Source organism: uncultured Mobiluncus sp. (assembly GCF_963511525.1).
Taxonomy (GTDB): domain Bacteria; phylum Actinomycetota; class Actinomycetes; order Actinomycetales; family Actinomycetaceae; genus Mobiluncus.
Map to the genome: position 1 here is coordinate 114,804 of NZ_CAUPIY010000005.1, position 40,529 is coordinate 155,332.

36 protein-coding genes and 1 riboswitch (1 of these 37 only partly in view) are annotated in these 40,529 nt (G+C 57.6%); of the genes, 7 read left to right on the forward strand and 29 right to left on the reverse strand.

All coding sequences use genetic code 11. The features are described from left to right. The 6 genes from lepB to rpsP all read right to left on the reverse strand — a co-directional run. Nucleotides 1-844: the 5' portion of a signal peptidase I gene (gene lepB / locus RQ935_RS05460; protein WP_311497508.1), read on the reverse strand. The gene continues 494 nt to the left of window position 1, outside the view; the window shows 844 of its 1,338 coding nt (coding positions 1-844); it begins with the start codon at nt 842-844; the stop codon falls past the left edge of the window. 169 nt (nt 845-1,013) lie between these two features. Next, nucleotides 1,014-1,361 (reverse strand): 50S ribosomal protein L19, encoded by a 348-nt coding sequence (rplS, locus tag RQ935_RS05465; protein ID WP_299295161.1) that lies wholly within the window; start codon nt 1,359-1,361, stop codon nt 1,014-1,016. Nucleotides 1,362-1,625: 264 nt separating this feature from the next. Continuing rightward, a complete protein-coding gene (gene trmD, locus RQ935_RS05470; RefSeq protein WP_311497509.1) occupies nt 1,626-3,137 on the reverse strand; it encodes a tRNA (guanosine(37)-N1)-methyltransferase TrmD in 1,512 nt (503 codons plus the stop codon). A gap of 59 nt (nt 3,138-3,196) precedes the next feature. Continuing rightward, nucleotides 3,197-3,778 (reverse strand): ribosome maturation factor RimM, encoded by a 582-nt coding sequence (locus RQ935_RS05475; RefSeq protein ID WP_311497510.1) that lies wholly within the window; start codon nt 3,776-3,778, stop codon nt 3,197-3,199. Between the two features lie 79 nt (nt 3,779-3,857). Continuing rightward, nucleotides 3,858-4,097 (reverse strand): RNA-binding protein, encoded by a 240-nt coding sequence (locus RQ935_RS05480; protein WP_297723713.1) that lies wholly within the window; start codon nt 4,095-4,097, stop codon nt 3,858-3,860. A gap of 5 nt (nt 4,098-4,102) precedes the next feature. Beyond that, nucleotides 4,103-4,597 carry a 30S ribosomal protein S16 gene (gene rpsP, locus RQ935_RS05485; protein ID WP_311497511.1) on the reverse strand — a complete coding sequence of 165 codons (495 nt, stop codon included), beginning with the start codon at nt 4,595-4,597 and terminating at the stop codon, nt 4,103-4,105. A gap of 307 nt (nt 4,598-4,904) precedes the next feature. Between rpsP and RQ935_RS05490 the strand changes: the two genes are divergently transcribed. Next, a complete protein-coding gene (locus tag RQ935_RS05490; protein WP_311497512.1) occupies nt 4,905-6,029 on the forward strand; it encodes an ATP-dependent 6-phosphofructokinase in 1,125 nt (374 codons plus the stop codon). 357 nt (nt 6,030-6,386) lie between these two features. Here RQ935_RS05490 and RQ935_RS05495 read toward each other — a convergent pair whose 3' ends face one another. Both RQ935_RS05495 and RQ935_RS05500 read right to left on the reverse strand, forming a co-directional pair. Further along, nucleotides 6,387-7,040: an NUDIX hydrolase gene (locus tag RQ935_RS05495; protein ID WP_311497513.1), complete on the reverse strand. Its 654-nt coding sequence runs from the start codon at nt 7,038-7,040 to the stop codon at nt 6,387-6,389. Between the two features lie 43 nt (nt 7,041-7,083). Continuing rightward, nucleotides 7,084-7,515 (reverse strand): NifB/NifX family molybdenum-iron cluster-binding protein, encoded by a 432-nt coding sequence (locus tag RQ935_RS05500; protein WP_311497514.1) that lies wholly within the window; start codon nt 7,513-7,515, stop codon nt 7,084-7,086. A 192-nt stretch (nt 7,516-7,707) separates the two neighbouring features. On the opposite strand from RQ935_RS05500, the gene RQ935_RS05505 reads away from it, so the two are divergent. Continuing rightward, nucleotides 7,708-8,433: a peptidase E gene (locus tag RQ935_RS05505; RefSeq protein ID WP_311497515.1), complete on the forward strand. Its 726-nt coding sequence runs from the start codon at nt 7,708-7,710 to the stop codon at nt 8,431-8,433. 8 nt (nt 8,434-8,441) lie between these two features. Here RQ935_RS05505 and RQ935_RS05510 read toward each other — a convergent pair whose 3' ends face one another. From RQ935_RS05510 to RQ935_RS05540, 7 genes are all read right to left on the reverse strand, one after another. Then, on the reverse strand, nt 8,442-10,247 hold the full coding sequence (locus tag RQ935_RS05510; RefSeq protein WP_311497516.1) for an ABC transporter ATP-binding protein: 1,806 nt from the start codon (nt 10,245-10,247) through the stop codon (nt 8,442-8,444). Next, nucleotides 10,244-12,244 (reverse strand): ABC transporter ATP-binding protein, encoded by a 2,001-nt coding sequence (locus RQ935_RS05515; protein WP_311497517.1) that lies wholly within the window; start codon nt 12,242-12,244, stop codon nt 10,244-10,246. The genes RQ935_RS05510 and RQ935_RS05515 overlap by 4 nt, the downstream gene beginning before the upstream one ends. 9 nt (nt 12,245-12,253) lie before the next feature. After that, nucleotides 12,254-13,234, reverse strand: a complete 981-nt coding sequence (locus RQ935_RS05520) for a helix-turn-helix domain-containing protein (protein WP_311497518.1) — start codon at nt 13,232-13,234, stop codon at nt 12,254-12,256. 101 nt (nt 13,235-13,335) lie between these two features. Further along, entirely contained in the window at nt 13,336-14,322 is a 987-nt protein-coding gene (locus tag RQ935_RS05525; protein ID WP_311497519.1) for a PPK2 family polyphosphate kinase, read from the reverse strand. Between the two features lie 85 nt (nt 14,323-14,407). Next, nucleotides 14,408-15,169: an amino acid ABC transporter ATP-binding protein gene (locus tag RQ935_RS05530; RefSeq protein WP_311497520.1), complete on the reverse strand. Its 762-nt coding sequence runs from the start codon at nt 15,167-15,169 to the stop codon at nt 14,408-14,410. After that, nucleotides 15,166-16,077, reverse strand: a complete 912-nt coding sequence (locus RQ935_RS05535; protein ID WP_311497521.1) for an amino acid ABC transporter permease — start codon at nt 16,075-16,077, stop codon at nt 15,166-15,168. Before RQ935_RS05535 ends, RQ935_RS05530 begins: the two co-directional genes overlap by 4 nt. 36 nt (nt 16,078-16,113) lie before the next feature. Next, entirely contained in the window at nt 16,114-16,983 is an 870-nt protein-coding gene (locus RQ935_RS05540; protein WP_311497522.1) for a transporter substrate-binding domain-containing protein, read from the reverse strand. A 97-nt stretch (nt 16,984-17,080) separates the two neighbouring features. Continuing rightward, nucleotides 17,081-17,258, reverse strand: a riboswitch (Lysine riboswitch). A gap of 211 nt (nt 17,259-17,469) precedes the next feature. Between RQ935_RS05540 and RQ935_RS05545 the strand changes: the two genes are divergently transcribed. Beyond that, complete coding sequence (locus tag RQ935_RS05545) at nt 17,470-18,090, forward strand: cadmium resistance transporter (protein ID WP_308535901.1); 621 nt, start codon at nt 17,470-17,472, stop codon at nt 18,088-18,090. A 181-nt stretch (nt 18,091-18,271) separates the two neighbouring features. Here RQ935_RS05545 and RQ935_RS05550 read toward each other — a convergent pair whose 3' ends face one another. From RQ935_RS05550 to RQ935_RS05595, 10 genes are all read right to left on the reverse strand, one after another. Then, nucleotides 18,272-18,988, reverse strand: coding sequence for a nitroreductase (locus RQ935_RS05550; protein ID WP_311497523.1), 717 nt, complete (start codon nt 18,986-18,988; stop codon nt 18,272-18,274). A 63-nt stretch (nt 18,989-19,051) separates the two neighbouring features. Further along, nucleotides 19,052-19,843, reverse strand: a complete 792-nt coding sequence (nagB, locus tag RQ935_RS05555) for a glucosamine-6-phosphate deaminase (RefSeq protein WP_311497524.1) — start codon at nt 19,841-19,843, stop codon at nt 19,052-19,054. A 52-nt stretch (nt 19,844-19,895) separates the two neighbouring features. Beyond that, nucleotides 19,896-21,017 carry an N-acetylglucosamine-6-phosphate deacetylase gene (gene nagA / locus RQ935_RS05560; RefSeq protein ID WP_311497525.1) on the reverse strand — a complete coding sequence of 374 codons (1,122 nt, stop codon included), beginning with the start codon at nt 21,015-21,017 and terminating at the stop codon, nt 19,896-19,898. 99 nt (nt 21,018-21,116) lie between these two features. After that, the gene (locus tag RQ935_RS05565) at nt 21,117-21,821 is read right to left on the reverse strand and encodes an N-acetylmannosamine-6-phosphate 2-epimerase (protein WP_298634414.1); all 705 of its coding nucleotides are present in this window, start codon (nt 21,819-21,821) and stop codon (nt 21,117-21,119) included. Between the two features lie 46 nt (nt 21,822-21,867). Beyond that, a complete protein-coding gene (locus tag RQ935_RS05570; RefSeq protein WP_298634412.1) occupies nt 21,868-22,809 on the reverse strand; it encodes an ROK family protein in 942 nt (313 codons plus the stop codon). A gap of 10 nt (nt 22,810-22,819) precedes the next feature. Next, nucleotides 22,820-23,731, reverse strand: coding sequence for a dihydrodipicolinate synthase family protein (locus RQ935_RS05575; protein WP_298634410.1), 912 nt, complete (start codon nt 23,729-23,731; stop codon nt 22,820-22,822). 37 nt (nt 23,732-23,768) lie between these two features. Further along, nucleotides 23,769-24,623, reverse strand: a complete 855-nt coding sequence (locus RQ935_RS05580; protein ID WP_298634408.1) for an ABC transporter ATP-binding protein — start codon at nt 24,621-24,623, stop codon at nt 23,769-23,771. Next, nucleotides 24,620-26,716 carry a dipeptide/oligopeptide/nickel ABC transporter permease/ATP-binding protein gene (locus RQ935_RS05585; RefSeq protein WP_297346504.1) on the reverse strand — a complete coding sequence of 699 codons (2,097 nt, stop codon included), beginning with the start codon at nt 26,714-26,716 and terminating at the stop codon, nt 24,620-24,622. The genes RQ935_RS05580 and RQ935_RS05585 overlap by 4 nt, the downstream gene beginning before the upstream one ends. A gap of 4 nt (nt 26,717-26,720) precedes the next feature. Then, the gene (locus tag RQ935_RS05590; protein WP_311497526.1) at nt 26,721-27,716 is read right to left on the reverse strand and encodes an ABC transporter permease; all 996 of its coding nucleotides are present in this window, start codon (nt 27,714-27,716) and stop codon (nt 26,721-26,723) included. Nucleotides 27,717-27,882: 166 nt separating this feature from the next. Further along, nucleotides 27,883-29,484 (reverse strand): ABC transporter substrate-binding protein, encoded by a 1,602-nt coding sequence (locus RQ935_RS05595; protein ID WP_311497527.1) that lies wholly within the window; start codon nt 29,482-29,484, stop codon nt 27,883-27,885. A 233-nt stretch (nt 29,485-29,717) separates the two neighbouring features. Between RQ935_RS05595 and RQ935_RS05600 the strand changes: the two genes are divergently transcribed. The 3 genes from RQ935_RS05600 (at nt 29,718) to RQ935_RS05610 (ending at nt 32,259) form a co-directional block, all read left to right on the forward strand. Next, a complete protein-coding gene (locus RQ935_RS05600) occupies nt 29,718-30,446 on the forward strand; it encodes a FadR/GntR family transcriptional regulator (RefSeq protein ID WP_295028766.1) in 729 nt (242 codons plus the stop codon). 94 nt (nt 30,447-30,540) lie between these two features. Then, a complete protein-coding gene (locus tag RQ935_RS05605; RefSeq protein WP_308535917.1) occupies nt 30,541-30,810 on the forward strand; it encodes an ACT domain-containing protein in 270 nt (89 codons plus the stop codon). 84 nt (nt 30,811-30,894) lie between these two features. Then, nucleotides 30,895-32,259: a PFL family protein gene (locus tag RQ935_RS05610; protein WP_311497528.1), complete on the forward strand. Its 1,365-nt coding sequence runs from the start codon at nt 30,895-30,897 to the stop codon at nt 32,257-32,259. Nucleotides 32,260-32,564: 305 nt separating this feature from the next. On the opposite strand, the gene purT is transcribed toward RQ935_RS05610, so the two are convergent. Both purT and RQ935_RS05620 read right to left on the reverse strand, forming a co-directional pair. Next, entirely contained in the window at nt 32,565-33,827 is a 1,263-nt protein-coding gene (purT, locus tag RQ935_RS05615; protein WP_311497529.1) for a formate-dependent phosphoribosylglycinamide formyltransferase, read from the reverse strand. A gap of 63 nt (nt 33,828-33,890) precedes the next feature. Beyond that, nucleotides 33,891-34,154 carry a GlsB/YeaQ/YmgE family stress response membrane protein gene (locus tag RQ935_RS05620; protein ID WP_282921248.1) on the reverse strand — a complete coding sequence of 88 codons (264 nt, stop codon included), beginning with the start codon at nt 34,152-34,154 and terminating at the stop codon, nt 33,891-33,893. A 251-nt stretch (nt 34,155-34,405) separates the two neighbouring features. Here RQ935_RS05620 and RQ935_RS05625 point away from each other — a divergent pair, with 251 nt between their 5' ends. Next, nucleotides 34,406-35,803: a sodium-dependent transporter gene (locus RQ935_RS05625; RefSeq protein ID WP_311497530.1), complete on the forward strand. Its 1,398-nt coding sequence runs from the start codon at nt 34,406-34,408 to the stop codon at nt 35,801-35,803. Between the two features lie 171 nt (nt 35,804-35,974). On the opposite strand, the gene RQ935_RS05630 is transcribed toward RQ935_RS05625, so the two are convergent. Together RQ935_RS05630 and RQ935_RS05635 are read right to left on the reverse strand one after the other, a co-directional pair. After that, nucleotides 35,975-36,949: a cation diffusion facilitator family transporter gene (locus RQ935_RS05630; RefSeq protein ID WP_311497531.1), complete on the reverse strand. Its 975-nt coding sequence runs from the start codon at nt 36,947-36,949 to the stop codon at nt 35,975-35,977. Between the two features lie 455 nt (nt 36,950-37,404). Continuing rightward, the gene (locus tag RQ935_RS05635; RefSeq protein ID WP_311497532.1) at nt 37,405-40,350 is read right to left on the reverse strand and encodes a cell wall-binding repeat-containing protein; all 2,946 of its coding nucleotides are present in this window, start codon (nt 40,348-40,350) and stop codon (nt 37,405-37,407) included. Nucleotides 40,351-40,529: the final 179 nt, after the last annotated feature.

Sequence of the window (40,529 nt, forward strand, 5' to 3'; positions counted from 1 at the left end):
TGCGCATCTGCTCGGCGGCGCTTTCGCTCCATCCCTCCACGTCTTCAAAAACGATGATGTCGCCGCGGTTGATGTCTCCGTGCCGGGCGGAAAACTTGTTGACCAGCACAGAGTCGTTAATCATCAGGGTTTTTTCCATGGACTGCGACGGGATGTAAAAGGGCTGCAACAGAAACAGTCGAATCAGCGAACTGATGGCCAGCGCCGTAATCACCACCGCGATGAACTCGAAGTACCACGGCAAATCCAACGCCATATGCGAGCGGTCTGAACCCTCTGGTCCGGGTCTCGCCCCGGGAGGAAGGGCGTTCATACCCGCCGGTCCGGGAATCCTATTGCCACGCCTCCGTTTCGTTTCGTCTTCCTCATCGTCGAGTTGAAAGGCGGTTTCGTCGTCCTCTTTGAGAAATTTTTGTTCTCCAGAAATCTCGGGCAATTCCTCGATTCCTGGCATCATACCGGGAAAAGGCATCGCACCATAGGGCGGGAAAGGCATCCCGGGAAACGGCCCCATCCCCGCCGGCGGAAGCCCCCCAGGCCCCGGCATTAACGGCATCCCGTTGGGATTCATTCCAGGAAACTCCATCCCGTCCGGTGGCGGAAACTGCGGAGGGTATCCTCCCGGGAAAGCCTCTGGCGGGAAAGGCATTCCTGCACCTCCCGGCCCATACGCCCCCTCTTCACCAGGAAGCGGCCCACCGGGGAACCCTTCGTAACCGGCAGGAAAAGGGCCGGGCATGGTTCCCGCCCCGGCAAACTGCGGATTCATGCCGAAGCCGTCCGGGGAGGCACCCGAGAACTGGGCGTCTCGGTTGTCATTCTCAGGCTGCTGGGGCATCGTCATAACAAAAAGAATAGCCTAAAAGCCTAAAGGAAGCCCGAACATTTACGGTCCGAGCTTCCTTTTTAGGATGAATTTTTGCGACAGATTCCGCCTTGACTTTCTGACTGTCTAAAGCCGGTTTTCTCGCTTTCTCCGACTGGGAGTCAGCGGCTGCCGCGATGTCTGCGGGTCAGCGCTTTTCGATAACCTTAGCCGCCTTGCCGTGACGATCACGCAGGTAGTACAGCTTGGCGCGGCGCACATCGCCGCGGGTCACTACCTCAATCTTGTCGACGGTCGGGGCGTGCAGCGGGAAAGTACGTTCCACACCGGTACCGAAAGACAGCTTCCGCACGGTGAAGGTTTCCCCTACCCCGCCGCCGTGACGAGCGATAACTACGCCCTGGAAAATCTGAATACGGGAACGGTTCCCCTCGATAACCTTTACGTGTACTTTTACGGTGTCGCCCGGACGAAAATCCGGAACATCCTCACGCATTACGGCTTTGCCGATTTCCTCAACCAGAGGCTTCTGCATTGTTTCTCCTTGACGCTCCTGCCACAGGTCAAAAACGTCTCACTGCGGGCACCTTACGCCATAGCGTTGTGCCGATTGTTTATCGCTCCGTGTTCGGGTCCCCCTGTGGCAGGTTGCCCGCGAAGCCGTACCATTTTGCCACAAACCTAGGCCGGAACGCCACTTTTGCCGTTGCACACTCGATTCATCCACCCAGTCACACCAAACCGGCGCTGATTCGTGGGCCGCGCGGGACGGCATCGCGTCCGCGAAATTACGCACCCATCAGGCACTATCTCGGTCGAAAACCCGGCGCATCACCACGTCTTGGTTTTCCATGCCCCCCACTGTAAATGTTCGTTTTCCGACGCGCCGAAATCCGTGGTGTTTATAGAATTTTTGGGCCCGTTTGTTGTAAATCGAGGTCCCCAGGCACACTCCCGGGGCATTACTGACCCTCGCCAAGTCTGTCAATGCCGCTTCCAGCAGCGCCCCGGACAGTCCTGTGGAATGCAGGGCTTCGCGCACATAGCACTTCGACAGGTAAGCGTCCCCGGCAATAATCCCCGCCTGCGCAGCTTCCGCCTCGCCCAGCTGTACCTTCGCATAGGTATATCCCACCAGTTCACCACCCATTTCTGCCACCCAGTAGCGATGTTCTTGAGGATTATCGAGACGTGCTTTCACCGCCTCGATGTCGAACTCAACGGCTACGAACTGGGCAATAGCATCGGCACTGACGTAGGCGGGACAAGCCAAGGGGAACGTCTCCGACCCCAAAGCGGACAACGCTAGGGCCTCCCCTCGGTCGGGCTGGCGAATCCGCAGGGGAACCGCAACCAAATCCGCAGCTCCCGGCCGCGCCTCGCTTGCCGGCAGCACGTCACCCGCCGACCTCGCCTGGTGCGCCCCGCACACCCCTCCCGCCTCGCACAAATGAGACAGACCGATAGCCTCCAAATCCTGGGGCGCCACATAAAGCCATCCCAGCGAGGCCAGCTTTTCTCGCCCGCGCTTGCTCAACAGTCCAGCGTCCAAGCCCGCCAGCAAATCCGGGCGCCGCAGGCAGGTTTTTTCGATGGCTCGTTCCCGGCGCCAGGCTTCGATTTCGGCGTGGTTTCCGCCTTTCAACACCTCGGGAACAGCCAGGTCACGCCACACTTCGGGACGGGTATAGCAGGGGTATTCCAACAGCCCCGTCCCCTCATAAGACTCCTCCACCAAAGACTCCGGGTTACCCACCATGCCATCGAGCAGCCGTCCTACGGCTTCAATCAGCGCCACGGCCGCAATTTCCCCGCCGTTGAGCACATAATCCCCCAAGGAATATTCAAACACTTCCAAGTCAGGATATCGTTGCTGGTCAGCATAGTGCTGGGCGACTCGCGAATCGATGCCCTCGTAACGCCCGCAAGCGATAATGACATTGTCCGCGTTCGTGGCTATCTGCCGGACTTTTGCCTGGGTCAGCGGCACTCCGGAGGGCGTAGGAATCGCCAGAATAGTTTTCGGGTTCACCAGGCCGGTCGGGCGGCTTTCCGGGGCGCTGTCCGCGGGTTGGCCTGGCAGGTCGCCTCGTGCGGCATCGATGGCTTTGCCCCAAATATCAGCCCGCATCACCATGCCGGCTCCCCCGCCGTAGGGAGTGTCGTCAACGGAATGGTGTGGATCATCGGTGAAGTCGCGCAGATTCGTGACGTCCCAGCTCAGCACCCCGTTTTGCGCCGCTTTGCCCAGCAGCGACAAACCGAGCACCTCAAAGAACTCGGGGAAAATCGTCAGAATCTGAAAACGCATCATCCTCACCTTTATTCAGAAAGTCTATCGACAACCTGACCGGAAAACGTCGGACCGTCCTAGTGCGGCGGAAACAATCCTCCGGGCGGATCCATCGTGACCACCTGATTATCTAAATCGACATCAGGAACGATTTCATAAACAAAAGGCACCAAAATTTTTTCCCCACCCGCAGTCGTGACTTCCAACAGGTCCTGGGCTGGGGCCAGCAGCAGGTCGCTGACGGTGCCGAGAGTTTTCCCCGCCAGGTCCACCGCTCGCAACCCCACTAGTTCGTGGCGGTAAAAGCCCTCGTCGCTCTCACTTTGTTCGAGGTAGTTGGCGGTTTGCGTATCGGCGGTGCCGGGTTCGGTTGAGTCTCCGGCCTCGGTGAACAAGGCCGGTGCATCTGTTTCTATATACAGTTTCGTCCCGCTGAGGGTTTCGGCGCCGTTGCGGTCGGGGATTTCCTGGAAAGACACCACAAAATGTTTACCGCTCATCCGCGCTCGGTTTACCGTCAGCGTAGCCGGGGTTTTCCGGCTGGTTAACAGGACTGTACCGGGAGCGAACCGAGAACCCGGGTCGTCCGTGTGCAGGGCGACCCGGACTTCGCCGCGAACCCCGCTGGCGCGCCCGATGACCCCAACCGTGAGCTTCACCGCTGACCCCTTCCCGACTCGATAAGTGCGTTAAAAAGTTTGACCCCCGCTATCGGCGGGGATCAAACCAAATGACTACTTAATGCCGATCTTGGTCGATGACATCGACGCGGACGCTACCCTGAGTAGACAGTGCCGAAGCCACCGAACGCAGCGCTTTCGCGGTGCGGCCATTACGGCCAATAACTCGACCCAAATCCGAGGGGGCAACGTGTACTTCCAGGAGCTTGCCGCGGCGCAACGACTTTTCGCTCACGCGCACGGCTTCTGGCTCGTCGACGATGCCGCTGACCAAATGTTCCAGAGAATCTGCAAGCATCGACATTATTGCGCCGCTTCCTCAGTCTTTTCTTCTGCCGGGGCTTCCTCAGCCTTTTCCTCAGCGGGAGCTTCCTCTGCCTTTTCCTCGGCCTTCGCGGCCTCTTCGGCTTCCTTCTTCGCCTTGGCTTCGGCTTCGGCCTTCTTTGCCTTCGCCTTTTCCGCGGCGTCATCCGCAGCCTTCACCGCGGCCTCCACATCGGCTCCCGCGTCCTTAACCTGGATACGGTTCTCAACGACCTTGGCGCCCTTGAACGTCGCCCAATCGCCGGACAACACCAAGAAACGGTGTACCGCGTCGGACGGCTGGGCTCCCACGCTCAACCAGTACTGGATGCGCTCCGAGTTCAGTTCAATCAAAGACGGCTGCTGGTTGGGGTCGTACTTGCCGACCTCCTCGATGACACGACCGTCGCGCTTCTTGCGGCTGTCGACCACGACCACCCGGTAAATGGGGTGGTGAATCTTGCCAATTCGCTTCAAACGAATACGTACTGCCACTGTTGTGACTCTCCTTGCAATTCATGTCGCGAGCGCACAAAACCCCAGGTAGGGAAACACTAAAGCCTTGTTTTGCTCAAAATCCGGGGCCGTGGCCACGAGAGGGCGGCGACCAAAGCCCAGTACAACGTTCCATTATGCCCGATTTCTCACGATTTTTAAAATTCAACAGCCCTACCGGTTTAGTCTCCGCTTTCGCACCGGTGGCGCGGACGGTGCCGCGGGCAGAACAGGGTTTTTGCGGGGCTGGAAACGTGAGAAAATACCAAACGAACGAAGCCTGCAAAGGCATAGAAAGGATTAAGTGATGGGTAATAAGCGTGTGGGGATTTTGACCGCTGGCGGGGACGCACCCGGCTTAAACGCGGCAATCCGGGGTTTTGGACGCACCGCCATCGGCGAATATGGAATGAAACTCATCGGGTTTCAAAACGGGTTTCGGGGTTTAGCCCTGGACAAGCACATCGAGTTGAATTCTGACTCGCTTTCCGGCATTTTGACCGTGGGAGGCACCATTTTGGGCACCTCTCGGGACAAGGTGCATCGTCTGAATTTGGACGGTAGGGAACGCGATATGACCGCGGAAATCGCCAAGGTTTATGATCGGAACAAATTGGACGCCCTGGTGACTTTGGGCGGTGGGGGGACCGCTAAAAATGCCCTGCGCCTGCAAAAGGCGGGGCTGAACGTGGTACACCTGCCCAAGACTATTGACAACGATATCTGGGGCACCGATGATTCTTTCGGCTTTGCTACCGCTTTGGAAATCGCCACTGAGGCGATTGACCGATTGCACTCCACCGCGCACAGCCACCACCGAATTATCTTGGTGGAAATTATGGGTCACAAGGCCGGTTGGCTGACTTTGGGGTCGGGTATCGCCGGGGGTGCCGACGTGATTTTGATTCCAGAAATCCCCTACACGATTGAGAGCATCACCAAGACTATTGAGCACCGCAAGAAAGCCGGTAAACATTTCTCGGTGGTGGCGGTAGCCGAGGGCGCGATGGACACCGAATATGCCGCACGTCTGCGGGTAGCGGATCAGCTCATTAAAGACGCCGATTCCCCCGAGACTAAGGAAATGGCACGCAATTCCAAAGTGCACTTGGTTGATTCTCACCGCGAGCACACGTTCACTTTGGCTCGCCAACTCGAAGCCGCTACCGGTTTAGAGACGCGCGTGACCATTCTGGGCTACGTCCAACGCGGCGGCACCCCGGTGGCGGCCGACCGCGTACTGGCGACCCGGCTGGGAGCCGTGGGAGCTGCGGCGGTCGCTGACGGAGCTTCCGGAGTCATGGTGGCGACGCGAGCCAGCGAAACCGAACTGGCGCCTTTGGAAGACATCGCTGGCAAAGTGAAATATGTGCCTACCGACCACGAGTGGGTGAAAGCCGCGCGGGGCGTGGAAGTCGGCCTGGGGGACTAATCCCTGTGCGCCGTCTTTGGCGGGAAAACACCCAATGCCTGCAGGAACCGCTCGCACACTCTTGAGAAACTGCCGGAACTTCCACAGTTTTTCACGCGCGATAAATCTTGCACAGATTTAACACGCCCCTGCCTATTTCGTTACAAATGCCGCTTAGGATGAGGCTACAACTTAACTTCATTGCCAAGCCGACTCTGCCTAGCAGTTGAGGGGGCCAAAATCCGGGGCGCGGTGGCGTCCCGGATTTTTTTCTAACCGCGGTTTTGTGCTGGTCTGCGCCGGCACCCGGTTTGAGCTGCGTTTCAATCGCGAATCCGGCCCGGCGCCGGGGTGACCTGGTGGAGTCTGGGCTGCGGTTCAGTCGAAAATGACTTGCCAGTTGGGGTCACGATGGGCTTTCAGGCACATCGCGACCTGTTCGGGCGTAGTTTTGCCCAGAGACAATTCCGGCAGCTCGTCCAGCCCAAACCAGCCAATCTCGGTGGTTTCGAGGTTCTGGGCAAAGTCCCCGCCCAGCAGGGTGCATTCCACAAAAAACGCGTAAACATGAAATATACCCCTGCTGCGATTATGTTTGCGCTTATCGATTAACGCCAGCAGCCTGTCGGTTTTCACCTGCATTCCGGATTCCTCGTAAGCCTCCTTGATGGTGTTTTCCCTCACACTCAGCCCCTCGTCAATCCAGCCTCCCGGCATGGACCAGCGCCCATCCGAGCCTTCATGCACCAGCAAAATCTTGTCTCCGTCCACGCCCGGACGCCCCGAGCCGTCACCAAAAATAGCGGCGCGGGAATCGACTTTCGGTGTGCGGTATCCGTAGTCCTCCAGCAGCACGTCCCGCGCCTGTTCGGGATCATTTCCCGTCAGGCGAGCCAGGAGTTCCGCCGCCAGTTCACGAGTCTGGGTCGCTCGATCCCTGTCATAGTCGTCATGACCATAGAACTCGCCGGCCTGACCAATAGCCTGCAGCTCCAATATGAGGTCCACCACGTCTTTATCTACCGTTTCCACTCGCCTTTTTCCTCGTCGTCGTAATTTTCAAAACCAATCAACACTAGGACTGAATCACGGGAAGGATCCATTTGTTCGCGCCAGGGCCGGCTTCGTCCAGGGTGTTGGTAGCAATGTCACCAACAGAGCGCACGCGTTTGGCGGCGTCTCTGGCAGCACTACGCGCCTCACCAGCCGCAGAGAGGGGCAAAACGCCGAGTTTCATCATGGTGTTCACCATCGGGGGTCCCATGTGTCCGCTGACCACGGCCGCAATGCCGTGGTCGCGCATAAAACCCACAATCACAGCGTGCAGATTGCCGTGCGGACCTTGCTCGTGCAAAATGTCCCAACCGACCTGGAATTCTTGCCATTCCGTGATTTCATCGGCGGCGTTGAGGGTTGCTACCGCCATAGTCCGGGCTCGCCCCAGTCCACCCCCGACCTCCGTGCCGGCCACGTTGACCGCTATATTCAAGGTTTTCGCATCACTCATTTTCTATCCCAACTTTCGGTATAAGTTATTTTCAGCAATCCTGGTAACGCCAACGGGAGTTCCGCCTTTCAGCACCACTTTTACCACCGCTTTCCGGCTTAATCCTATGCCAGACCGGACCGTAATGCCGACCAAACACCGAGCGCCAACCCCCGGATGATTCACACCGCTGTCCCGGCTAGGATGGTCATCATGAGTAAAACCCCAACCATTTTGGCAACTTCCGGTGGATACAAAAACGGAGAACGCATCTTTACCGAGTTCAACCACCTGGTGAAATATTCCCTCGAGCTGTCCGGCACCACCCGTTCCAAACCGAAACTGGGCTACCTGGACACCGCGGCCGGCGACCAGCATTACCGGTTAGCCCAGCGTTACGAAGCGGCTCGGCTGGCGGGGGTGGAACTGAACCCGCTGCAACTGTTCGTCATGCCCAACGTGGATGACATCGAAGGCTACCTCCTGGAACAAGACGCGGTCTGGGTTGACGGGGGTTCGGTGGCAAACCTGCTGGCAGTGTGGCGGGTCCACGGACTGGACCAGATTTTCCGCCGGGTCTGGGAGGCCGGCGTAGTCCTAGCTGGTGTTTCTGCCGGTTCTATCTGTTGGCACCGGGGCGGCACCACGGATTCTTTCGGGCCTGAACTTCGCGCCGTCACCAACGGTCTGGGGCTGATTCCCTACGATAACGGCGTACACTACGATGTCGAAAAGCGCCGCCGCCCCACGGTGCATCGCCTGGTCGCCGCGGGAACTTTGGGCAAAACCTATTGCACGGATAACAACGTGGGTTTGGTCTACCGCGGCACCGAACTGGCCGAAGCCGTCAGCGAAGTGCGGGGCAAGTCAGCTTGGGTCGTGACCAAAGATAACGGCGAAGTGGTCGAGGAACGCCTCGAAACCCGTTTCCTGGGATAGGTTCGGCTTTAGTCTTGCTGCCAAGACGCCCACAGTGAGGCATATTCACCACCGGCCGCGACGAGTTCATCGTGCGTGCCCAATTCCACGATTCTCCCATCCATCATGACTGCCACTCGGTCAGCATCGTGGGCGGTATAGAGCCGGTGGGCGATGGCGATGACGCTGCGTCCTGCCAACACTCGCGACAGCGACTGTTCCAGCGACCGGGCCGCGGAGGGATCCATCAGCGAAGTTGCCTCATCCAGCACCAACGTGTGGGGGTTCAACAGTACGATTCGCGCCAGGGCGAGCTGCTGTACCTGCGCCGGGTTCAGCTTCATTCCCGCGCCGCCGACTTCCGCATACAGCCCGGTTTTTTCCGTTTCTGCCGGTGATTTCCCCTCCGGACCGGATGCTGCGTTAGGGGTCTGGGTCTCGGTTCGTCCCAAGCCACGAACCCAGTCCACTCCCACCGCGTCGAGCACCGCCCACAGTTCCTCATGACTCGCGTCGGGCCGCGCCAAGCGCAGGTTGGAGGCAATAGTTCCGGTAAACACGTGCTGTTCTTGCGTGACCAAAGCGACTTGCTGGTGCAATTCGCTTTCGGGCAAGTCCACCAGCCGCACTCCCCCGACCGTCACGGACCCACTGGTAGGAGGGTGAATGCCCGCCAGCATCCGCCCAAAAGTGGACTTACCGGCGCCCGTTGGTCCGACAATCGCCAAGGTTTCGCCCGCTCGAAGTTCCAGAGACACCTCGTGCAGCACATTTTGCCCCGCGCGGTAGGCATAGCTAACGTCCCGAGCCACTATCGCGGGGGTACCGGCGGGCGCGTGGGCACTGGCTTCCCGGTCCGGCTCGACTTGTGCGACTCCAAAAATTCGTGCTAGCGAAGTGTAGGCCTCCATCGAAACGTCTACCCAGAACGTTGCTTCCCACACCGGCCCGCGCACCTGATAGGCATAGAGCGCAATCGTGGAAACAGCCCCGACAGTCGAGGCTCCGCTGGGCACCAGCCAGGCACCCAGCAACACGATAACTATCAGGGGAGACAGGGTGGCGCATACAATACCCAGGAACAACCAGGAACGCATCCAGGCGCTGTAGCGCTCCTGACGCCAGATTTCGCGGATAATGACATCGAGCTGGGCAATCCGTTTTCCTGACAGCCCCAGAGCGTCAACCGTGTCCGCCTGATCCAGAGTTTCCGCTACCGAACCGGACAAATCCGCCCAAGACCGAGCTGAGGACCGATAAGCAGGAACCGTCCGCGGCAAATACCACGCCATCAAGGGCCACACCCCTAACGGCCCGATGAGTAGCACGAATGCCAACAGCGGGGAGGTCAGAAATGCCGCCACGAACGTCACCACCAACGTTGTGGTAATCATCAGTATTGCGGCGATACCCTGGCGAATCATGAATTGCAGGCGCTCGATGTCCCGCGTGGTGCGTCCCACCAGGTCCCCGGTACCCGCACTTTCCACAGTCGACAGAGGCAGGTGGATGACAGAGTCGACCAAGCCGTCACGCAGGTGGGCAAAAATCCGCTCGCCCATCACCCGGGCGCGGTATTCCGCCAGGAATGAAAATACCGCCGCCACCGCGACCACTACCAGGGCAATCACTATCTGTTGACCGACCCAGTCGCGGCTGGCGACCCCGGCTTGAATGCGGTCAATCACGCGTCCCAGCAGCCACGGGAGGGTCACTCCCGCCAGGGACGACACCAGCTGCAGCCCCACCACGGCACCGATCGAGCCGCGATAGTCGTGAATCAGGTCTTTGACCCCTCGCACCACCAGTTTTCCGCTGGCCAGAGGCAGTTTCATGACGACTCACCCCCGCTTTGCACCGAGCGGTTGATAATAGCCAGGTACGCCGCGGCTGACGGGTCCCCCGACCGGGCTTTTTCCCGAAGCTCCCGGTGTGAACCGCGGACGATTTCCCGCCCCGCGTCGTCGAGCACAATGACTTCATCACAATGCTCCAACACCAGCACTGACGCCGAGACGATGACGGTGGTTTTCCCGTGTCGCGCTTGTGCCAAACGCTGGGCGACCCGCGATTCCGTATGCGAATCGACCGCTGAAGTCGGCTCAATGGTGACCAGCACCGCCGGATCGGCTGCTACCGCGCGAGCCAGGGCGACACGCTGGCGCTGACCGCCCGAGAGAGTGCGCCCTTTTTCCGCTACCGCCCCGTCCAGGCCGCCATTGACGGATTCCACTACGTCATCAGCATCTGCCACGTGCAGCGCTGCCAACCATTGCGAATCACGCTCATCAACTTCGGGAACGATGAGCGAGTCCTCTTGCCGGGTCGCGTTCTCGATGACGTCGCGCCACACGAGTTCGCGCACCCCCCGTTCGCGAGGTGCCGGCGTATTGGCCCCGCGCACCTGGTCTCGCAAGGTTCCGGCAAACAGCTGCGGGTCGGTATCTGACAGTATGATGGCGCGGCGCACTAGGTCGAGGGGCAGGGTTCTCGCGTCGGTTCCATCAATCAGAAGGGTCGGTTGCGCGCTGTCCTCTTGACGTGCCAGGCGCCGGGCCATCGCGGCGCTGGCGTCAGGATTGGCGCAGACCAGTCCGGTAATCAAGCCCGGTTTCACCGTTACCTCACTGACCGTGTCGGTGAGCTGGGCCAGACCAAAATCCTTTTCCCGCCACCGCGCTTGCGATGAGGCCTCTTGGTGCGGCGCCCCCTCGGCGACTTCCGCCATATCATCACTCACCAGGGAGGTAACGCCTTGAATCCGCGCAAGTTTGCGAATCCCGACCCAAGCTCTGGTGAATTCTTCCAACGACCGGGTGGCGACCACGATGGGGTTGCGAAAAAACTGTGAAAACCCAAAGAACGCAACCAAACTGCCTACTGACAGTTCATCGTGAAAATACAGAATCGCCCCGATACCCACCACCAGGGCAGTAAACAGCATGGGTATGACCGAACGCAGCACGCCCAACAACGCCGCGGGCAGAGCGACTCGAATCCCCGCATCGCGCACGCGAGCCGACTGCCCCTGATAGTGACGTCCGAACACGTCCTCGCCGCCGATGCCGCGCAGGACCCGCAGCCCCGCCACCGCGTCAGCCGAGATTTCCGTGAGTTTGCCCTGCTCTTCCCGGTTCTCGGTTTGCCGCCGCTGCAGTGGTTTACCCAACAGCCCTATCAGCAGCGTGACGATGGGCAACCCGATGAGTACCGTCCAGGCCAAAGGTGGCGAGGTGCGAAACATGATGACCAGAATCATGACGGTAGAGAGAATAGCGCCCACCATTTCGGGAATCCACAGCGCCGCCCGGCCAATCCGATCCACATCTGTCAGCATCGAAGTGACCACGTCACCGGATTCCAGTTCCCGGTTCACCGCACGCCCATCGAAAGCTAACTTCCGACCGGCTACTCGCGCGGGGGTCGCCACCGCAGTCATCTGGACCGCGATTTCAGTGAGTTGTCCCGCCATTTGGGTCAGCGCTACACCGAGGATAACCAGGGTCAGAACCGCCAATCGAACCCAGATTTCCCCGTTCAAACCGTGTTCTAACCCCGCATCCAGCACCATCCCCAGCGCCCACGGAACGCTGACCGACACCGCATAGTTCAGCCCCGTCACCAGGGAACCGAGCGCGAGCACGCCACCCATAGAAACAACGAGTTTTCGGGCATAGCGGTGAGGGTCAACAGGGTAAACGTCAGGTTCGCCCTGGGGGCTGCGCAGCGGCCAGCGCCAAGTGCGCGGGGTTTTCAGCAGAGGTGGCAGTGTGACGTGCTCTTCGGCGGCGCGCCGCTGTAGAAAAACGCGCGCGCGGGCATTATCTTCCACTAATTCCACCTATGCAGTTACTGCGGTGGAGTTACCAGGGTAGGTAATAGAACCCAGAGCATCGAGTATTTTGGGGAAATCCTCACGCAAAGAGGACCAAGCCACGATTGCGTCTATCTCATCGAGGGTCTGCCGGAGCCGACAATGCAGCCCCCACAAGACCGCCCAAGGAATTGCCGGGTTGGCTTCCTTGACGTCGGAATGGACTTTCGCCGCTGATTCAACCAGCACTGCTATGGCGTGGTAAGCGGCGAAACGGGACTGAACCCCCGCCGGAGTCTTTTCCAAGAATGCCTGTGGATCACCGGAGGCGATGCCGCCGCCCACGTCCAAAACCCGGGCCATATCCTCCACCCGCCACCGGGAGGCAGAAACATCGTAGGGGTAAAAAGACTTGGGGAATCCCCACTTTTGGAAATAGGGATACTCTTCAATCTCACGCGGTGAAAAAACATCCCCGCATCGGTATAAATCCACGAGCAGGGGTTTGAACTGCGACTTTTTGTCAGGCTTCGTGACTTCCCGAGGGTACCGATCGACTTTGGCGTTGCCCCACCCCGTGTCCACGGACACGTAGACCGTGGCGCTCAAGGCATTTTCAAGTTCGTTTTGCAAGCCAATCAAATCCAACATTCCCAGCGGATTTGTGGTGCTGACCAGAAAATCTATCGGGGTAAACGCATCATCTTGACCGGTAGAAGCGGGGCCGAACAGGAAAATTTCGTCGTACCCGTGCCGCGAAAAAATCCCGCGCACCACGTGACGCTTCATACTCATCAAAGTGTGTGCCGGTACGCTCAGCGCTTTCGCCAAGGCGGTTTCTTCAGCAACAGAGATGCGCCGCTTGTGGTTTTCAAAAGCACTGATGTGAGACTGGGGAACTCCAGTGATCGCTGCCAGTTCTGCCTGGGTCAACCCCAGCACACCGCGTCGTAGACGCAAAAATGCACCGGGCCGCAAATCGCGTAACGCCATAAATTTCTGTTCCATAGAGAAATTATACTCCGTAAATGTATATAAAGGAATATTGTTTGTCAGTACATCCGGTCTTTCTGAGCCGGGTTGCCTTGCCCGTGGGGGCTGCCTGAAAATCAGCAGTAGCTCTCAGTGGATTTGCCTTCCAGAGCCCGGTTGACGGCTTTGCGGAATTCGTCGGTTTCCTCTTTCACCTGCGGATCGATTCCGTCCAAGCTGGCACTGATTTCTTTGGCAATGCGTGGGGAACAGGTACTTAACAACCGCTCCTTTTCGGTGGCGAAGTCCCACTGCGCCTCCGGCCAGTGCTGATCCAGACTAATCAGAGCCTGAGTCAACAGCTCGGTGGTGACCAAGCGGGTATACCACTTGTGATCTGAGGGAATGACATACCAAGGAGCCCACGGCGTCGAAGTCAGCGTAAACACCGCTTGGTATGCCTCTTGGTAAGCGTCCCAGTCCCGGCGAGTGTCAATGTCACCGGGCTGATACTTCCACCACTTATCACGGCGATCCAGGCGCTGCGCTAAGCGCCGCGCCTGCTCATCGTGAGATACCATCAGCGCCAGCTTGACGATGGTGAAATGCTGGTCTTGCACCAGGTAGCGTTCCCAATCGTTAATGATGTCATAGCGTCCGCCCCAAATTTCCGGAGGCACAATGTTACGCACTCGCTGCACCAACACGTCCTCGTAATGGGAGCGATCAAACACGCCAATCTTGCCGAAATGGGGCAGCTGTCGTTCGATACGGCACAAGAAGTGTTCACTGAGTTCCTGCTCGGTGGGCTTGCCAAAAGACGCGAGCTGAACGCCCTGGGGATCCACCATCCCCATCACGTGGCGCGAGATGCCGCCTTTTCCCGCGGTATCGAGCCCCTGAACCACCAGCAATATACGCCGATCATCGCCCATCTTAGAGCAAGCGAAATAGCGTTCCTGCAGTTCCGAAAGCAGTCGACGCCGGCCATCCTGAAATCCTCGGGCAGCGGCTTTACCAGCGGTCCACCCCGGGGTAGCGCCGGGATCGAAGTCTTTTAACTGAAACCCTTCCTGAACCCGCAGTGCCTCATCCGGCAGTATTTTCCACTTATTTTTGGCCATTTTTACTCCTTGAAATATTGGTAAAACCACTGAAAACGAATGCTAAATCCCCGACACTCCGAAGTTTATCCGAAACAGCAGCCTTTTACAGGTATCTCGCCAGAAAATCACGGGTGCGTTCACGTTGAGGGTTCCCGAACAGCTGCTCGGGCGGCCCTTGCTCCGCAATGACCCCATCTGCCATAAACACCACATTCTTGCTGACCGTGCGGGCGAAAGCCATCTCGTGGGTCACCACCAGCATCGTCATGCCTTCCTGGGCCAGCTTCTTAATGACCTCGATGACTTCCCCGACCATTTCCGGATCCAACGCCGAGGTCGGTTCGTCGAACAACAGGACTTCCGGATCCATCGCCAGAGCGCGGGAAATGGCCACCCGCTGCTTTTGCCCGCCGGACAACTGCCGCGGTTTCGCGTTCAAGAACGGGCTCATTCCGACTTTATCCAGATACTGCAGCGCTTTCTCATGCGATTCCTCGCGAGACCGACCCAGGACTTTCATCTGGCCAATCATGCAGTTCTTCAGCACCGTCATATTGTTGAACAGGTTGAACGATTGAAACACCATCCCCACTTTGGACCGATATTTCGCCTTTTTCATGGAATGGTCCAGGATGTTTGTCCCGTGGTAGAGGATTTCACCCGAGGTAGGGGTTTCCAACAAATTGATGCAACGCAGCAAAGTCGATTTCCCGGAGCCGGACGCCCCGATGATGGACGCCACGTCCCCCGGTCGCACCGAAAAATCGATGTCTTTCAGCACCTCGTGAGTGCCGAAAGACTTCGAGAGGTGACGTACCGTGATGATTTCGTCGCTGGTGCTCGCTGAGGTGTTCGGTTCGCTCATGAGTTTTGTCCTCCCTCGGTGCGTGCCGGTTTTTCTGGCGCCGGTTTCCCGGCGGGCTTTGCCGGTCGCGCTGGATGCTTAGCGGGGTCGGGGAATGTGTAGTTTCCGGCGGCCATCACAAGTTGATCTTCATTCATCAACTCGTAATCGCTCTGTTCTTCGCCCGCCGCACCGGGCAACAGTTCGTAGGCATCGTCTCCGTCAATCTTCTTTTCCAGTTTGCGCAACAGGAAAGAGGACAGCAGAGTCAACGTCAAATACCCCACCATCTCGATGGTCGCGGAGGGGAAGTACTTGAAAACGGCACCCGACACCATCTTGTGAACTGAGAAGAACTCCGAAAAACCGATGATGAACATGACCGAAGTATCTTTGATGTTGATGATGAAGTTGTTGCCGATTTGCGGCAGCAGGTTGCGCAAAGCCTGAGGCAAGATGACATAGAGCATGGTCTGGAAGTGGGTCATGCCAATCGCCCTGGCTCCCTCGGTTTGCCCCGGATCGACGCTGATGATGCCCCCGCGCACGGATTCGGCGATGTAAGCACCGGTGTTGATGGAGACAACGAAAATCGATACTCCCCACATGGACTGGAACTGCAACGCATTATTCGTGAAGTAGGGCAGGCCGTAATAAATGAATACGGCCTGCAAAATCATCGGAGTGCCGCGGAAAACTTCCACATAGATCCGAATGATGGCCCGGATAATCGCCAGAATAATCCGCTTGGGCAGGGGATCGGTTGGAGGATGAGGGATTGTGTTCAAGATTCCGCAGGCAAAACCGATCACACAGCCCAGCAAGGTGGCGACAGTGGCGAGGACCACCGTGTTGACGATACCTGTCAAATACACGCCACCGTACTTGTTCAGCAGCGTTACGATGTCCTGCCACAGTGTCCACAACATTTTTCTCTCCTGACGTGTTCCAGTGCGGTTAGCGGATTAATCCTCTTGGGGCTGAATCTTTACCGCATCTGCCATCATGGCATCGAAGTCTTTGGCGGTCTTGCCGGACAGGGCCTTGTTGATGGCGTTCTTCAGAGCGGTGTTGCCTTTCTTAATGGACACACCGATGTTAATGTCCTCGTCCGAAACTTGGAAGTCATCGCCGTCGTCGGGGAAGTCCAAAATCTTCATGTCCGGGTAAGCAACCATAGCTCCTTGACCGGTGGGCATATCGGTAACCACGTAATCAACCTTGCCGGTTTCCAAAGCCACCAGCATCGCCGGTGCGGATTCGGCGGGAGCCTGCCGTTGGGCACCCTTAATTTGCGGAATCAAGGTGTCGTACCAAACGGTGCCGGTTTGGCTGGTGGTCCGGCCTCCCGCCAGGTCAGCCAAGCCTTTCGCATTGGCGAACTTAGAATCAGCCTTGGTCAGCACAATGATGCGGGCGTAGAGGTACGGTCCGGCAAAGTCCACGGTTTCCTCACGTTCCTTGGTCATGGACTGACCCGCAATCGCGGCATCGATTTCCCCGGACTGTACCGCCGGAATCAGGGAATCCCACTCCAGCTGCTTAATTTCGAGCTTCCAGCCGTTGGCATCCGCAATCTGTTTGGCGGTCATCACATCGTAGCCATTAGCGTACAAGGCAGAATCTTTGATGGGTACCGCATCATTAGATTTATCGGGCTGCGCCCAGTTGTAGGGAGCGTAGGCAGCTTCCATACCAACGGTGAAAACACCGTCCTCCAGGCCAGGAATCGCCCCGCCTTCACCAGCTGCGTTATCAGCCGCGGAACCTGCCCCGCACGCGGCGAGGGAAAAAGCCGCAGCTAGTAGGGCCGCACCACTCAGTATCTTGTTCATCATTAGTCCTTTCAATCGTTGCAAACAACTTTCGAAAGCTCGAACATGGCACCAAAAAAGGGGTCATGCTCCATGACCCCATACCTTTGCGCGTATGCGTCATGACAGCTCTCCGCAGTAGCGACAGTCGAACGGATATTTTCCGCTCGCCCGGACGTTTCCCCTTGGGAGTGGTTCACATCCTCGGCAGCCTCCCCTTTCACTTCCGGGCCTCCCGAAGGGATTTCCCTGCCCTGATGGAAGCTAATGATGTCGGCTGCGCCTCCGTCATGCTTTTATTGCTTTCCAGTCTAGGGCTCCGGGGCAAAAGGTGCAAAAAAGTTAGTAAAATTCGAAGTTCCGCTACCGTTAGCGTCTCTCTCAGGCTCGATTGAGCGGTTCGGCGTCCTCGGCCTATGCACAAGTTCGGTGCGGCCGGTCGCCGGTAGGTTACTGCGGGGTGATGTTGACTTTATCGGTTGAACACCTTTCGGTGATAATTGACACGTGAACGCTTCCCTGATTCTTTCCACTCTCGCCCAAGCGTTGGTGCTCTTTGCGGTCACTAACATCGACCACTTGATGCTGCTGACCTTATGGTTTGTCCACGGTCACCAGCGCCCCGGCACAACGTTGCGTATCTGCGCAGGTCAATACCTCGGTTTCAGCGCTATTTTGGCAGCCACCGTGATCCTGAATCTGATTTCCGGTTTCGTCATTCCCGAAGCTCAGTTGCATCTGTTGGGTCTGATACCGCTGATTCTGGGAGTGAAAGCTGGCATTGGGGAAATTTTGGAACGCCGGGAGTCAAACGATTCCAGGGACGCACAGTCAGCCGAATCAAAGCTGGAAGGCAAACCCGTCAGTGTTGGCGCGGTCGCCCTGGTCACCATCGCGAACGGAGGCGACGAAATCGGTGTTTATCTGCCGGTTTTTGCCTTGTCGGCCTGGTGGCAAGTCGCTATGTTCTGCGCGGTGTTTCTGGTGCTGGCGGGTGCGCTGTTGGCTCTGGCGTGGTTCATTACCGGACGTTTAGGGCTCGCGGAGGTTCTGGAACGATTCGAGGCGGTGCTCTTTCCGAGTGTGCTTATCCTGCTCGGGGTGCTCATCCTCGCCGGATGGCTCTAGGCGGCGCACGTTTATCCGGCCAGCTTTGTGTCCCCAGCGCAAACCACTACCAGCACCTCTTTTATCCGCAGAGATGCGGAAGCAAATGTTTCTGCCGCTGGACAATGCCATAAAAATTGAAAAGGGGCAAACGAATCGATGGCGCCAACTGATAGTGGAATCGTGTGGCAGCTTGACTTCATCATCCGTCGCGCGGCTCGGCAAGGGTAAGCGGCGGGTGCTCGGCGCGATACTCGTTTATCTGAGCATTCGGGTCGGGATAACCCAGGGCCAGCCCGGTGATTAGCCCGTAGTCTTTGGGGATACGAAACTCCGCCTCCACGGGCGTCCGCCAGGTCGCGAGCGTTCCAATCGCAACGGTCCCGAGCCCCCGATTCGCGGCCGCCAGCATGAGGGTGGACAGCATCAGCCCGGCATCCTGGGCGGAAAAGGGCAGCAGCGAGCGGTGGACGAACACGAAAATCCCCACCGGAGCCTGGAACAATTCCAGATTTTGGCGCACCTGCTGGGCCCGCCCGGGTTCGTCCCCGCGCCCAATCCCCAGGTGTGCATAGTAGCGTTTCCCGTTTGCTACCTGGCGTTTTCGCAGTTCAGGAGGGTATTTTCCCCAGGTTTTAAAGTCGGCTTTGGGTAGCTTGCCCTCCCGTAGCGCCCGCAGGAAAGCACCGGGCCGCCCGCGCAGCATCCCGGACACGGTTTCGGCATGGCTGGCATAGTCCGCCCGGATTCGCTCCAAGCGTTCCCCCGTGGCTACTGCCAGCACGTATCCGCGAGTGTTGGACCACGAGGCGCAGTGGCGCGCGTCATCCAAGACGGCTTGTAAAACCTCCGGTTCAACGGGCTTATCAAGGTAAGCCCGCACACTGTAGCGAGCCTGCAACAGTTCAGAAAATTCCATGCGTTTTAGTCTAATGGAATTCCTGGCCAGCTCCACGGGGAGGCTGCATCCGCAGATGCTGGGCTATAACCCCAGCCACGCCCCTTGGGGACGATTGGCATAAATCTCACGATAGAAATCCAGGCGCTCGAGCTTCCCAGCGGCTGCCTCGTCCAGCAGGACCTTAACATTGTTGTGCAGCTGCAAAGCCGAACCGGTGCAAGAGATAGAAACGGGACCCTCCACCATGTCCCGAACCGCGTCAGCCTTGTTAGAGCCAGTAGCGATGAGCAGGATTTTTCGCGCCCGCAAGATGGTGCCCACCCCTTGCGTGAGCGCGTGCCGAGGCACCTTATCAATGTCTCCGTCAAAGAATCGGGCGTTGTCGCGGCGGGTTTGGGCGGTCAGCACCGCGGGGTGTGTCAAGGAATGCAGGGAAGTACCAGGTTCGTTGAACGCAATATGTCCATCCGCTCCTATACCCAAAATCTGTATATCAATTCCGCCGGCATCAACAATGGCCTGTTCGTAGCGCTGACACTCCGCTAACAGGTCGGCGGTCAGGCCATCTTCCCCATATACCGCATTCGGGTCTATATCCGTGATATCGGCAAACTCACGACGAATAAAGTTGTGATAAGCCTCGGGATGATCCTGAGGCAGTCCCACATACTCATCGAGCTGGAAAGCCTGGGCGCGGCTTAGAGACAGACTCCCGGACTTAACCCGGCGTGAAAGTTCTTGATAAATTGGCAGCGGGCTGGACCCCGTCGCCACCCCTAGCACGGCAGCGGGATTGTCCGCGTAGACCTCACAGATGGCCTCAGCGGCGACCAGCGCCAATTCTTGTGCCGTTGGTTTAATAATGATTTCCATGATGAATACCTTCCGTTGTTTTCGATTGTCCGGCTAAGCTCCGAGTCGTACCTCACCGCACCTGCTGACCGCGGCGAAACACGTGTTGCACCTGTAGGGCGCTCGACTCAACTACCAAGTCCGCGTACGTCCCCGGCGACAACACCCCGATATCTGTTCTGCCCAACACAGCCGCAGGTCGAGCCGTAGCAGCGTGAATCGCCAACCAAATATCAACTCCTGCGGTATAAGTTGCAAAACGTATCGCCCGGGACAAGGTTAGGGTGGAGCCGGCAATGGATCCGTTAGATTTCAAACGTGCCACCGCGTCACGAACCTCGACCTCGAGGGGCCCCAACAGGTAATCTCCGTCCGGCGAGCCCGCGGCCGCCATCGCATCAGTAACCAAGACTGTGTCCCGCCCTTTGGCATCAAACACGAACTTCACGGTGGCGGGGTGGGAATGTACGCCGTCAGCGATGATTTCTACCGGCAATCCCGGCGTTTCCAAGGCGGCCACAATCGGCCCAGGCTGGCGATGATGGATCGGTTTCATCGCGTTGAACAGGTGAGTAACGTTCTGCGCCCCGTTGGCCAGAGCAGCTTTCATCGTGTCGTAGTCGGCGTTCATATGTCCTGGAGCGGCAATGATTCCCCGTGACACCAGCCAGCGCACGGCCTCCAATCCGCCGCGACGTTCAATAGCGAGGGTCACCATTTTAACCGGACCAGCCTGGCACAAGCGTTGGACCTCGTCCAGAGCCGGGTCGCGCAGCAGCTTGGAGTCATGGGCTCCCTTGTATTCCTCTGCCATCCACGGACCCTCCAAGTGGACGCCCAAAATTTCGCCGGCGTCATAGAGCGGCGCTAAATCCTGAATCTGGGATTCTAGGTGGTCCAAAGTGTCCGTGACCAGGCTGGCCATAATGGAAGTCGTGCCCTCGTTACGGTGGGTGGCGATGACGGTACAGGCCGCCTCAGCCCCGTTAGTGAAAGCCTCTCCCCCGCCGCCGTGAGAATGAATGTCAACGAATCCGGGGGCGAGGATAGTTGCTCCAAAATCCACGTCCGCCCGGACTTGTGCGGCCGCCGGCCCGCTGAAAACCTCAGCGATACGGTCGTTTTCCACCCGCACTGCCCCGGGTCCTAGGACCTGGTTACCATCAAATAACGTGTCTGCGCGATAGATTGTCATGTTGTTCCGGTTTCCTCTCAGTTTGTCCGCAAGTATTGTGAGCCGTATGTTCCTGCACCAGCAGCCTTCCTCGTGAATGGAGACAGGCAGCCCCCGCAGCTAGGCTTTCGGCAGTTTGTCTACATACCATTCAGTGAGACGCCACGGGTGAGTGATGGCGGTGCCTACGCACGCCGCATGAATCGGGTATTGGTAAACCTCAGCGAGGTCTTGGGGGCTGTGAATCCGGCCTTCCACCACGATTGGGGCGTGGACTGCCTGGCAGACTGCCGCAATAAAATCGAAGTCGGGTCCCGCAGTCGCGGCGCGGGCATGTTGGTATCCGGGGGTGTAGCCGGACAGGGTGGTGCCGATGAAGTCCGCTCCGGCCTGTTCGGCTGCTTTCGCATCTTCAAGGGACGCGCAGTCAGCCATGATTGCCACCCCGGGAAATTCCTCGTGCATCGCGCTCACCGCATCTGCGAACGTCTCACCTTCCCCCCGTTCACGCAAAGTGGCATCGATAGCGATGACATCCGCGCCGTTTAGGGCACAGGCACGCGCGTGAGCAATCGAGGGCGTTATGTAAACCCCCTCGTGACCAAACTTAATGAGTCCAATCAGGGGAACTTCCACCGCCTGACGGCACGCCACAATATCCGCTATCCCCTGGACACGGACCGCGGCGGCTCCTCCGGCCACAACTGACTGTGCCACCGCGGCGGTGATGTCAGACCGCCGCATCGGCTCTCCCGGATATGCTTGACAGCTGACGATAAGCCGTCCCTTAATGGCGTCAATCACCGCTTGCCGTTGTGTATTCATCTGTTTCCCCTTCCGTAGTCGGTGCACAGTCTCGCGCCGGGTTCGTTCAACCCTCCACCCGGTTCCAAATCTTTTTCGCGGCCCCCACCAGGGCAGCCGCATTACCCAAAGTCGCTTTCACCAGCGGCACGTCACGAAGAATATTCACCAACTGGTCCTGATAAGCCGCCCGGAGAGATTTCCACCAGATGTCCGTGCTGTTAGCCAAGCCTCCCCCGACAATCATGACTTCCGGGTCAACCGTATTGACGATAGATCCGAGAGCACGCCCGGTTTCCGCGGCCACTTCCGTATAAATGCGCGCAGCCAGCGCATCCCCTGACAGAGCTCGTTTTTCCAGTTCACGAGCACCGCCGACAGTAGGGTCCCCGCCGTTTTCCAAGTACCAGGCATATAACCCCGGTCCCGATGCCACGGTTTCCAGATGCGGCACGCCGCGTCCACACGTGCAGGCCCGTTTGGTAGGCAGCAAAGTTGGTAGGTGCCCGAAATCACCGGCGGTCCCATGCGGACCGACCAGAATTTCCCCGTTAATCATGAGGGCTCCGCCAATACCGGTACCCAGGGCCATCATGGCAACGTAGTTTTTCCCGGCTCCCGCACCTTTCCAGGCTTCTCCACGCAGATGAGCATTAACATCGTTTTCCAAAGTGACGGGCAGATTCACCGCTGATTCCACCAGCGATACGACCTCGGTACCGGCCCAGCCCCGAATCGCATCGGTGGAGGCAATAATCCGCTGCCCCGCCAGGTCTACTACCCCGGCTGATCCAATCCCGACACCCAAAATCCGGTCGATACCGTCCTTGTGAGCCTGCGAGCGGACCTCACCCACCAAGGCGTTAATCGCTCCGACCACGGCCGCACCGCCCTCGTGAGCGGGCGTGTCCACCCGGCAAGGAAGGCTCAGATTGCCGTCCCGATCCGCCAGGGCGGCAGCAATTTTCGTGCCGCCGAGGTCTATGGCGATGACGTAATCCGTGGTCATAGCCGGGTTCCTACAACAATCCAACTTTTTGCAGGACGCCGCGCACGTGCTCTACGTTCTCTCCGCTCAAAGCCGCCACGGGACGAGGCATCTCATTAGACTCGAATACCCCCAGCAGCTGCAAGGCAGTCTTAAACGCACCGATTCCGGCACCGAAGCCCTGCACGTCTTTGACCTGGACAATCGTCATCAAATCTGCCAGCCGGTCCTGTTCCTTGCGGACAGTCTCCCAGTCCTTAGCGAGGGCGGCCTTCCACTGGCGCACGTAGCCGTCCGGATCGACGTTGCCCAAGCCGGGCACACAGCCGTCCGCACCGGACAGATACGCCCCGTCCACCACGACCTCGTGACCGGTAAGTAGTTGCAGCGGGTGTCCCGCCTCGGCGTTCAACCGAGAGAGGAAACGGAAGCCGACATCGTCGCCGGAAGAATCCTTGACCCCGCTGAGGACCCCGGCTTTACCCAGGTCCATCACCAGGTCATTGGGCAGCTTCCAGTGGACACATACGGGAATGTCGTATGCCCAAATGGGCAGGTCCGTACTTTCTCGCAAGATTTCGAAGTGCCGCCGAATCTCCCGCACCCCTTGCAGGGCATAGAACGGGGCGGTAGCGACCACTGCATCGACCCCAATGTCTTCGGCTTGGCGAATGTGCTCCAAGACCCGTTCCGTCTCCGTGCTGATAACCCCCGCCATAATGGGGACTCTACCAGCCACGATACGTTTGGATTCAGAGAGGATTTGCCCGCGGCGTTCATCCGTGGAAAACGCCACTTCTCCCGATGATCCCAGTACAAACAAGCCATCGATACCGGCTGCAACCAGGCGGTTAATGTGCCGTTCCAGCGAAGGCACATCGAGTTCGCCACCCTTTAACGGGATGGTTAGGGGCGGGACGATGCCGCTAATTTTTTTAGACATACCTCATTCTCCTCTGTTTTGGTCCGGCTGCCAGTGCTTAATCCAACTGCGGATGCAGCAGGGATGGCGCGGCCCCCAAGAGCTTGCGAGTATAGGGGTCCGATGGGTGGTTCAGAAGGGTGTCTGCGTCGCCTTCCTCAACCACCTTGCCCGCGTTCATCACGGCGATGCGATCCGAAATGTAGCGCACAGTCTGAATGTCGTGCGAAATAAACACCATCGCTAACCCCAGTTCTTTCTTAAGGTCAGACAGCAAGTTCAGAATCTGGGCGCGCACGGAAACATCAAGAGCGGACGTGGGTTCGTCAGCGATGATGGCTTTCGGGTGCAGGGACAGGGCACGGGCGATAGCCACACGCTGCCGCTGCCCCCCGGAAAGCTGACCGGGCAGGGCGTTGAGAGCTGACAGCGGCAAACCCACCAGCCCCAGCAATTCCCGCACCCGTTTGTCCCGAGTTTCTTCGGTGCCAATCTTATGGACACGCAGCGGATCAGCTAACTGATCCTGCACTGTCATTCGCGGATTCAAGGCGGTTGCGGGATCTTGGAACACCACGGACACGACGGAACCAATGTGGCGCCGATGAGCGGCGCTACGCTTGGTAACGTCCTTGCCCATAAAGAAAACCTGGCCCTTCGTCGCCACCTGCAGCCCGCACATGACGTTGGCGGTAGTGGATTTACCGCAACCGGATTCGCCGACAATACCCAGCACCTTGCCGGGCATAATCTTCATGTCCACTCCCTGCACCGCGTGGACGTGGTTGGGACGGAAGAGTGAACCGGTCCGGGCTTTGAACGTCACTTCAACGTTTTTCAGTTCGATGATGGGGGTGTCCGGGTCAGAAATCAGGCTCTGAGCATCTGTTTCAGCAGGTAAAGCCTCACTCATGATTGTTCCTCCTTTCCATTCGGAACATATCGGGGTGCACGCTGATAGACCCCTTCCTTATTGGGAAGGGCGGCATAGACGTGCTCGGGACCGACCAACTCGAACTCCAGCGGGATGTCCGCGCCGTAGTCGGGGTGCGAGGAACGTGGCGCGAACCGGTCGCCCACCGTAAAGTCCTGCGGGGAAGGAACGGTCCCCGGAACCTGGTGCAGACGTCCTGAACCGGATTCGATAGAGAGCACCGCACCCAACAGGCCGCGAGTGTACTCGTGAGTCGGATTCTCCAGCAGCTCGACGGTCGGAGCCTGTTCCACCACCTGACCGGCGTACATGACGGTAATCTTGTGGGCGACTTCGGCCACCAAAGCCAAATCGTGGGACACGAAAATCATGGCGAATCCCAGTTTGTCTCGCAGTTCATTCAGCAGGGAAATGACTTGCTTTTGCACAGTCACGTCCAGTGCCGTGGTGGGCTCGTCCGCGATAACCAGCTGCGGGTCACGAGTCAGAGCCATCGCAATGAGTACGCGCTGGCGTTGCCCACCGGAAAGTTCGTGGGGGTAGGAATCCAAAGTTCGTTTCGGATCCAATCCCACCAATTCCAACAGTTCCTCGGCGCTGCGGGTGCCGCCGCGCTTGGTCAGCTGCTTCATTTGTGACCGGATGAGCATCGCCGGGTTCAACGAGGACAGGGCATCTTGGTAAATCATGGCCATTTCGTGACCCAGCAGGGCGTGACGTTCCTTCCGTGTCATCTTAAACAGGTCTTTGCCCTGGTAGAACGCTTCGCCGGAGATTTCTGCCCGCGGGTCAATGAGGCCCATAATCGTCAGGGCGGTAATCGACTTGCCACAGCCGGATTCTCCGACCAGACCCATCGTTTCTCCCGGCCGTACGGCGAAAGATACGTGGTCGACCACGTTCACGTCGCCGTGGCGCGGGAACTTTATGCACAAATCTTTCACTTCCAGCAGCGGTTCACCGGTGAAGTCGTCCTGCATGCGGTCTTGGCGCTTTTGTTCGACTTCGCGCAGCGCATCGAGGCGGGCACGCAATGATTCGGCCTGTTCTTGGTAAGCGCGACGTGGGTCGAGCAACAGGGCGTCGGCTTCGCGGTCGGCGGTGTTTTGTTCGACCTTTACCGGAGCTGAAGCCGGGGCTGCCACCATTGCGTCCGTGATGCCTTCTGAGAGAATGTTCAAGCACAGCACGGTAATCATGATGAGCAAGCCGGGGAACAGCGCTGTCCACCAGGCGCCATGGTTGATGGAGCCGTTCGTGGAGGCATCAGACAAGACGTTACCCCAGGTGGGAACCAAGCTAGACTTCAGGCCGGTGCCGATGAAGGTCAGGGAGGCTTCTAGGATGATAGCGTCTGCCACCAGCACCGTGGCAAAAACCAGGACCGGAGCCGCGGTGTTGCGCACCACGTGCTTTGTCAAGATCCAGGGAGCTCTAGCGCCGGAAACAATCACAGCCCGCACGTAATCTTCACCGTAAGCGGACATGACATTAGCACGCACAATTCGAGCTAGCTGTGGAATATAAACGAAAGCAATTGCGATAATGATGACCGTAACCAAGCCGACTCTATTGCCGGGAGGAAATATCCCGCTAAAGACCAGAACCATAACCGCCGCCATAGCGATGCCGGGAACAGCCATGATGATGTCCATGATGCGCATGATGACTTCCGAAATCCATTTGCGAACCACGGCCGCAACCGAACCGATAATGGATCCGATGACCAGGGCGATAAAGGTCGCAGACAAGCCGATAATCATGGAGTATTTCCCGCCCAACAGCAGCCGGGACAATACATCACGTCCCGCCGAATCGGTGCCGAACAGGTGAATCATACTGGGAGCTGATTCCTTGCTGCGCGTCGCCTTCACCGCCGCCGCCATCGCGTCGGTATCGACGAAACTGGCGGAGTAGGGAGCCAACAACGGAGCCAAGGCCGAGATAAGCGCCAGTACCAGCAGCACAATGACAGCAATCCGGGCACTGACCGACATGTTGTTCCAACGCCGGAAACGAATCTTTTTCCCTGATTCGACCGCGGTAACAAGTTTCTTTGTTTGACTCGTCATAGCACTACACCGACCTAATCCGGGGGTTAATCAACAGGTAGAGCATGTCCACGATGATGTTGACCACAATGAACGCCAAAGCTACCACCAGGGCCGCAGCCTGGACTATGGAAACCTCACTCTTGGTGATGCCGTCCACGAGGACGCGACCCATGCCCCTCATGTTAAAGATGATTTCGATAACGACCGCGCCACCCATCAGATAGCCGACCCGCAGGCCCAAGACCGTCACCGGGGTAATCAAAGCGTTACGCAAAACGTTGCGCCCGATGACGACGGGTTTCGGGATTCCAGCGCCGAGCGCGGTACGCACATAGTCACGATCGAGTTCTTCGACCACCAAGGTTCGCACCACCCTGGTCATCTGACCGATAACGGGGGTGGCCAGCGCTATTGCAGGGGGTAACATACGGGTCAACCACCCGCCAAAGTCATCAAAGAATCCCGGGACCGGCCCTGAAACTGGCAGGATTCCTTTGAAAGAACCGAGAATCCACAGCACCAGCATGGTCGCCAGCCAGAAGCTAGGAGTGCCGATAAAGATAACCGACAGAACACGAATGACCTGGTCAGGCCAACGGTCACGATAGATAGCAGCCAAAACGCCCAGCGGGAAAGAAATCAGCACCGCGATAAACAGGCCTAGGAAAGTCAGCTGCAAAGTCACCGGCAGCGCCGGGGCAATCAGGTCAGTGACCTGGTGGGACGTGCCCACGCCGTAAATGCCAAAGTCACCGTGACACAGAGCGACCAGGTAGTTAAAGTAGCGCACCAGCACGGGAATAGGTTTGCCAGTAGGGCTTCCGTCATCGATGACGTATCCGTGGGAAACATTGAAAGCCTTTACTTGGCCGGGGTCTGAAGCGTTGTCACCCAAAGCCATCCAAGCAGGATCCAGAGGCGACAGCTCCATCAGGAAGAATACAAGCAGCGTGACCCCAATTGCCATAATTGGCAAGGCAATCAATCGCCGCCCGATGAGTCGAAGCAGGTTATTCACAAGTTTTCACTCCTTTTAGGAGTTATCGGAAAGGTTTTTTCTGGGTGGACCAAGCGCCTCGCCGTGGGTCTGTCCCGTAACTAAAGATGAGTGGCACAGGTTTGTCGGGAGGGCGTTCCCGCGAGAGGGAAAGCATCCCTCCCGACAAACTCTGGGGCGGCGCGGGTTACTTAACCGTTACGCCGATAAGCTGCAGGCCAGTTACCCCAATGGGTGTCAGGTTGCTGACCTTGTCCTCCTTGTAACCGGTGTACAGAGTGTGGAACACCAGCGGGTACATTGCCGCCTGTTCAGCGATGGCGTCCTGCACCTTGCCCCACTCGGTCTTGGCATCATCGCCAGTGGCTTTACCGGCAGCATCCATCGCGTCAACCAGGGCCTTAGCGGCAGCCGGGTCGGACTCGCTCAAGCGGAAACGTTCGTCCATCCACAACGGGCTGTAGAACCATCCCGCAGTCAGAATGCCGGGGTCGGCACCGAACACCGAGGCATCGCCAGGAGCAATAACGATGTCAAAGTCTCCTTGAGCGACGTTGTTATTCCACACGTCGCCGGAAGCCTTGCTGTCTAGGTGTACCTTCAAGCCCACCGCCTCCAGGTTCTGTTTAATCTGGGGGCCCATAGCGGCAATCCAGGTATCGGTGGTGGTCAGCACGTTAACAGTCGCGCCTTCCGCGCCGCCTTCCTTAAGCAGGGACTTGGCTTTATCCGCGTCGAAAGTAAACTGCGTTGCGGCTTTCTTGTGCATCGGGTTGTATTCCGGCAAGAAAGAATCCGGTTCCGTACCGGCTCCGACCAAAGCGGTATCAATCAGGGTCTTCTTGTCGATAGCGGTCAGCACGCCCTGACGAGTCTTGTTGGAGTTGAACGGCGCCTTTGTGGTGTTGAACACAATCATGCCGATACCGTAGCCAGTCGCGCCTTCGACCTTCCATCCAGCAGCTTCCAAATCAGAAATGCCAGAGGGATCGACAGCTTCGACGACATCTGTGGTGCCATCCAAAGCCGCGGTTTGCCGAGCGTTAGAGTCACGGTTGCAGTCGTAGTGAATCTTTTCCACCGTGGCCGGAGTCGGTCCGTTGTAGTTCTCGTTGACCGACATGTCCACCGTGGTATCGGTGATGGAATCGTACTTGTAGGGGCCTGAACCAACCGGTTTGGAAGTCATGTCATCAAAGGTGGAGTCCTTGGGAACGACTTTGATGTCAGCCAAACGTGTCTTGAGGAATTCCATCGGCTGATTGAGCTTAATCGTCACCGTGGTGTCATCTTTGGCTTCGATGGAATCAATGAAAGTGATGAAAGCCGCGTAGGGGCTGGTCACATCGGTTCCACTAGAGTCCTTTTCGCCGTCCACGATGCGCTTGTAGGAAGTCACGACATCCTCAGAGGTAACGGGAGTTCCATCACTGAACTTGGCTCCGTCACGCAACGCGACTTCGTAAGTTGTATCGTCGATCTTGGTCGGCTCATCGTCTTTTGCCAAAGCTTTATGAGCTGTGAAATCAGAGTAATCAAACTCGTAAAGACCCTCTACTACCTGTAGGTTCGCCCCGACAGCCAAAGCTGAGGAGGTGTTTAGAGGGTGCCAGTTAGTCGTGTCATAAGCCGCGAACACGTTGAGGGTGCCGGTGGGGCCAGCTTCCGGTTTGTCTCCAGCGTTGTCCTTCGGCGCGTCGCCTCCGCCACAAGCGCTCAGAGTCAGGGCGCAAGCAGCTGCAAATGCCGCCAGGCCAGACAGATGACGTTTCTTAAAGGGGGATGTCATTTTCGTTGCTCTCCTCGTTGAGTAGTAGTTAATCCTTACGAACTGGATTACCTACAAGAGTAACAGGATACAACTTGTCTGACAAGCATTTTGGATGATTTTCTGAAAATACACTGAATTCTATTGAAATGACAACGTTTATTCGCACCAGAACAGTCGTTCACAATTCTCTAAATAGTGATGTTATACTGATATGCCCTATAGCCTGTCTGATAACCTGCTATAGTTCCATCATGCTTTCAGAAACAGGTTCACCAGCAAAGAAGCTCCGAAAAACTCGAAGCACTGCCGTTGAGGACAGCTCAGAAAAAATTAAGAACTACATCACCCAAAACAATCTCTCACCTGGGGATTGTCTGCCCTCCGAATCTGATCTATGCACAATCCTCAACGTCTCGCGCTCCTCGGTCAGAGAGGCTTTACGGCGTTTAGAAGCATTACAAATTGTGGAAGTTCGCCGCGGAATCGGCGCTTTCGTCGGTTCGCTGTCCATGTCGCCGCTGGTGGAAACCTTGGCTTTCCGCACCGTTATGATGAGCCGAAATAACCTGGAAGGATTGCGCGAAATCGTGAAGGTTCGCCGTTACCTTGATTTAGGCATGGCTCAAAAGGTTTGTGACACCCTCAAAGGCATCCCTCAACCGGGTCTGGAAACTCTGGTGGAGTTGATGGAACGGCGAGCCAAAGCAGGCAAACTGTTTTCAGATGAAGATTACGCATTTCACGACGGAATCCTCGCGCTACTCGACAATGAGGTGATGCGCCAACTGGTGGGGTCATTTTGGAAAGTCAATGTTGCCTCACTTCCCCAATTGGGTACTCCTTCTACGGAAAGCCTCATCACCACCGCGACATCTCACCGGGCTATGCTCAATGCTGCCATCAACGGTGACGTTCACGCCTACCGTCAAGCCGTCATGCAACACTATGCGCCAGTTGAACAGACTCTGCACCTGACCTAAAACCCTCAATGCATTTCGCGAGAATCCGGCACAACGCCACTGTCTCAGCCGACTTTTACCGAACTGAGCGGCGCAGGGAGGGCATAATTGAGCCATGAAAGCAATCATGACTGTAACCGGAATCGACCACACCGGGATTATTGCGGCGGTAGCCAATGCCTGCGCCGCCCAGAACGCCAATATCACCAACGTTTCCCAGACCCTGATGGGTTCGTACTTCACGATGATTATGCAACTGGAGCTGGACGATGCCCCCACCTCCCTGACGAACTTGCAGGAGGCCATGACTGAGGTGGAAAAATCCCAGAACCTGGAAATCCGGGTGCAATCTGAAGCTATTTTCAACGTTATGCACACCCTGTAATCGCCCACTATCCCCACCACGAACCCCGTATCCGCCCCGGAAGATGACCGGGAACCCTTCTGAATCCCCTATTGGAGCAAGACAATGAGCTTAGACACCGAGCGACAAATCATGGAAACCATCCAGATGATTTCCGAGGACAAACTGGACGTGCGCACCGTCACGATGGGGCTGTCGCTGCTGGATTGTGCCGATTCTGACGTGCAGCGCGCCTGCGCCCGTATCGAGGATCGTATCGTCAAGGCCGCCTCGCGCCTGGTGGCGACCGCCGGCGAGGTGTCGCGGGAGTTCGGGGTACCGATTATCAATAAGCGGATTTCGGTCACGCCGATTTCCCTGGTGGCGGCCGCTTGCCGCACTTCAAACCCGCTGCCCTTTGCGCAAGCGTTGGATCGCGCCGGTAAAGCTGTCGGGGTCGACTTCGTGGGCGGGTATTCCGCGTTGGTCGAGGCGGGGGCCACGCACAGCGACCTGGCCTTGATTGATTCCATTCCCGAGGCTCTGGCCAGCACGGATATCGTGTGTTCGTCGGTTAATATCGGTTCTACCCGCACGGGTATCAATATGTCGGCGGCGCGGCGCATGGGTCAGGTGGTCGTGGATACAGCACAAGCGACCGCCGCGGCTGACGGGATTGGGGCGGCAAAGCTGGTCGTGTTCGCCAATGCGGTGGGCGACAATCCGTTCATGGCTGGGGCCTTTCACGGGGTCAGCCAGCCCGATACGGTCATTTCAGTAGGGATTTCTGGGCCGGGAGTGGTACAGCGCGCCTTGCAGACGGTGCGGGGGCGCCCTTTTGAGGAATGCGCCGAAGCCATCAAAAAATCGGCATTTAAGATAACCCGGATGGGTCAGCTGGTAGGGCAGACCGTGGCGCAACGCCTGTCCGTACCTTTTGGAATCGTGGATTTGTCGCTGGCTCCTACGGCGGAAGTCGGCGATTCCGTGGCGGCGATTCTGGAAGAAATGGGCGTCTCTGCAGTCGGCGCGCCGGGCACTACCGCCGCACTGTTTTTGCTCAATGACGCGGTGAAAAAGGGCGGACTGATGGCGTGCTCGATGGTGGGCGGCTTGTCGGGGTCTTTCATCCCCGTTTCGGAGGACATCAATATGATTCACGGCGTGCAGCGCGGCTCCATCACGATGGCAAAGCTCGAAGCCATGACGGCAATTTGTTCGGTGGGCCTGGACATGATTGCGATTCCCGGCGACACTTCCCCCGCTACGATTACCGGTTTAATCGCTGATGAGGCCGCTATTGGCACCGCTTCGGGCAAGACTACCGCGGTACGGGTCATACCGGTTCCGGGCAAGGGCGTGGGGGACAGCGCCAACTTTGGAGGACTGCTGGGGTGGGCGCCGGTGATGGAAGTTTCCCAATTTTCCTCCGCCGATTTCGCGGCTCGCGGCGGGCGGATTCCCGCCCCGGTGCATTCCTTTAGGAACTGATTTCCGCAGGTTTTCAACAAATTATGCCGCTGCGTGGGTTTATTTCGCGCACGAAATAAAATTTGTATTGACCGGTCAGCTCAGCTGCCCAGGCGTCATGGAAACCGTGAATCTGACCAACACACCTCCACCATGACCCCACAATTTACGGCCTAGCGACCCGAAAGTCGCGTCATATCAACAAATTCGCACAAGACATTAAAACGGTGATTAAGAGTGGGCGTAAGCACGAGGGAGGTCTCGCAAAAGACCCCGCAACGCGATAACGCCCCCGCGAATGCCAGCGGGAAAAGCCGCGCTCACCCCTAGTGAATGGTGACCTTGCCGATGACCTCGTGGGCTGTTGCGCGCGCCTGGTCGGTGTCGACCCCGGTCGCCAGGGCCACCGCCATGCGTCTGCCCTCGTGAGCCACCGGTTTACCAAAGATTCTCAGCTGCGCGTCCGGACTGACCTGCAGGGCCGCGCCCAAGCCTGTGTAGCGCGGCTGGTCGGACTCAACGGGAGACTTCAGGGGCACCGAAGCTCCGGCCCTGACATCAGGGAACATGGCCGTGTCCACAGGCAGCCCCAAAATTGCCCTCGCGTGCAGGTCAAACTCGTTTTGCGGCTGGGTAATCATGGTGACCATGCCGGTGTCGTGGGGGCGCGGGGAGAGTTCCGAGAAATACACGTCCTCGCCTTTGACGAACATCTCGACCCCAAAAATGCCCAGCATCGGATTTTCGGCGTCCGCATTTGCGGACTTGTCGCTTGCCGCGGCCGCCCGCGCGGTGTCGGCTGCCAGGGCATCGAGGACTTTCTGGGCAGTGACCTGGGCTTTCTTAAGGATTTCAGGTTTCATCGCTTGGGGCTGCCAGGATTCCACGTAATCCCCGGAGGACTGCCTGTGCCCGATTGGCGCGCAAAAACTGGTGCGAACCTGAGTCGGGTCGTCAGGATTCAGGTGGCGCACGCTCAACAGGGTGATTTCGTAGTCAAAAGCAATTTCGCCCTCCACGATGACCCGCCCGGTATCGGCACGAGCCCCGGAGCAGGCCTCCTGCCAAGCGGCGGGCAGGTCCTCGGTACGCTCCACACGAGACTGGCCGTGCCCCGAGGAGGACATGGTGGGCTTCACGAAACAGGGAAACCCGACCTTTGCGGCTCCCTCCTGCAGTGCCGCCAACGAGTCGGCGAAAGCAAAAGGCGAGGTCAAAACGTTTGCTGTCGTGGCGGCCAGGGTGCGGATGCCTTGGCGGTCAAAAGTCAGTTCCACCACTCGTGAGGAAGGCACGACCCGCGTCCCCTCCCCCGCAGCCGCAATCAGCGCGCTGGAGGCAAGTTTCTCGACTTCAGGAACAATGAGGTCAGGACGCACAGCGACAATCACGGCCTCGAGCGCCTCGGCATCGGTCATGTCCAACACGCGATATTCGGTGGCGACCTGCATGGCGGGCGCCCCCGCGTATGAATCGCAAGCGACGACCTGGCAGCCCAGTCGCTGCAGGGAAATCGTCAGTTCTTTGCCCAGCTCGCCCGCGCCGAGCAGCAAGATTTTTACCGGAAAAGTCAGTGGGAAATCGCTCATGAAACTATCCTAGCTTTTCCCCACCGCGACTTTTGCCGGCCTTTAGGCGGCACGGGTGTGGCGTTATTTCTTTTTCCCGGTAGCACCCATATAGATGCCGATAAGTATCATGGCGACGATAATCGACACAATCCACTGAATCCACTGCACGCCGCCGTTGGCATTGGTGTAGCCAAACTGCCGCACCACCCAGCCGCCGATACCGGCGCCGAGCGCTCCGAGGATAATGGTCCACAAGATGCCGATGGGCTGCTCGCCGCGTTTAAAGAGTCTGGCTAGAGCGCCAATCACCGCGCCGGTTACAATCATTCCAATGAGCTGTCCCATCAATTTTTCCTTTCTAATTGCCGTCCCAGTTTGAGAATCGGCCTTTTCCAGGCTATCAAATTCTTTCAAAAGGCGCAGAACAGGGAGTTTACCCTCCCGCGACAACAGTTCCCTCTGACAGCATCCCCGCGCACCCCAGCCTTCCTTGTAAGCTAGAGAATTCTCTGTTTCACCACCCTTTCGGCTACGATAAGGGAAAACTGTGGCATGCACACGCCTCACCGGATTCTGAGCTAGATTAAGGAAACCTTGTGACGACCCCTCCTTCCCCCTCCGAACCGCCTGTAGTGGCCGACAACACCGCATCAGAACCCAGCCACCACGGCGCACAGACCGCGCACCGTTTCGCTACCCATTGGGGTTTCGTGCTGGCCTCCGTAGGTTCCGCCGTGGGCATGGCCAACGTTTGGGGTTTCCCCTATAAGCTCGGCAATAATGGCGGGGGCGCTTTCCTGCTCATCTATATTTTCTTTGTCGTGCTGTTTACCTACGTGGGTCTGCCAGCCGAGTTTGCCAACGGCAGGCGCGCCCGCACCGGAACCTTGGGAACTTACCGGTCCGCCTGGGCCACTCGTGGGGACAGAGCCGCTAAGGTCGGAAGCGCGTTGGGCTGGTTGCCATTGGCCGGTTCGCTGTGTATCGCGATTGGGTACGCCGTCATTGTGGCCTACGTTTGCAAGGCTCTGTTCGATTCCCTGACCGGGACACTGATGAAAACTGATACCGAAAAATGGTTTGAATCTTTTTCTGGAACCGGTTTCTCGGTCGTGCCGTTCCACATCATAGTCGTGGTAGGGACGCTGATTACCCTGTTCCTCGGGGCGAAAAGTATCGAAAAAACTAACCGCATCATGATGCCGGTTTTCTTTATCATCTTTGTGATTTTGGCAATTCGCGTGGCTCTGATGCCGGGCGTTATCGAGGGCTATATCTTTATGTTGACCCCGCGCTGGGAGGCTCTCATCAACCCTATTGTCTGGGTGTGGGCGATGGGCCAGGCGTTCTTTTCTCTCTCGATTACCGGCAGCGGCATGATTGTCTACGGCGCTTATCTGCCCGATGACGAGGACGTGGTGAAGGTGTCGCAGCGCACCGGTTTCTTTGACACTCTCGCGGCTGTCGTGGCCGCCCTGGTCATTATCCCCGCGTGTTTCGCTTATAACACTGACGTCGGAGCAGGGCCGGGCCTGCTGTTTGTGACCCTGCCCGCCATCATGCAAGATATTCCGCTGGGTCAGCTGTTCGCGGTAATTCTGTATGTCGCCATGATTTTCGCCGGGGTCAGTTCGCTGCAAAATATGTTTGAAGCCGTGGGCGAATCGCTGCTGCACCGGTTCCCGCGCCTGAACCGCGTAGTCGTGCTGGTCGGCTTGTGCGTGCTGGCGCTCGGAGCGGGCTTGGGCATGGAGGCGATTAGCTCTTGGGGGCCGTGGATGGATTTGGTCTCCATCTACATCATTCCGCTCGGGGCGAGCGTGGGCGCCATCACCTGGTTCTGGGTCATGAAAAAGGACGAATTGTTAGAGGCGATTAATCGGGGAGCTGCGCGGCCTCGCGGAACTTTCTGGCTATCGGTGGGGCGTTTCGTCTATGTGCCGCTGGCCATCATTTTGTGTGCCATCGCTCTCATCGGCAAGGTCGCGTTCTAGGAATTTTAGCTCTGGAATATCTCCGTTCATGGCGAACGCAACAGCAACCCAATCGCCACTACCGGCGCCACATTTTACCGATTACAGACGCCACAAATTTAGGATTATAAGCGCCCCAAATTTGGTATTAGGGCGTTCACAATTACCCAATTAAGCCTGGTAGTGCAGGATTTAGTGCCAGTTTTCGCGGTGCAGTTGGGCGCGTGAGGCCGGTTCCAGTTGCACCGTGGTGTGAAAAATCGAGATGCCGTGATGGTTCTGCAAGCAGTTCTCTATCCGGCTCAAAATCTCCAGGCTGTGCCCGTCATGGAAGCATTCGTCAGCCAGCACCACGTGAGCGCTCAGCACCGGCAGGTCCGAGGAAACCGCGGAGGCATGCAGGTCATGCACGGCTAAAACGTGAGGCAGCTCCAACAGGTGCGCCCGCACCTGGTCCAAGTCCAAATCCCGCGGGGTGGATTCCAGCAAAATCGCCCCCGCCGGACGCAAAATCATGATGGCTCGAGGCACGATGAGCGCGGCGATGACCAGTGCCGCCACGGAATCAATCTGGGTCCACCCGGTCAGGCGCATCACCACCGCGCTGACGATAACCGCTACGGAACCGAGGGAATCGTTCAAGACCTCGAGGAACGCGGCGCGCAGATTCAGGTTGTTTTGTCGGGAACTCAACAGGATGGTCAGGCTGATCAAGTTGCCGACCAAGCCGATAATGCCCACCACCAGCAGCGTCTGGGCCTCGATATGTTCGGGTTGTATCAGGCGTTTAATGGCTTCGATGGAGGCAAACACACCGATGCAAATCAGCAGCAGGGACTGCAAAGCTGCCGAGATGACCTCGGCGCGCCGCCACCCCCACGTGAGCCGATCCGTTGCCGGACGCTGCTGCAAACTGGCTGCCACCAGCGCAAAAGTCAGACCAGCGCAGTCGGTGAGCATATGCCCCAAGTCCACCAGCAGGGTCAGGCTGCCGGTTATGGCCGCGCCCACAATTTCTGCCAGCAACACCGTGAAAGTTACCGCCAGTGCTGCCCGGAGCTGTCCACGACCGGCCTTGTGCGAGTGAGTATGAGTGTGCGAATGGCCGCCTGAACCGTGCGGTTCGTGGGGGTTGCTGGATTCCTGACTTTCCTGATTATGCTGCATAAGCTTCCGTCCTGTGTTTTCTGCGCGAACAATGGCTGTGCCGTCACTTAGTCTAACCTAAGTTTAGTTGTTGCTTTTTGGTGTTTCACATTAAAGCCTTGTGCTAAAGCAAGGCATCAATCGTGAGTTCTCCTGACGGCGGCGTAGCCTGGTTATCAGCGAGAGCGGCCGGGGTAGGGGCAATCCCTCCTACAACCACCAAGCTGGCAAACGATGCCATAGCAAATAAACGATTCCTCAACATCGGCAACTACTTCACAAAAACAGCCTTCCTGAATTCGATAAAATCCGTTTCCCGCTACATATCAGAAAATCCGCGGTAACGTTTGGCAACCCACGGCTAGGTGTACCGTCACGGTCAAGAGGAAACGTTTTCCCCGGTTCGGTTCCCCAACCGAGCCAAACGGGGTGGGAGCCAGAAGCATCCCACCCCGCATTGCGGCTGTACAGAGAGATTATTGAGTTTTACCAAGCAGCGTGTATACCTGCGTCAGCACTTGGTCACTCACAGCTCCAGCTCCGCCTATCACCCAGATATTCTGGGATCGCTTAGCGATAGCCTCTCGGCTAACATCGGGCAGAACGTTAGCTTGAGTGAGGATGACTACAGCTTGCTGGTTCGCAGCCAGAGCTCCACCGGCTAAAGTGTCAGCGAAGTGCTGGCCGTTAATAACCACAGATTTATGAGATTCTGGCAGTAAGTCCGCCGCTTTGGCCGCGGTTTCATAACGATCCTTTCCGGAAACTGCCTGAGCCTGGTAACCGGCCCCAATCAAGGCTTGTACAGCCGGGCCGCCCGCCCCAAACAGCTGGGGAGGCTGACCGGATTTACCATCCTGAGCCAGCTTCGAGGATGTAGTCAACCCGGCTTTTTCAAGGTAGGCTCCAGTGAACTTTTCAAGTTTCACGTGCTGGCTCAACACCAGCACTCCTCCCTTTTGCGCCGCCACGTTTCCGATTGCTATCGCATCAGGGAAATTCGTACCGTCCGCAACAAACACAGGTTTGGGTTCCGCCGCTTTTGCGGGTGCCTCTTGCATTACTCGTTGCGCAATCAACGTGGCTGTCTCGTAACGGTTTTGACCACCGATACGTTCAACTTTCATGCCATTCTGGGTCAGTTCTTGGCTCACAGCTTCGGATATAGCACCGGTACCACCCAAAATGATGACCTGTTTCATGCCTGCCTTGCCCAGGGCTTCCCGCACCTGTGGTTCCAAACTCTTTCCGCCGGTCAAAACCACGGGAGCGTGCAACGGCCCGGCCAGAGTCGCCCCGGTGGTGGCATCGGCAAAGTCTGTGGACACTGCCAAAATAGCCGTATCACCCCAATTGCCTTTACCCAGTACCGCTAGTGCAGTCTGAACCCTATCAGCCCCTGCAACTCTCAGCGCCTGCGAGTCCTCAGTTACCCCAGCAACTGGAGGTTGACCTGGCTGGGGAGCGTTGGGAATCTTCCACCCCGGAATCTGAGGTTTGGTAACCGACGGTTGAGGTGCAGGATTCACATTGATTGGTGGGTTATTTGTGGGAAGGTTTCCGTTGGCATCCACCACTTCAATCTTCACCGTTTGAGGAACCGTGGTTCCGTCCGCCAGATGCACCATCACCGTCAACGGAATGACACCTTCGGTATTAGCTCGCAAATCCACACCCGCCGGAACGCTGAAGTTTCCGAAACTATCCAGGCTCAGGTCAAACTGTTTGCCCTCATATTGCCCAGTCAGCTTCGTAACGTGGTTGTTTTGATAACCCAACATATCGTTAGACAGGTCATCGGGGTTATCCACCCGAATGCAGCGCTCACGCGAGGCATCGGTGTACATCCACAGCGCATTGCCCTGATCGCATTGACTCGTTTGCATCGCAAATCCGCGCACTGCCACTGCGGAATCCCCAATGTGTTGCAGGGTTTCCCGCGGAGGTTTATCGGCTTCCCCATCCGTGAGTACGTACACAAAGTTTTGCCCAGGCAGGCTCTGCATTCGCTGCAAGGCCGCTTCGATACCTTGGCCGGGATAGGAGTCGCCCCCATATCCTGATTTGGCTCGCGCCTGCATAATCAAGGAATCGTAGCCGGACATAGTGGCGGGTTGACCGGGGTACATCCACACGTCAGCCTTGCCGCTCGTGTCGATTCCGGATCCATCACTTCGATAGAAAAATCCCCGCGTCTGATCCGCGATAGCCATGCGAATGTTTTCCTTCGATCCGGGAATCTGGCGCAAATACTGCTCTATCTTCCTCAGAGACTTGGTGACTGCCTGCTCGCGCTGGCCACCCATCGACCCGGAGTAGTCAATCAGGACGGCGATATTAATCTTCGGGGAGCTACCTCCCGCAGACACTACACCAGCAGACACTACACCAGAAAGCGGAATAGATTCGCCTTTCTTGAACTGCTGACCCGCCGTGGGAGACACGATGCTCAGGCTCGGCTGACAGTAACGGAATTGACCCAAGTCGCCTTCCCAATGCGTTGTGGTTCCCCGGTCAAAGAAGTAGCCCGAGAGCGGTTTTGCCTCAGCGCTCCACTTGCCTTCACGAGACCAATACGAGTTCATGGTGTAGGTAGCCCCTTTGACCTTGGGAATCTCCACCGAACCCGTTTTCCCGCACTGCATGATGGGGCTAGCCTTTGGTGCGGTGGGGACACTGCGCTCTAAAACCCGCACGTAGGCCGAATTTGTGTAGATATACACAGAGGGGGCCACCCCGCTGGCCAGAGGCTGTATGGTAGCGTTCAAGGAGGGAGCCACCCGAGTGCTTTTCGTGCTTTGCGCCGCCCGAATGACGATTTCGTCAAGCACCACACCCTTCGTGTTGCTCACGGCCTCGTTCGCGTTCCAGACCAGACGATTACCGTCCTTTACCAGGTCGCTGCCGGCCAGCAGTCCACCCGCTTTCCGCTTCCCCGTCCACTCAAATCCGGTGGGCAATTGGATGGATAGTTTGTTGAAAGAAACCGGATCCACGTTCGGGTTCACCATTTCGATGCGGTAGCTGAATTCCTCCGCAGGGAAGACGTCGAACACGGACGCGTCCTTAGCCCACTGCTTATCCGGACGGATTTCAGGAGCGATGGGGGTAGCCTTGATGGTCACGTCATTCGGCACGATGGAAAAGTCTTTTACCTTCGCTTCCCCAATTGCTCCGTTCGTGAAGGTGACGCGAACCCAAACACTGTGTTTGCCCAGGGGAACCTGTGGCAGAGTCCCAGTGATGTCGGAGCTACGGCTGTCATAGTTGGCATCAATCCACGTTCCGTTTTCGTCCAGGCGAATTTGTGTACTCTGAACCGCTTGGGGCAGCTGATCCAAACGGAAATCTACCCGGGTGTCCTGCTTACTCTGAGTAGTTTTCTCAACTTGGGATGGATACCAGGTGTATCGAACCTTCAATTCAACAGGATTCGGTGTTGGGTTGGGTGTCGGCTTTACGCTCGGATCCGGCGTCGGCTCCACACTTGGGTTGGGAGTCGGCTCCACACTCGGGTTGGGGATAGGCTCCACACTTGGGTCCGGCGTCGGCTCCACACTCGGATCCGGTGTCGGCTCCACACTCGGATCCGGTGTCGGCT

Coding starts and splice junctions, on each gene's coding strand:
- rplS (WP_299295161.1), bottom strand. CDS start 1,361: ATGCAGAAGCCTCTGGTTGAGGAAATCGGCAAAGCCGTAATGCGTGAG.
- trmD (WP_311497509.1), bottom strand. CDS start 3,137: ATGCGTTTTCAGATTCTGACGATTTTCCCCGAGTTCTTTGAGGTGCTC.
- RQ935_RS05480 (WP_297723713.1), bottom strand. CDS start 4,097: ATGCTTGCAGATTCTCTGGAACATTTGGTCAGCGGCATCGTCGACGAG.
- RQ935_RS05490 (WP_311497512.1), top strand. CDS start 4,905: ATGGGTAATAAGCGTGTGGGGATTTTGACCGCTGGCGGGGACGCACCC.
- RQ935_RS05500 (WP_311497514.1), bottom strand. CDS start 7,515: ATGAGTGATGCGAAAACCTTGAATATAGCGGTCAACGTGGCCGGCACG.
- RQ935_RS05505 (WP_311497515.1), top strand. CDS start 7,708: ATGAGTAAAACCCCAACCATTTTGGCAACTTCCGGTGGATACAAAAAC.
- RQ935_RS05510 (WP_311497516.1), bottom strand. CDS start 10,247: ATGAAACTGCCTCTGGCCAGCGGAAAACTGGTGGTGCGAGGGGTCAAA.
- RQ935_RS05520 (WP_311497518.1), bottom strand. CDS start 13,234: ATGGAACAGAAATTTATGGCGTTACGCGATTTGCGGCCCGGTGCATTT.
- RQ935_RS05525 (WP_311497519.1), bottom strand. CDS start 14,322: ATGGCCAAAAATAAGTGGAAAATACTGCCGGATGAGGCACTGCGGGTT.
- RQ935_RS05530 (WP_311497520.1), bottom strand. CDS start 15,169: ATGAGCGAACCGAACACCTCAGCGAGCACCAGCGACGAAATCATCACG.
- RQ935_RS05535 (WP_311497521.1), bottom strand. CDS start 16,077: ATGTTGTGGACACTGTGGCAGGACATCGTAACGCTGCTGAACAAGTAC.
- RQ935_RS05540 (WP_311497522.1), bottom strand. CDS start 16,983: ATGAACAAGATACTGAGTGGTGCGGCCCTACTAGCTGCGGCTTTTTCC.
- RQ935_RS05550 (WP_311497523.1), bottom strand. CDS start 18,988: ATGGAATTTTCTGAACTGTTGCAGGCTCGCTACAGTGTGCGGGCTTAC.
- nagB (WP_311497524.1), bottom strand. CDS start 19,843: ATGGAAATCATTATTAAACCAACGGCACAAGAATTGGCGCTGGTCGCC.
- nagA (WP_311497525.1), bottom strand. CDS start 21,017: ATGACAATCTATCGCGCAGACACGTTATTTGATGGTAACCAGGTCCTA.
- RQ935_RS05565 (WP_298634414.1), bottom strand. CDS start 21,821: ATGAATACACAACGGCAAGCGGTGATTGACGCCATTAAGGGACGGCTT.
- RQ935_RS05570 (WP_298634412.1), bottom strand. CDS start 22,809: ATGACCACGGATTACGTCATCGCCATAGACCTCGGCGGCACGAAAATT.
- RQ935_RS05575 (WP_298634410.1), bottom strand. CDS start 23,731: ATGTCTAAAAAAATTAGCGGCATCGTCCCGCCCCTAACCATCCCGTTA.
- RQ935_RS05580 (WP_298634408.1), bottom strand. CDS start 24,623: ATGAGTGAGGCTTTACCTGCTGAAACAGATGCTCAGAGCCTGATTTCT.
- RQ935_RS05585 (WP_297346504.1), bottom strand. CDS start 26,716: ATGACGAGTCAAACAAAGAAACTTGTTACCGCGGTCGAATCAGGGAAA.
- RQ935_RS05595 (WP_311497527.1), bottom strand. CDS start 29,484: ATGACATCCCCCTTTAAGAAACGTCATCTGTCTGGCCTGGCGGCATTT.
- RQ935_RS05600 (WP_295028766.1), top strand. CDS start 29,718: ATGCTTTCAGAAACAGGTTCACCAGCAAAGAAGCTCCGAAAAACTCGA.
- RQ935_RS05605 (WP_308535917.1), top strand. CDS start 30,541: ATGAAAGCAATCATGACTGTAACCGGAATCGACCACACCGGGATTATT.
- RQ935_RS05610 (WP_311497528.1), top strand. CDS start 30,895: ATGAGCTTAGACACCGAGCGACAAATCATGGAAACCATCCAGATGATT.
- purT (WP_311497529.1), bottom strand. CDS start 33,827: ATGAGCGATTTCCCACTGACTTTTCCGGTAAAAATCTTGCTGCTCGGC.
- RQ935_RS05620 (WP_282921248.1), bottom strand. CDS start 34,154: ATGGGACAGCTCATTGGAATGATTGTAACCGGCGCGGTGATTGGCGCT.
- RQ935_RS05630 (WP_311497531.1), bottom strand. CDS start 36,949: ATGCAGCATAATCAGGAAAGTCAGGAATCCAGCAACCCCCACGAACCG.